Raw genomic sequence first — 56,631 nt, forward strand, 5'->3', positions numbered from 1 at the left:
CTCCCACTCGGGTGCTGACACACCAGTGCTGGCTACGGCCTTTGCCCCGCACGCGTTCTATAACCTTACGATGAACCAGTTTGATGCGCGACAGCGCTACGTCGAAGATGTAGTGGGGCCTCCCACAGTTTTTGCTCTGCGGTGTGTCACCTGCCCGCGCTACTTGTCGGTGCGCGCATCCAGGGTCTTCTGATGCTCCGCCAGAAACGGCTGTTCCGCCGGATCAAAGCGGTCGATACCGGCGGTGAAACGATGCCAGTACGGGTACAGCGGCTGGCGACGTGTCACCGCCTCGATGCGCAAAGACTGCTCTTCGGTGAGTTTCAGTTCAGTCGCCGCAAGGTTGTCACGCAGGTGCTCTTCGGTGCGCGCGCCGACAATCAGCGAGGTGATCCCCGGTCGATCCTTGAGCCATGCCAGGCACGTGCGGGCAACTGAGACACCGTGTTCATCACCGACAGCAGCGAGGGTTTCAATAATGTCCAGGGCGCGCTCCTGGTCGTGCACATAGGGTTCCGGCCAATCGCTGCCCTGACGGGTGTTAGCGGGCGGTTTTTGCCCGCGACGGGTGGAACCGGTCAGCAAACCCTCGCCCATCGGGCCCCATACCAGGGTGCCCACTGACTGATCCAGCGCCAGTGGCAGCAGCTCATACTCGGCTTCGCGGGATTCCGGGGTGTAGTAGATCTGCTGGGTGATGGGCTTGAGCATGCCATGCAGCTCGGCTTTGCCCAGGGTTTTCATCATCTGCCAGGCGGTGAAGTTGCTGGTGCCGAAGTAGCGGATTTTGCCCGAGCCCACCAGCAACCGCAGCGCTTCGAGGGTTTCCTCGATGGGCGTCATACCGTCCCAATTGTGCAATTGGTAAAGGTCGATATGGTCGGTACCCAAACGTTTTAAACTGGCCTCACACGCACGGATCAAGTGATAGCGCGAGGAACCAGAGTTGTTCGGGTTCTTGTCAACGGGGCTGCGGCCCTTGGTGGCCAGGAGGATGTCGTGGCGCTTGTCGCCCAGGGCTTTACCGACCACTTCTTCGGCCAGCCCGTGGGAGTAGAGATCGGCGGTGTCGACCATGTTCACACCCGCGTCGAACGCGATATCGAACATGCGCTTGGCCTGGGGCACGTCCACCGATCCGCATTTTTCAAACTCTGCGCGGCCGCCAAAAGGCACGGTGCCCAGGATGATTTCGGACACCAGCAAGCCGGAATGGCCCAGTTGTCGGTATTGCATGTTGCCTCCTACTGAACGTTGCACGTGATGGTGTGAACGACGTGGGTGGCGATAGTTTGAATTTTTTCATGAAAACTTCGTGCGTCTGCCTCACCATTGCGTCTATCAGGATTTACAAGGAGCCCCGCGTCCATGAGCGTACTGATCGAAACCCGCGCCCTCATACGCATGGACGAGCGCCGCCAAGTGCCCTTGCTCCAGCCCACCGATTTCAGCTTGACCGCCAGCGACCGCGTGTCGATCACCGGCGCGTCCGGTTCCGGAAAAAGTGTGTTCCTGCGCGCGCTGGCGTTGCTGGATGCGCCCACGTCCGGGCAGATCCTGTGGAACGGCCAGCCAATCGGCAATGCGCAGATTCCCCATTACCGCTGCCATATCAGCTACCTGTCCCAACGCCCGGCGCTGCTCGACGGCACGGTGGAAGACAACCTGCGCTTTCCCTTCAGCCTCAAGACCTCGCGCAAGCGTAGCTTCGATCTGGCGGCGGTCACCACACTGCTCGGGCACGCCGGCAAGGCCCCGGATTTTCTGGCCAAGCGCGCCGTCGACCTGTCGGGTGGTGAATCCCAGGTGGTTTCGCTGATCCGCACCTTACAACTCAACCCCGAAGTGCTGTTGCTCGACGAACCCACCGCCGCCCTTGATCCAGCTTCCTCGCGCGAGGTGGAAGCGTTGATCGATGCGTGGTTTGCCGGCGATCTCACACGGGCCTTTATCTGGGTGTCCCACGACCTCGACCAGGCCCGGCGCATGAGCGACATCCACTTGCAGATGAGTGCTGGCGTGTTGAGCGCAGTGACACCGGCATGAACTATCAAAACCTCACCGCGCTGGACATGGGCATCGCCGCCTCGCTGATCCTGATTAACGGTGCGCTCTCGTTGCTGTTGCGCCTGGGCCTGGAGCGCCAGTTGCTATGGGCGGCGGCGCGGACCGTGGTGCAACTGCTGGCCATCGGTTACCTGCTGGGCTGGGTGTTCGAGTTTGCCTACTGGTACGTGGTGCTGCCGTTGATGTTCGCCATGACACTGATCGCCGGTCTCTCGGCAGCGGGGCGTGGGCAGCGGACTTATCGGGGGCAGCGCGTCGACAGCATCCTGTCGGTGTGGGGCAGTTCGTGGCTGGTAACGGCGGTGGGCCTGTTTGCGGTGATCCGTATCCATCCGTGGTACGAGCCGCAGTATGCGATCCCGATTCTCGGCATGATCCTCGGCAACACCCTGACTGGCGTATCGCTGGGTATCGAACGCATGACCCAGGAGCTGACCTCAGGGCGCAACACCATTGAAATGATCCTGGCCCTCGGCGGCTCACGCTGGGAAGCGGCGCAGGAAGCCATCCGTCAGGCGGTGCGCGCGGGGATGATCCCGACGCTGAACCAGATGACCGTGGTGGGCATCGTCAGCCTGCCCGGCATGATGACCGGGCAGGTGCTGGCGGGAGAGAGCCCGGTGGATGCGGTGCGGTATCAGATCGTGATTATGTTCTTGATTGCGGCCTCGTCGGCGTTGGGCACGGTGGGGGCGGTGCTGTTGACGTATCGGCGGTTGTTTTCCCCAAGCCATCGGTTCTTGCGCGATCGTTTGCAAGAGCGCTGATGGCCTCGGGAACGCCACTGAACACTGTGGGAGTAGGGGCTCAGTGTTGTTGGGAGGGCTGCACTCCCGGATCAGGCACGCCGAAATCCAACACCACCTTCATCGCCTGCGTCTTGTCCGCCGCCAGTTCAAACGCCTGCAGCGCCTGCTCAAATGGCACCGTATGGGAGATTACCGGGCGCACGTCGATGATCCGGCGGTTGAGCAAGTCCACCGCCTGGGCGAACTCCGGGTGGAAGCGGAAGGTGCCTCGCAGGTCGATCTCGCGGCTCACCAGCAGATTGAGCGGCAGCGACACGTCGCCGCCCAAGCCCACGGTGACCAGCACGCCTCGCGGCGCGATGCATTCCAGGCCGTTGCGCAGGGCCTGGGCGCTGCCGGAGACTTCGAACATGACGTCGAAATAGCCTTTTTCAGTGGTGTAGCGTTTCAGCGCATCGGCACCGCCAGCGAGGTTGTGGGTGCGCGTGGCCCCCATTTTTTCAGCGCAGGCGAGGGCGCTGGTAGACAGGTCCACAGCGACAATTTCAGCGGCGCCAGCAGCGAGCAGGCTACCGATCAACAGGTTGCCGATCGGACCGCAGCCGGTCACCAGCACGCGCTTGCCGAACACTGCGCCGGCCCGTTGGATCGCGTGCAAACCCACAGACAAGGGTTCGGCCAACGCCCCTTCGGCCAGGCTGACTTCATCGGCCAGCAGATGGGCCTGATGGGTCTCGATCACCAGGCTTTGGCGAAACGCGCCCTGGATATGCGGGAAAGGCATGGCGCTGCCGTAGAAGCGCATGTTCAGGCAATGGTTGGGCAAACCTTGATGACAGTAACGGCAACCACCGCAGGGGCGCGACGGGGATACCGCAACGCGTTGCCCGACCTTGAACGACCCGGCATCGCTGCCCACCGCGTCGATCACCGCCGACACTTCATGGCCGAGCACCATCGGCTCGCGCAGACGCACGGTGCCGAAGCCGCCGTGCTGGTAGTAGTGCAAATCGGAGCCGCAGATACCGCCCCGGGCGATGCGTACCCGCAGTTGGGCGGGGGCGAGGGGCTGTGGTTCGTCCAGGCGGTCGACTCGCAAGTCTTTCGAGGCATGGCAGACAATGGCGTGCATACAATTCTCCAGGGTTACAGCGACGCGGTGATGCCACCGTCGACGTAAAGAATATGACCGTTGACGAAGCTGGCGGCGTCACTGGCGAGGAATACGGCGGCGCCGGCCAGCTCGTCCACCTCACCCCAGCGGCGGCTCGGTGTGCGTTGCACCAGCCAGTCGCTGAATTGCGGATTGGCGACCAGATTGGCGTTCAGCTCGGTCTTGAAATACCCAGGCCCGATCCCGTTGACCGTCAGCCCATGGGGGCCCCAATCGATGGCCATGCCCTTGGTGAGCATTTTCAGCGCGCCCTTGCTCGCCGCGTACGGCGCAATACCCGGGCGGCCCAACTCACTTTGCACCGAGCAGATATTAATGATGCGCCCACGCTTGCGCGGAATCATTGCCCGCGCCACGGCCTGGCCGACCAAAAAGGCGCTGTCGAGGTTGGTGCTGATCAGTTCGCGCCAGTGCTGCTCGCTGTAGTCTTCCAGCGGGCCACGGCGTTGCATGCCGGCGTTGTTCACCAGGATATCCAGCGGGCCGAGGCGTTCTTCGATGTTCGCTACGGCGGCCTGGATGGCCGCGCTGTCGGTCACATCAAAGGCCTGTGTGTGCACCTCGAGGCCTTCCAGCGTCAACAGTGCGGCGGCGTCGCGCAAGGTACTGCGGTTGCGCCCGTTGAGCACCACCCGCGCACCGGCCTGGGCCAGGCCGCGGGCGATCGCCAGGCCGATACCGGCGCTGGAACCAGTGACCAGCGCAAGCCGGCCATCGAGGCGAAAGTGGTCTAAAACGTTGTGCATGGGGCGGTTGCTCCTGACGCGCTTATTGTTATCAGCAAAACCCGATGATGTCCTGCTTGGTTGGCCTCAGTTCACTCCAGTACAGGCAGTGGGTCCAATGTTCATTTATGATCGGGTGATCAACATCTGTGATAACCGGGGAAGCTTGATGGAGCTAAAGCACTTGCGCGCCTTTGTGGTGCTCGCCCAAGAGCTGCATTTCGGCAGGGCGGCGGCGCAGCTGTCGATTGTGCAACCGGCGTTGAGCATGCAGATCAAATTGCTGGAAAGTGGCCTGGGCGTACGCCTGCTGGATCGCAATCGCCATTCGGTGACCCTGACCGATGCGGGCCGCGTGTTTCTGCCTGAGGCCCAGGCCACTTTGCATCAGGCGGCGCGTGCGGCGGACGCGGCGCGGGCGTCCAATCGCGGCGAAATCGGCCGGGTGCGCCTGGGGTTTGTGTCGTCGGTGCTGCCGCAGTTGTTGCCGGAATTGATTCGCACGGTGCACCGGCGATACCCGCGTATCGAGCTGGAGCTCAAGGACATGGCCGGCCCCGACCAGGCTGCCGCGCTGAAGCGCGGCCTGCTGGACTTCGGCCTGATGCGCCTGCCCGCCAGTCACCCCGGCGTACAGACCCGTGCGGTGTTGCACGAGCATTTTTGTGTGGCGTTGCCGATGGATCATCCCTTGGCGTTGAAGCCGTCGATCCACCCCACCGATCTGCTTCGGGTGCCGGTGTACATTCTCGCGCGACGCTATGCGCCGGGTTTCTACGACGAATTTATCCAGGCCGTGGGCATGCCCCTGGAGATCGCTTCTGAGCTGGGCGAATTTACCACCATGCTCGCGCTGGTCTCCGCAGGGCTGGGTGTTGGGGTGCTGCCGCAGCAGGCGGCACGGGCGCTGCCGTCCAATTGCGTGTCGCGGCCTATGGAGCTGGGCGCCTTTCAGGCCACTACTGGTTTGGCTTGGACCGAGCTGGACAGTGCGGTGAAGACCACCTTGTTCAACCTGATCGTGGCATTATCCGGCGCGTGATTGTTTCGCCGGATGAAATACTGGATTGTAAATCCTGGTGATTCCTGCGGTCGGGGCAGCGGTGGAACATGCGGGGCGTCGATACCCCACGCTGTTGGAGCTTCTCATGATCAAACTCTATGGTTTCCCGTTGTCCGGCCACTCCCACCGGGTCGAGCTGATGCTGTCCCTGCTGGGGCTGCCCACCGACTATATCCTCGTGGACCTCAAGCAAGGCGCCCACAAAGCCCCCGACTTTATTGCCACGGTCAACAGCTTCGGCCAGGTGCCAGCGATTGACGACAGCGGCACTGTGTTGGCCGATTCCAATGCAATCCTGTTCTACCTGGCGACCCAATACGGCAAAGGAAAATGGCTGCCGAGCGACCCTTTGGGGCAGGCCCGCGTGCAGCGCTGGCTCTCGGTTGCCGCCGGTCAACTTCACGCCGGGCCCGCCACAGCACGGTTGGCCCTGGTGTTTGGTGCCGAGGTCGACACTGTCACTGCCATTACCAAATCCCACGCTTTGCTGAAGTTGATCGAAGCACAACTGAGCCAAAGCCGCTTCCTGGCCAGCGAGCAACCGACCATTGCCGATATCGCTTTCTACACCTACGTGTCCCATGCGCCGGAAGGCAATGTATCGCTGGCCGACTACCCTCATCTGCGTGCCTGGCTCGCCAGCATCGAGGCGTTGCCGGGCTTTGTCGGCATGCCGCGCACGGCGGTAGGCAGTCACAGTAACGTTCAAGAGGGCCACCGATGGATCGATTTCATGAAATGCAGGTGTTCCTGGCGGTGGCCGAGGAGGAGGGCTTTGCCGCCGCCGCGCGCCGCCTGAAAACCTCACCCCCGAGCGTGACACGGGCCATCGCCGCGATGGAGGCGCGCATCGGCACTCAACTGCTGGCACGCACCACCCGCAGCCTGCACCTGACCGAAGCCGGCCAGCGTTACCTGGAAGATTGTCGGCGCATCCTGGCGGAACTCAATGAAGCCGAGGACGCGGCGGCGGGCAGTTATTCCATCCCCTGTGGCCACCTGACGGTGACCGCGCCGGTGCTATTTGGCGAGCTGTATGTGGCGCCGGTGCTGGGGGAGTACCTCGACCGGTTTCCCTTGGTCAACATCAACGCCTTGCTGGTCGACCGCGTGGTCAACATGAGCGACGAAGGCGTCGATGTGGCGGTGCGTATTGGCCATCTGCACGAGCCGGGGCAACAGGCGATCAAGGTCGGCGAAGTTCGTCGGGTGGTGTGTGCATCGCCGGCCTATCTCGACCGGCACGGGCGGCCCCGGCATCCGTCGCACGTGCGTGAGGCCAAGATTGCCACGTCGTCCAGCCAATTGGTGAGTGAGTGGAATTTTGTCGACGCGGATCAGCCGCTGACGGTGCCTATTGAGCCGCGCCTGGTCGTCTCGGCGAACAATGCCGCGATCAACCTGGCGAGGCTGGGCTGGGGCATGACGCGGGTACTGTCCTATCAAGTCGCAGCCTCGGTGGCCGCCGGGGAGCTGGAAATTGTCCTGGAAGCCTTCGAGCCGGCACCCTTGCCCATTCAGGTGGTGTTCCAGAGAAGCGGCCGCGTGCCTGCCAAGATCAACACCTTTGTCGACTTTCTCAGCCATCGCCTGAGCCAGGACGCCGCCCTTAACCCGGCGATGAAACGGCGCAGCTGATGGCGCGTTATCGCGATATGCAACTGTTCGCCGCGCTGGCCGGACAACCTAGCCTGGCCTCGGCGGCGCGGGATGCGCGGGTGTTGGGGCCCACCCTGGTGCGGGCGATTGCACGCCTGGAAGCGCGTTTGCGCGTGCCGTTGCTTGAGCGCAGTACGCGCGGCGTTAGCCTGACCGACGCTGGCAGCGCCTACCTGGTCGACTGCGTGGGCCTGCTCACCGCCGTGGACGCCGCCGAAGCCTCGGCCAAAGGGTTGCATGTGCAGGCCGAGGGCAATCTGCGGGTGTTTTTGCCATTCCTGTTCAGCCGCTATGTGATGGCGCCAGTGTTGGCCGACTACATGGACCGCTACCCCGAGGTGCGCCTCGTTGCTCACTACCATGACTATTACCCGAACCTGCATGAAGAGGGACTGGATGTGGCGATCCTCGTCGGCGAACTGCCCAGCTCATCGTTGATTGCACGGCCGGTGGGCCGGGTGCGGCCTATCCTTTGCGCCAGTCCCGATTACCTTGCGGCCAACGGCGAACCCCTGCACCCGGATGACCTCATGCTACATCGGCTGATTGCCAGTGCCGATCAGGTGTATTGGGATTTCCATGGCTATCAGCTCAAGACCCACGCGCGCCTGAACTGCGCCACGGTGCAGGGCGCGATCAATGCGACCGTGCACGGGGCGGGGCTGATTCGCTGCCTGAGCTATCCGGTTCACGAGCATCTGCTCAAGGGCCAACTGCGGCAGGTGTTGCCGGACTACGAACCGCCGTCGCTGCCGGTGCACGTGGTGTATCGCGAAGGTCGCAATGCGCCGATGCGTGTGCGCAGTTTTGTCGACCACTGCGTGGCTGCGCTGCGCGAGCATCCAGCCTTTCAACTGGCGTAATAGTGGATTGCCCGGAGTGGTTATTCCCTCGGTGGTTGGCAAGGCGCAGCATCGACGTATCCAACATGAGGTGCTCGCCATGAACCTGATCGAACAAACTCCCTGGCATGCCGGCGAACGGCAGATGCAAGCAGCGGTTGGCGTGGCCGAACGCATGGCCGTGGTCGGGCCCAAGGTGATTCGTGATCATCTGCCGGAGCAGCATCGGGATTTCTATCCCTTGTTGCCTTACCTGATGTTGGGCGCGGTGGACGAGCAGGGCATTCCCTGGGCGACGATGGTGGAAGGGGCGCCGGGCTTTGTCCACTCGCCACGCCCACAGACCTTGCAGATCGATAGCCTGCCGTCTGCGGGCGATCCTGCCCGCAACGCTTTGCTCAACGGCGCGTCGGTGGGCGTGCTGGGCATCGACCTCAACACCCGCCGTCGCAACCGCATGAATGGGCGAATCAGCGGGCGCGATCACGATGGTTTTTCGGTCGACGTGGTGCACACCTTCGGCAATTGCCCTAAGTACATCCAACTGCGGCCGATCGATTCCATCGCGCGCAAGCCCGGCACGCAGGTGGAACGCTTCAATGGCCTGGACGACGCGGCACAAGCGATGATCCGCGACGCCGACACGTTTTTTGTCGCCAGCTACGTGGACGTGGACGGCCAACGCTCGGTGGACGTCTCCCATCGCGGTGGTAACACCGGCTTTGTGCGGGTTGAAGGCAACGTGCTGACCATCCCCGACTTCGCCGGCAACCTGTTCTTCAACACCCTGGGCAACTTGCAGGTGAACCCGCTGGCGGGGTTGCTGTTTGTCGATTTTGCCTCGGGGGATGTGTTGCAGGTTGCCGGGCGGACCTCGCTGATCCTCGACGGCCCGCACGTGGCCTTGTTTGAAGGCGCCCAGCGCTTGTGGACGGTGACCGTGGAGCACGTGATCCGCCGCCCGGCGGCGTTGGCGCTGAGGTGGGGCATTGGTAGGCTGTTTCGTGCCGTAGGACGCATTGGGAAGCAACGGGTTGGTCATCTCGATGATTGCCCATCGGCGCGCTGTCAGAGCCAGGCAGCATCCCACAGTGAGTAATCGCCTACCCGCTCAACCAGGCCTGCTCGCAACGGGTTAGCCACGATGTAGCGCGCCATCGTACGAATATCATCCTCTACATGCACAGCCCTATCGTAATAACCAGGTTGCCAGACGCGTTCCTTGCTTCTGCGACGCCTGTTAATCGTCAGCGTACTGCGTGACTTGATGCGCCGGACAACGTCGGCCAACGTCTGCTGTTTCAACTCAAACAGCCAATGAATATGGTCAGGCATAATTACCCATGCCGTGGAATCGATCAACCCAAGTTCATGAACTTGTCGGAACTCGGCAACCATCAGGCGACCCAGGAACAGGTCGGCGAACAAACGCTGGCGGTGGTGAACGACGATGGTAATGAGATAGCTACGTCCGTGTTCTGAGTAGCGACCGTGACGCAGGCGATGTGTTTGAGGTTTTGGGCGCAATCCGTTGCTCCAGAAATAGTGCTTAGGAACATTAACGCTAGCTCGCGATTTACAGTGAACCTCCGCGATTTGGTCACTGAATATTTGTAGTGAGCGGGCTTGCCCCGCGTTGGGTGGCGAAGCCGCCCCAAAACGGATCCCCGCGCTGTGTCAGGTGAGTTTTGCGTTGCCTTGTTTGGGGCGGCTTCGCCCCCCAGCGCGGGGCGAGCCCGCTCACTACAAGGGTCCCGGGCATGATGGTTGAAATGTTGCCAGATATTGAATCACCAGATTGCCCCAACCCAGTGCGTTAGCCTTGTTTTCCCACCGACAACAAGGACTCGTCATGCAGCGAAAAGTCATCAATCCCACAACCGTGTTCAACTCCCTGCAATATGGCTTCAGCCAGGCCCTGGAAGTACCGGAAGGCCGGCGCATCCTGCTTTCCGGCCAGGTGGGCGTGGATGCCCAGGAGCGTACTGTCGGCCCTGGCATCGCTGAGCAGACCGCGACCGCCCTGGACAATATCGAAAAGGTTCTGGCCGAGGTCGGCGGCGATCTGTCCCATGTGGTGATACTGCGGCTGTATATCGTCGAGTCAGCGCGTGACCAGCAGGAGCCGATTGCCCAAGCGCTGCGTGAGCGCTTCGCGCACAACCCTCCGCCGTCTTCGTGGATCATTGTCCGCGGGTTGTCGTTGCCGCAGTGGTTGATCGAGATTGAGGCTGAGGCTGTGATTTCACGACAGTGAGCGCAACAAATCCCCTCACCACAGGAAGTGCCTCATCCCACGGGGCCTCCAACGCTTTACATCAAGGGACGTAGGATTGCTGTCGATGTCGCCGCGGTAGCGGTGTTTGGTCGGGAGGATATCCGGGCGGCATTGCAGCAGGACCCCGGGAACGGGTGGGCGCGCTGGATACGCTACTGTGCCTGAAATACCTCGGGCCTTTGATAGTCTGCGATCAACCGCTGAGCATCCCTACCATCGCGAATGCGCTCAATTTACTCATCAAGCACCGATCATCCATTTGGCCAAACCATGCCGGCCACTGACGCCCAGCTTGGCAGCGGCGCGCTTGAGGTAGGTTTCGATGGAGCTGTTCTTCACGCTGAGTTTTTCCGCCATCTGCGGCACGGTGCCGCCCGTCAGTAGGCCGAGGCACACCTCCTGCTCGCGTGCCGAGAGGGTGATGTCGCCGAGGGACAGGCGCTGGTAGAACTCACGCTGCAATTGCGATTGTTCCAGCAACGTGTGGGCCGGTTCGACTTCGGCGTGCGGCGCCTGGCGCAGGCTCTGCGCATGGCACTCGATCAGTGGCAGCAGGGTGTCCGACAGGCACTTGAGAAACGACAACTCGGCCAGGGAAAATCCGCGATGGTTGGGCGGACGATAAAACGAAATCACACAGCGCCGGTTGCCCTGGCGCGACACCAGGTTGCACTGGTGCGAGTTGCCGCGTGGGTACGCGCTTTTAGCCTTGGCCTTTAGCTGGATCAGCAGCGGGTCCTGCATGCCGAGCATTTCCCGCAGCAACGGGTGGTCGTCCATGGAGTTCAGGGGCAGGGGCGGCGGCAGATCCTGCGTCTGGCCAGCGCTGCCGAGCAACGTGATATCGAGCACGCGGTTGCGTAGCTCGTCGAGGGTCCATTCGCTGAGGTCCACCAGGTGGATCGGTACCCACTTGTCCACCAGGTGCAGCATGTGCGCGGCGAAGTCCGCGTGGCCACTGTTGGCAATCAACTCGCCCATTTCGGCATAGAAATTCGGGCTTTGGGTGTTTGCAATACTGCGGGTCAAACTCATTGCCATCTCATCCTTGATGTCGAAAACCGTCTACAAATTCTCTGGCCTTTGCGGGGCGATCCTTGGCTCACACACCAGAGTGGGTACTCGAAATTGTAGTTGGCTAGGGGATTCGTCCTACGCATGTGGCGGAAACGATCGATACAAAGTGCCATAAAAACCACGTCATTAATTCGACGTTTCTGAGGGGCAATTCCGGACGCGAAAAACCTAGAGATGTTTCTGAGGTTATTTAACGTATTGATAATTAAGTAATAATTACTTTTTTGAGGTGATCGTGAAATCCGGCAGCGGCTAAACATAGCCAATGTCCTACAGCTTTTTAATCGTTTCAGCTGCTCACCGTCAGCCTAGCAATCAACCAACTGCTGATAAGGAACCTATAACTCAAAGTCTTTTTGCTATGCGATTCAGCTATTGAGTTGTTGATGAGGCAACGCATTTAATTCGGGCGTAACAATCCTCTGCAGCACCCTGGCACCGGATGCCGGTGAACCGTGGGTCGATGGGCAGCGCCAACGCTTTAGCTCGCCCTTGTCGGCACGCCGAGTCGGCATTGTGGCCGTGCACCAACAGCCCGACGAACACACCGCGGCCTTGCCGGAACCCGACACCGAACGCCTGCTTGGCCTGGTCGACAGTCAGCGCACACAAGGCGTGGCCATCCTCTACATATCCCAGCGCCTGTCCGACCTGCAAAGGGTCACCAACCGCGCGATCGTATTGCAGCAAGGACGGCTGACCAGCGACCTCAACACCCGGCACTTGCCGAGTGCGGCTTACACCTTGTTTGGGGATGTGGCCGAGCATCCTGCGGTGACACCGGGCACGTCGTTACCGGTGCCGTTTCTGGAACGGTTCACCCGGGCTGGGTTCATTCGCAATCGGGCCGAGGGGCGGGCGGTGCAGGAGCAGGTGAGGGGGTTGCCAGTCCATAAGACTAGCTCGCTGCTGAACGACGAAGCGGAGTCAAGTTAGGGTTACCTATCTATTCAGGCGCGATATGAATGGTGCCATTTGTCGGATTGTTTTATGCGTGCTTGTAGGAATAGTCCTCATCTTACAAAAAACACCTGAGTTGGAGCTTTCTGTTTCTTATGATTTGGTGAGTCGTATCGTATTGATTTTATAAAAGGTCGTATTTGATGAGGAAGGCTGGAAGAAACTTTGGTACTTTGTGAAATTGTTAGTATTCCGAAAGTGGTGAGTGAAACTTCCTATTAAAATCGTCAACTGTCCTGCGCTAAATATTTATAACTGTTGCGGTTTTCTCCGGGAGGGCTAGAGTGTTTTTTTTTTGCGGGTTGGTAAGCGGTTGAGTATTAGAAAGAAAGGTCCCGTTCCGTGAGGTGAATAATGAATCAGTATTTGTTGTTCGCGCCATGTTCACTCGCGGCGCTCTTTATAAAGGAACAATTGAAAGAGCCTGTTGCATTATTTTGGACAGTGGTATCTCCTGTGGTGACCTACTATTTGATCACCTACGCCAAGGCTCCAGTGAGTGATACCGCTGTCGATTATTTGTCCAGCACTTCCTGGTTTTACGCTTTTGTAGCGTCAAGTGTGGCGCTATTTGGTCTGGCGTTCTACATAGTGGGCCGGAGGGAAAGTGGCTTTCTGCGGTCATTCGTTTATACGGGCCGAACAAGGGTTGTCTTTCTTATTGGGCAGTTTCTCGCGTATTCGGTTGTCGCCGTACTGTATTGCACTGTTTTCTATGTGCTCACACGCTATTCTTTTGGCGTTTTTAATGGCGCTGAATACTTGGTTGTGGTTGTGCGGTTTTATGTTTGTTTTCTTATTTTTGCCATACCTTCGCTATTGCTGACGCTGGTGCCGCTGGGTTTTCAGAATGCGAGTACTGTCTTTTCCATGTTGTCACTGGCGATGTTGGCGCTCGGGATTGTAGGTACGGGTTCCTCCCGCCCAGCCTTTGTCATCGTTAGTTTTTTTAATCCAATGTGGTGGGCAAACAAGGTTATGTTAGTCGGGTTGGCGGAGTGCTGGTTGGTTGTTTTGATGGTTGTCGTTTTGTTGGTGGTTTCTTTCTTTTTGATGTTTCGCTTTTTACTTATCAATCCCGCATGGAGTCGTTATTGATGAAGCGGCTTATCGTAAACTCACTTGACGTCAGGTATGCCTCTCATATTTTGTTGCATCATGCGACTCTGACAATTGAGGCGGGCTCCATTTCAGGGTTGCTGGGCCCTAATGGCTCCGGAAAAACTACCTTTTTCGATGTGATTTGTGGCCTGAAGAAGATTGCTGGCGGTGAGATAAACAACTCTTTTTCCAAACTGCTTTACCTGTCGCAAATCATCAACACGCCCCCCGTGTTCCGCATGTTCGACATCTTCAAAATGACCATGCTCTTTTGCTCCGAAACAAAGGTCACTCAACAGCACGCTCTGGAGAGGATCGGAAAATGGAGCCCCGGCATTGCAGAAAGGTATTGCGACATTTGGAACAAAAAATCCTCCCTCTGTAGCTACGGAGAAAAGCGTTGGTTTTTTACTTTGTCATTGCTCTGCGCCAACGCGGACCTGGTGATACTGGACGAACCCACGGCGGGTGTAGACCCTGAGTTTCGTTATCACATTTGGCGATGCCTGAAGGGGGCGGCGGCGGAAGGTGTCGCGGTGCTGGTTTCGTCGCACAACGTTGATGAAATCGTCATGCATTGCGATGACTTTTACATGCTTAGTCAGCGGCGATTCAACCGTTTCACAGACGCGCAAAGCTTCATGAGCACATACGGTGGTGACAGTCTGGATGAGGCATTTATCCATGCCGCCAGCCTGCCAAATGGATAGACCACGCCGAATAACGGCAGCAGGATCACCGCGTTCAGTTATCCACAATGCCGCCCTCAGGCCGATTTCGGGTAGATGATCAGTTCCAGGCAACCCTTGTGGTAGCGTTTGCCCCCAGGCGGCAGTTGCCCTGCCTCACGCATTTCACTGGTGCTGTTGACTCGCATCAGCACGCCTACCGAGCCGCGCTGGCGCGCGTCCTTGAGCCAGGTTTGTACGTCCTCCAATTCGACTTTGCGACGTACCGCCCCCGCGTATTGCAAACCGTAGCGCAGCTCGCCCTCGGTGTCATACAGCGCCACTTCCGGGCGTTTCAGGCGCCAGGCCAGGGCGCTGGCACTGCTCAGTTCATTGCTCAACAGTGCGTTGGTCTGCTGCAATTCTTCAAGGTGTTCGAGCACGAACGGGTCGGGCATTTCGTTATCTGCGATCCACGCCGGCATGCTCGCTGGCAGCAGGGTCACCAGCAGGCCGATGCCCAGCACCGGCATTGCCCACAACGTCAGCGGGCGAAACGCTTGCAACAAGTTGGCGAGGATCCAAACCAGTAACACGATAAAAGCCAGGGACAGGCTGAACATCTCTGCATGGCTGTTGCTGTAAATCGGCCGAGCGATTTGCAGGTAGATCAAGCCGATCATGGCGACCATGCCGATCACGAAGTTGAGCAGGCCATTGAGGCAGATTGTGCGGGCGCGGCCGGTGCTGATCAGGTCGACCAGGGTATGCCCCATCAGCAATGCCAGGGGCAGCAGGCACGGCATGATGTAGGTCGGCAGCTTGCCGTTGCTCAGGCTGAAAAAGACCAGCGGTAGCAGCAACCACAGGGCCAGGAAGGTGATCGCCGGCTGGCGCTTTTCCTGCCAGGTCTTGCACAGGGTGGCGGGCAGCAGACCTGCCCACGGCAGGCAAGACACCGCGATGATCGGCAGAAAGAACCACCACGGACGCACGTGTTGCGCGTTGTCGGCGCTGAAGCGGCGGATGTGTTCATTCCAGAAAAAGAAGCGCCAGAAGTCGGGTTCCTGAAGGTGGATCGCCAGTGCCCACGGCAGGCACACCAACACCGCAACCGCCATCGCCAGCGGGCCATAGCGCAGCAACTCGCCCAGGCGGCGTTGCCAGAGCATGTAGGGCACTGCAATCAGCACTGGCAGCGCCCAGGCCAGGAAGCCTTTGGTCAGGAAACCCAGGCCGCAGGCCAGGCCCAGCACGGCCCAGGCGAATAGGCGAGCACGCGTCGTGGCGCTTTCAAGTGCAAACCACAGGGCGACCAGGCTCAGGTTGACCCACAAGGTGAATTGCGGATCAAGGTTGGAGTAGCCCGCTTGCCCGGCCACCAGGCCGAAACTCAGGTAGAGCAAGGCGCAGGCGAAGCTTTTGCGCGGATCATTCCACAGGCGGCGGGCAACCAGGTAGGCAAGCAGCACGCTCAGGCCGCTGGCCACGGCTGAGGCGATGCGCACACCGAACAGGTTTTGGCCAAACACTGCCTGGCCCAGGGCGATCAACCAGTAGCCGCCGGCGGGTTTTTCGAAGTAGCGGATACCCATGAAGTGCGGCGCCACCCAGTTGCCGCTTTGCAGCATCTCCTGGCTGATCTGTGCGTAGCGGGTTTCGTCCGGGGTCCACAAGCCGTGCAGGCCCAGAGGCAACAGGTAAAACGCGATAAAGGCCAGCAACACTACCGGCAGGGGCTTTAATCGATTCATGAGCACGTCGCTCCCTGACGCTTAGTGGCGGATGTTTGAAGTAATGAAGTAATAACGGAAATAGCCACAGCCTTCACTGAGTTACGGGAAATAGTCATGTCGTCCTTAATGAAAAGGCGCAACTAAACATGCCAGGGCAGGGCTGTCTTTTTGCTGAACAGGCCGAAGGGTAAGTTAATAGAGTTGTTTCAGCGCGGCGGGCCAGTCGGGATTGTTGACGATGCCCAAGGTCTTGAATTTACCGTGGGGCAATACCTGTACGAACAGTGCACTGCCGTACTGGGGGAACGTGGCGTGGGGAAAGCCCAGGGTGGCTTCGAAGTCGGCAATGCAACCGCTATGGGTGACGAAAACCAGGTTGCGTCCTGGGGTTTTGTGGCTGAGCAGTTCTTCACCCATCGCCGCGCCGCAGACGGCTTGCTGGCCGGAGGTCACTTCGTTTTTGCCAAACATGAAGCGCAGCGTCTGAGCCGTGCGGATCGCTGGGCTGGCCAGTGCGTCGCTGCCCTCCATGCCCAGTGTTTTAAAGGCGTTGCCCAGGGTTTCCGCCTGTTGGCTACCGTTGATCGTCAGGCCTTCCACGGGGCCCAGGCAAGGGTTGGTCGAGCGGTCGCAGCGCTCTTCGTGACGCACCAGCACGATCAGGTCACCGTCGCGCCAGAGGGGCAGCACGTGGGACGTCAGCAGGCGATCACTGACGCCCAGGTCGCGTGGCGAGGCGTGCCAGAGCAGGTTGCCGGCGACCAGCAGGCCGACCACGAATAGCCCCAGCCATAGCGGTCGCAGGCGCTTGATAAAGGCCCGGCGTGAGCGCGGTTTGGTCAGGGTAAGGTCAACCACTTCATTCACCATGGGCATTGTTGGCAGTGTCGTGTTAGTTGGTCGCAACGTGTTGGCGAATGCCCGTAGTGGTGCCGGAGGCTGTCACAGGTGGGCTGTCTTTTCGCTGAACATGTTGTGGTTAAAAGTTGTCAGGCGTGGCAACTAACAAGTTGCCGACGAATGACCCATGGCCGGCAATTTAAAGTGCAGTGAGTGGGCAGCCGGTGAAATCAATGTGAAAAATTTGCGTGGCTGGGAGCCGCAACCGTTATTCTCGATTGCCGCCCATCAAACGAGTGTTGCCATGTTGCAGGTGCAAGGAGTGTCTAAAAGCTACGCCACCCCCCAGGGTTCGTTAGCGGTGTTGGCCGGTGTCGATTTGCTCCTGGCCGAGCGCAGCAGCTTGGCGTTGATGGGCGAATCGGGCAGCGGCAAGAGCACCCTGTTACACCTGGTAGCCGGCCTGGATCGGGTGGATGGCGGCAGTATCCAGGTGGGTGAGCAGCGCCTCGATCAGCTCAGCGAGGCGCAACTGGCCCATTGGCGGCGTACGCAAATCGGATTGGTATTCCAGCAGTTCAACCTGATCGGCAGCTTGCGGGTCGAGGACAACCTGGCGTTCCAGGCGCGGCTGGCGGGGCGGTTTGACCCCCAGTGGCAGGCGCAACTGGTGGGACGCCTGGGCCTGGGTGATCTGCTCAAGCGCTACCCGGAACAACTCTCCGGTGGTCAGCAGCAACGGGTCGCGGTGGGGCGGGCATTGGCGTCAAGGCCGGGCCTGTTGTTGGCCGATGAACCCACCGGCAACCTTGACGAAGCCACCAGCGATGAAGTCCTGCAACTGCTGCTCGACTTGCTGCGCGACAGCCCCACCAGCCTGTTGATGGTCACCCACAGCCCGCGCATTGCCGCACGGCTGGACCGGCAGGTGGTGCTGCACCGCGGCCGTGTCGTACCGGCAGGCGCCGCTTGAGATGGCGGTTTTTTATTGGACATTACGCGCGCTGCTCAGCCACTGGCGGCGGCATCCCGTGCAGTTCTTCAGCGTGCTCACCGGCCTGTGGCTGGCCACCGCGCTGTTGATTGGCGTGCAAGCGCTCAACAGCCAGGCGCGCGACAGCTATGCCCGCGCCAGCCAATTGATCGGGGGTGAACCGCAGGCCAGCCTCAGTGCACCTGACGAGGCCGCTTTCCCGCAGGCGGTGTTTGCCCAGCTGCGTCGTGCCGGGTGGCCGGTGTCGCCGGTGGTGCAGGGGCGCTTGCAGCTCAAGGGGCTGGAAGATGTTCGCTTGCAGTTGATGGGCATCGACCCGGTGTCGTTGCCCGGCAGTGGTGCGGTGGCGGGTCAGCGCTTGAGCCAGGCGCAGATGCTGGCGTTTTTCGAGCCGCCGGGGCGCACTTGGATCGCGCCGCAGACCTTGCAGAGCCTAGGGCTGTACGAAGGTCAGCAGCCGACTACCTTGAGCGGTCATACACTGCCGCCGCTGCAAGCCCAACCGGATATGGCACCCGGCTTGCTGCTCACCGATATTGGTTTTGCCCAACCTGTGCTGGAGATGCCCGAGCGCCTGTCGCGCCTGCTGGTGGACAAGGCTTTTGCCGCCGGCCACCCCACGCCGCCCGCCGGATTGCAACTCAAGCAGGGCGAGGACAACAACCTCGCGCGCCTCACCGAAAGCTTTCACCTGAACCTCGATGCGCTGGGCTTCCTGTCGTTTGTGGTGGGGCTGTTTATTGTGCACGCCGCCATCGGCCTGGCCCTGGAGCAGCGGCGCGGGCTGTTGCGTACCTTGCGTGCCTGCGGGGTCAGCGTGCGGATGTTGATCGTCAGCCTGAGCGTCGAACTCGGCGTGTTGTCATTGTTGGGTGGCGTGCTTGGTGTGACGAGCGGCTACCTGCTGGCCAGTCTGCTGCTGCCGGATGTGGCGGCCAGCCTGCGCGGCTTGTATGGCGCCGAGGTGGCGGGGCAGTTAAACCTGAGCCCGTGGTGGTGGGGCGCGGGGTTGGGCTTGAGTTTGTTCGGCGCTTTGCTCGCTGGCGCCAGCAGCTTATGGCGGGCGGCGCGCCTGCCATTGCTGGCGCTGGCCAACGCCCAGGCCTGGCATGAGGCGCACGGACGCTGGTTGCGCCGTCAAGGTTGGGTGGCCAGTGCTGCGCTGCTGATCGCGGTGCTGGCGCTGTGGGTGGGCAATAGCCTGGCCGCCGGCTTTGTGCTGATGGCCACCTTGTTGCTTGGCGCTGCCCTCGGTTTGCCGGTGGTGCTCAATGGCCTGCTCAAGGCCGTGTTGGGGCGCAGCCGTTCGGTGCTCGGCCAATGGTTTTTGGCGGACTGCCGCCAACAGTTGCCGGCTTTGAGTCTTGCGCTGATGGCATTGCTATTGGCCCTGGCCGCGAATATTGGCGCGGGTTCCATGACCTCGGGGTTTCGTCACACATTCAATAACTGGCTGGAGCAGCGTCTCACCGCCGAGCTGTACCTCAACCCGCAAAACCCGACGCAGGCGCAGCAGCTCAGTCACTGGCTGGCGCAACACCCGTTGGTACAAACGGTGTTGCCCACCTGGCAGGTCGCGGTGCAATTGCAGGGCTGGCCGGCGGACTTGTTTGGCGTGGTCGACGACCCGACCTATCGCCAGCACTGGCCGTTGCTTGAGGCGACGGATGCTCCGTGGGACCAGTTGCAGCGAGGCGATACCTTGATGCTCAGCGAGCAATTGGCGCGCAGGCTCGGTGTGCAGCTCGGTGATAGCGTGAGCATCCCCACGCCACACGGCGTATGGGCGCCCAAACTGGTGGGGATCTACGCCGATTACGGCAACCCCAAGGGCCACGTGTTGGTCAATGCCCAGCACCTGTTGGCCCACTGGCCGACGCTGTCACCGGCGCGTTTCAACCTGCGGGTTTCACCGTCGGACGTGGCGCCGCTGGTGCGTGAGGTGCAACGCGCCTTTGCCCTGGAAGACAGTCGCATCATCGATCAACAGCAACTCAAGGGTTGGTCGAGCCAAGTGTTCGAACGCACCTTCGCCGCCACGGCCGCGCTGAACAGCCTGACGTTGGGCGTGGCCGGTGTCGCGCTGTTTATCAGCCTGTTGACCCAGAGCCAGAGCCGCCTTGGCCAACTTGCACCGCTGTGGGCATTGGGTGTCACCCGTCGGCAATTGATGCTGCTCAACCTCGGCCAGACCTGGCTGTTGGCGGTGCTCACGCTGGTGCTGGCTGTGCCGCTCGGCCTGCTGTTGGCGTGGTGCCTGGACGCTGTGATCAATGTGCAGGCCTTTGGTTGGCGCTTGCCGTTGCAGGTGTTCCCGTGGCAGCTGGCTCAATTGCTCGGGTTGGCGATGCTTGCGACCTTGCTGGCCTCGGCCTGGCCGTTGTGGCAGTTGAACCGCAGCCGCCCGGCGGATTTGTTGAGGACGTTTGCCAATGAAGATTAAGTGCCTGTTGTGGGCGTTTTTAGTGTTATTGGGCGCTTGCGACAAAGTCCCAGAGCCGCAGGAAAGCTTTGCCGGGCTGGGCAGTGACGCGGCAGATTTCGCCCAAGTGGTGCCCGGCAAAGTCTTCAGCTTCCCCGAAGACCATGGTTCCCACGCCGGCTTTCGCATTGAATGGTGGTACGTCACCGCGAACCTCAAGGATGAACAAGGCAATGTGTTCGGCGTGCAATGGACGTTGTTTCGCAACGCCCTCAAGGCCGGGCCGACGCAAGCGGGCTGGCACGACTCGACCATTTGGCTTGGGCACGCCGCTGTCACTTCCGCCACCCACCACTACGCCGCCGAGCGCTACGCCCGAGGTGGCGTCGGCCAGGCCGGCGTCCAGGCGGTGCCGTTCAACGCCTGGATTGACGATTGGAGTTTCGCCACCCGCCCCGGTGCCGCGAGCGCGTTGGCGGACATGCAGCTCAAGGCCAACGGCGCGCAATTCGCCTATGACGTGCACCTCACTTCCAGTCGCCCATTGGTGCTGCAGGGCGACGGCGGCTACAGCCGCAAATCCGACCAGGGCCAAGCGTCGTACTACTATAGTCAGCCGTTTTTCAACGCCAAGGGCAGCGTCAGCATCGACGGCAAGACCTATCAAGTCACCGGCCCCGCTTGGCTCGACCGCGAGTGGAGCAGCCAACCGCTGACCGCCAGCCAGACCGGCTGGGACTGGTTCTCGCTGCACCTGGACCGTGGCGAGCAGTTGATGCTGTTTCGTGTGCGACAAACCGACGGCGCGTCGTATATGACCGGCACTTGGATTGATCACGAAGGGCGTACGCAAACCCTGCACAACGCGGATATCCAGCTGACACCGCTGGAAACCACCCACATTGACGGCCGCAACATTCCTACACGCTGGTCGCTGAAAATTCCTGGCAAACAGCTGGATATCACCCCCCAGGCCGTCAACCCCAAAGCCTGGATGAACCTGAGTATTCCTTACTGGGAAGGGCCGGTGCAGTTTGACGGTGGGGTAGGTTATCTGGAGATGACCGGATATTAGCGTGGTTTTTGTAGACTCTATTTCTTCGCTGTGTAGGTAACTTCCCAAATGTGAATCGGCCCCCCTGGACTTGTGTTCGGGGCGTGGGCACTTGCTTATATTTCGACGCCATCTCTATTGCATTCTGGATGTAGGGCATGGCGCAGAGCTATATCAACGACCGCGCGACGGACTACCAGAGCTTGAAAATCCGCTTGATGGGCGGCGCCCTGAGCCGCCAGCGTTCTGACCATTTTGATGTGTTGAACCGGCATCTGCGCACTGGCTTTGTGGCTCAGGGCCAACTGGTGATTATTCCCGACAGCCACAGCGTGAGTTGTTCGGTCGAGGAAGCCTGGCTGATGCGCCATGCCGAAGAAGTCCGCCGAAATCTGGAGCTGAATGCCGCGGCCGGCACGGCGATGCTCGACAACTATGACTTGCTGCAGAGCTTCCTGGCGAATGGCTCGATGGGTATCGGCAGCGCGACATCGGCGTGGGCGCGGCACTTGAATGAAGTGGCGCAAACGCTGGAAGAAATCGAGCGGCTGCATCAGCGGTTGAAAGACGGTGGTTTGGACACGGCGATGTTTATCCAGCAGCGCCAGGCGTTGTTTCGACGCTTGGATGTACAGCTGCAGGGTGCGGCGCGGTTTGGTACGGGATTGCGGGGCAATGAGTCGTTGAAAAAGGTATTGGGGATTTCGACCAAGAGTTATCTGCACAAGGGTGAGATCGCGGGGTATGCGCAGCGGATCCGGGAGATGACGCAGATGTCGAAGTGGTTGGGTAAAGGGACTTATGTGGGGTTGGTGTTGGATACGGGGGCGGCGGGGTTGGAGATCAAGGAGGCGTGTGTGACGGGGAGGGAGGCGCAGTGTCGGAGGGCGAAGTATGTGGAGACGGGTAAGTTTACGGGTGGGGTTTTGGGGGCAGCGGGGGTTGGGGCGTTGGGTGCTGATCTAACTCGTCGTGCATGCAACATTTTTTTAGGTGTCGCGACTAGAGGAAGCGGTGCTCTGAACTGTGCAATTGTTGGGGGCGCTGCTGGAGGGTATGCAGGAGGCAATCTAGGGGGAGCAGGTGGTGCGTTCTTGGGCGGCAAGGTCATAGAGATAGATGGCGATTTGATCTTTCAACCAGAGGGAGCTTAACGATGTCTTGGTTTTTCATCTACACCATCGTGATGGTGATTGGGACGTTCGTTGTTGTGGGACTGATGTGTTATGCCACGCGTGCAAAACTCGACGAGCTGGAAAGTTACTTCAGTGAAAATGTAGAGGTGCTCAAACTTCAGCAACGCTGGAGAAACCGGCGGCTCGCTAGATTTAATCGTATGTGCGTCATGATCAGTATCCTGACAATGCCAAAACGCCACGTGAAAGACGGTTTTGTGACTGAGGCAGAGTTGGCCGCTATACCTTTAGCACTCAAGCGCTGGGCTGTATGGCTGTATCGTCTCGCGATATTTTTGGCCGCCTACTGGGGTCTTTGGAGTACTTGGCTCTAAGAGCGTGTCCTTTTTTACACATTTCCCTGAAAAATATACTGTACATACATCCAGTAATATCATAGATTCCATCCCAGGTGACCGGATGTCACCTGAGCTTCACTTTTTAACTATGGATGGATAAAAAATGAAATCGAAAAAAGCCTTTATGCTGGGCGCGGCCATGGCGGCCTCCTGCTTCGTTTCGGCCTTTGCCCAGGCCGAGCAATACCCTCACCTGGCTGCGCAAGCCGTTAAACCTGACATCAAGCAAAGCCTGAAAGCCGCTGGCAAAGTCCCGGCCACCAAGGCTTCGGCGGCGCTGAAAAAGCAACTGAACGCAGGCGCCCAACTGAAAAAGCCGATGTTCGCCGCGAAGGCCAAGGCCGACTCGGTGGTGGAAGACCACAGCGCACCTGCCCCGGTAACCCAGGTCAAGAAAGCCGGCGCTCAGCCAGCCACCGCCGTGCAAGCGGCGCTGGTCCAAGGCTGTGAAACCACGCTGGACGTGAATGAGTTGTACGCGGTCAATGGTGTGCAAACCGGTGACCTGCTGTGCTACCACTTCAACCTGCCGCAGACGGCCCGGATCAATGCGCTGCTGGTCGGCCAGACGGCCGGTACCGACATGTCCTTGACCCTGTTCCAGGACGATGGCCAAGGCAATCCGATCCCGCTGGGCACTTCCAATAACCCCGGTACCGGTGACGAAAGCCTCAGCGGCGTATTGCCGGCGGGTGACTACTACTGGTTCATGGAAGCCAATGCGGCTGTCTCGGGTTCGAGCTTCCAGTTCGGTGTGGCTGTCAATGCCAATATCGATGCCTTCGAACCGAATGACACGCCGGACACTGCCTTTCAACTGCCGGACACCCTGAACTACATCAGCGGCAACGCCGACAGCCTCGATGATGTCGATTACTTCGACTTCACCGCCGTGCGTGGCCAGAGCGTGGGCATTGCCCTGTCGGCCGATGCCGCCAGCGGCAGCACCCGTGGCAAATGGATCCTTGAGCGCTTCGATGGCAGCCAGTGGGTCACCGTAGGTGCCAATATCGTCTCGACGTCGATCCCGAGTCCGGGTGTGGGCGGTGTGGTCAAGGTGCGGGTGCGCCCGAACCCGCACCCGAACGAGCCGTGGAGCGCGACGGGTAAATACACCCTGTCCTTTGGTTCCAACCCACGTGTCGACAACCCGGATATGAAAGGTGAGGCCAACGTGTTGCGCATCCCGTATTCCGCGTCTGATGTGGGCTACGGCTACATGACCACCCAGGCTTATCGAAACCTGACCTGGAAAATGAACCTGTCCGACAGCACCGGCGCGCCACTGGTGGGGCTGCACCCGATTGTTTATCTCGACCAGCACATCAACCCGGACACCGGCAATATCGTCTACAAGGCGTATTCGGCGGCGACCGACAGCTCCGGCCAAGCCGGTGGCACGATCAACGTGGGCACGTGCGCCGGTGACTTCCAGACCACCTTTGTCGATTACTCCCAGGGCTACAACAACACCTGGCGTACCGACTTCAACTACGGCGTGTGGCGCATGGAGGTGCTGGAATACCCAGGCATTGGCGTCGGCGGTGAAAACACCGAGTTCGTCAGCTTTGGTCACCTGTGCAAGCAAACCTTGCTCAGCAGCACCAAGAGCTAAACGCGTGTAGCCGCAAGCAATGAGGGCATACAGGCCGAGCGCCTGTGTGCCCTTTTTGCGTCAGGGCGCCAACGCCAGCGCCAACGGCACGCGCGCCATGCTCGTGCTTTTCAACGAACCCAGGTACAACCAGTTGCCATACTCCCGAGCGGTAGTGATGGGCGAGTAATTCCCTGCGCTGCCGTCCTGCAAATTGGCGATGACCTTGCCCTCGGTATCCAGCCCGAGCACAAAGGCTTTGCGCTCGATCGGCTTGGGCACCACCATCAGCGCGCGCACCATCACCTTGCGCAGCAGCGGGTAGCCGGCAAAGCTGTCCAGCAGTGGATTGCGCGGCGAGTACAGCGCCACCCAGAAACGGTCCCTGCCGTTGAAGCTGAGGTTGTCCGGCAGGCCGGGCAGGTTGTCGATGAACAGATCATGGGTGCCGGCTCGTTCGCCTTTGAGCCAATAACGGCTGATGCGATAGGCGCCGGTCTCATTCACCAGCACATAGTTTTCATTCGGACCCAACGCCACGCCGTTGGCGAATTGCAGCTGGTCCAGCAACACATCGGTGTTGCCGTTGCTGAAGTCATAGCGCAGCAGCCGACCATCGCCGCCATGCTCGATCACCGCTTCACCGTCCTGCCCATAACCCCAGCGACTGGATGCATCGCTGAAGTACGCATAACGTCCGCTGGCGTCCACGATGACGTCATCGGTGAAGCCAAACGGCAGGTCATTGGCGCCAGTGCTGAGGATGGTGAGTTGGCGCTGGGCATCCAGTGCAAGCAGCCCCTTGATCCCATCGGCAATGATCAAGCGGCCATCCGGGTGTAGCGCCATGCCCAGGGGGCGACCGCCGGTATTGGCCAGCACTTCCAGGCTGCGGCTGTCGGGCGAGGTGCGGATGATGCGTCCGTCATGCAGGCCACTGATCAGAAATCCCTGGGCATCCAGCAGCAAGGCCTCGGGCCCGGCGATGTCCTGGGCGCCGATTTTCTGCACACCTTTGAGACGCTGGTTTTCGGCGTAGGGGCCGTCTTTCATCGAGGGCGCCTTGGGCGGCGTCCAATTCACCGGTTGCACCTTGGTTGGCATTAATAGCAGAAAGGCGATCACTGCCAGAAACAGCACAAACAGCAGATGGCGCAGTTTTGTTGGGCGGGTACTCATGTGAATTCCTGGTTGTTGTGGGGAGGCGGTTCCCAGTGCAGGGTGCCGAACAGGTAGTCCATCAGGGGAAGCACGATATTGAAATTACGCCCCTGCATCAGCTCACGGCGGTGATGCAGGGCGTGCAGCCGGTGCATCTGGCGGATCCACGGCAGGCGCGCCAGCGGGTGATTGGCGGGCAAGTGCTCGCAGGCGTGAAACACTTCGTAAAGTAAATACCCAAGGATCATGCACCCGGCGAACAGCCCGGCGACGTTGGGGCTCAGTTGCTGAAGCAGCCACCAGGCGGGCAAGGTGATTGCCAGGCTGTGCAACACGATCAGCCAGGCCGGGAACAGGATAACGCGCCAGTCCCTCGGGCTGTCGAAAGTCATGTGGCCGGGGGTGAAGAAGCTGTGGTGATCGCCGGTGTGGCGCGCGTAGAACAAACGAGTCAAGGCATGTTTATGGTGGCCGAGGTGGCGGTGCACCAGGTAGATGCAGAGGTTGAAGAACACCAGCGTCAAAGGCACTGTCAGCCATTGCAATGTGGATATGTGGGCGGTGGATGACCACGCAAGGGCGATGCAGGCAACGCCGTAGCCGAACACGAAACTGGCGTGAAGCCAGGGGTTGTAGTGGGGCGCGACGTTAGCGCGGTAGCGGACGCGAAAGGTCTCGGTGGGGTGGCGCATGGCGGGCAGCTCGGTATTTTTATTGTTGGTGGATGAGCTTAGTTGCTACTCGAATTTGTGCGAGTTTTTGCGTAGCACATAACTCTAATGTGGGGGCGACCGACCAGCGGCCCCTTGCGCCTGCCTAATTTCCTTGCTAGTTTCTCGCAAAATGTTAACGATAACATTTGCTCTAAAAATAAAAACAAAACAGAGAACCATGCCATGAAAATGCTTCCGAAAACCCTGTGTTTATTGGCTGTAAGCATCACCCTCGGCACCGCTTCCCCGGCGTTTGCCGACACTGGCAATCCGATCCGCATTGGCGCGTCCTTCCAGGAAATCAACAACCCCTATTTCGTCACCATGAAAAACGCCCTGGAAGAAGCCGGGGCGACCATCGGCGCGAAGTTGATCATCACCGACGCCCGCCATGACGTGTCCAAGCAGGTCAGTGACGTCGAAGACATGCTGCAAAAAGGCATCGATATCCTGCTGATCAACCCCACCGATTCGGTGGGCGTGCAGTCGGCCGTCAAATCCGCCCACGCCGCTGGTGTGGTGGTGGTCGCGGTAGACGCCCAGGCGGATGGCCCGCTCGATTCCTTCGTCGGTTCGAAAAACTTCGACGCCGGCTTCCAGGCCTGTGAATACCTGGCCAAGAACATCGGCAACAAAGGCAATATCGCCATCCTCGATGGCATCGCCGTGGTGCCGATCCTGGAGCGTGTGCGCGGTTGCAAAGAGGCCGTTGCGAAGCACCCGGACATCAAGATTGTCAGCATCCAGAACGGCAAGCAGGAGCGTGACCAGGCGCTGACCGTCACCGAGAATATGCTGCAGGCCCAGCCCACCCTCAAGGGCATTTTCAGCGTGAATGACAACGGCTCCCTCGGCGCTCTGTCGGCCATCGAAGCCAGTGGCCTGGACGTGAAGCTGGTCAGCGTCGACGGCGCGCCGGAAGCGATCAAGGCGATCCAGAAACCCGGCAGCAAATTCATCGCCACCTCGGCCCAATACCCCCGCGACCAGATCCGCCTCGCCCTGGGCATTGCCCTGGCGAAGAAGTGGGGCTCGCAAGTGCCGGCCTCCATTCCAGTGGACATCACCTTGATCGACCAGGCCAAAGCCAAGGATTTCAGCTGGTAAATCGTCCATGCCCCACGTCATCCGTGGGGCTTAAGGTTTCCTTCTGAATACGAGGTCGGCGGTATGAGCAGTCTTCTGAAGCTGGAAAACATCTGTAAGCGGTACCCGGGCGTACAGGCCCTCAAGTCCATCAACCTGCAAGTCGAGCGCGGTGAGATTCATGCCTTGCTCGGCGAAAATGGCGCGGGCAAATCGACGCTGATGAAGATTCTCGGCGGCGTCGAGCATCAAGACGAAGGCCAGATCCTGATCGACGGCCAGGCGCAGCAATTCGCGACCTATCGCGATGCCATTGCTGCGGGTATCGGCATCGTGTTCCAGGAATTCAGCCTGATTCCTTACCTCACGGCGGTGGAAAACATCTTCCTCGGCCATGAGCTGAGCAACCGCTTCGGCCTGTTGCGCAAGCGCCAGATGGTCGAGGCCAGCGAGGCCTTGTTCAAGCGCCTGGGCGTGAGGATCGACCTGCAATGCGCGGTTAAGCACCTGAGCGTGGCCGAGCAGCAGTTTGTCGAAATCGCCAAGGCCCTGGCCCTGGATGCGCGCCTGCTGGTGCTCGACGAACCCACGGCCACGCTTACGCCCAGCGAAGCGGAGCTGCTGTTCGAGATCATGCGCGAACTCAAGCGCCAGGGCGTGGCGGTGATTTTTATCTCGCATCACTTGGAAGAGATTTTCCAGGTGTGCGACCGCATCAGCGTGCTGCGTGACGGCGGCAATGTCGGCGTCACCGATGTGGCCGACAGTGACATCGACCGTTTGGTCGAAATGATGGTAGGTCGTCGCCTGGAATGCAGTTTTCCGCCCAAACCGACCAGCGCACGCGGCTCGCTGTTGCTGGAGGTCAAGGACATCCAATTGGTGCGCAATGGCCCCCACAACAGCTTCCAATTGCACAAGGGCGAAATTCTCGGCTTTGCCGGCTTGGTCGGCTCCGGCCGTACCGAACTGGCGCTGGGCATGATGGGCGCGCTGCCGGCAGTGAGCAAAGAGGTGTGGCTGCGCGGTGAAAAAATCACCCTCGATGACCCGGCCCAGGCGCTGGCCCACGGCATCGGCCTGCTCCCGGAAAGCCGCAAGAGCGAAGGGCTGATCACTGATTTCAGCATTCGCGAAAACATCTCGCTGAACAACCTGCCCAAATACCAGAACGCCTCCGGCCTGATCGACAAAAGCCGCGAATGTGCGAGCGTCGAAGGCCTGATGAAACAGCTGTCGATCAAAGCCCCGAGCAGCGAAAGCCGGGTGTTCAACCTCAGTGGCGGCAACCAGCAGAAAGTCGTGATCGCCCGCTGGATCAATCACCACTGCAACGTGCTGGTGTTCGACGAACCCACCCGTGGCATCGACGTGGGGGCCAAGGCGCAGATCTACGCGCTGATGCGCAGCCTCACCGAGCAGGGCTACGCAATCATCATGATTTCCTCCGAATTACCGGAAGTCATTGGCATGTGCGACCGCGTCGCGGTGTTCCACAAGGGCGCCATCGTCAAGGTACTCGAAGCGTCTGCCGTCAATCCTCAAGAGGTCATGCGCCATGCAACAGGGGGCTCAAGTGAATACGTCCATTAGCAGCGGCGACAGCAGCCGGCTGCGCCTGAACCTGGCGAGGCTAGTGCGTTCGCCGGCGTTTTATCCGTTTGTGGGGCTGGTGGTGGTGACCCTGGTGATGATCCTCGCCAGCGACACGTTCCTCACCGCCAGCAACCTGTCGAACATCGCCCGCCAGGTGTCGATCAACGCGATTATCGCGGTGGGCATGACCTGCGTGATTCTCACTGGCGGCATCGATTTGTCGGTGGGGCCGGTGATGGCCTTGTCCGGCACGCTTACCGCCGGGTTGATGGTCGCGGGGCTGCCGCCAGGGTTGGCGATTGGCGCGGGCATGTTGATCGGTGTGGCCTTCGGCATCGGCAACGGTCTGTTCGTGGCCTACCTGCACATGCCGCCGATCATCGTCACCCTGGCGACCATGGGCATCGCCCGTGGCCTGGGCCTGATGTACACCGACGGTTACCCGATTTCCGGGTTGCCGGAGTGGTTCGGCTTCTTCGGCCGCCAGAGGCTGTTCGGCATTGAAGTGCCGATCCTGATCATGCTGATCACCTACGCCGCCGCCTATGTGCTGCTGCAACACACGCGCATCGGCCGCTACATCTACGCCATCGGCGGCAATGAAGAAGCGGTGCGTTTGTCCGGCGTGCGCGCCGCGCGCTTCAAGTTGCTGGTGTACGGCATCAGCGGCCTCACGGCGGCGATTGCCGGGCTGGTGCTGACCTCACGCTTGATGAGCGGCCAGCCGAACGCCGGCGTGTCGTTCGAGCTCGATGCGATCGCTGCCGTGGTCCTTGGCGGCGCGTCGATTGCCGGTGGGCGTGGGGTCATCGTCGGCACGTTGCTCGGCGCCCTGCTGCTCGGCGTATTGAACAACGGTATGAACATGCTTGGCGTTTCGCCCTACGTCCAAAGCGTGATCAAGGGCGGGATCATTCTGCTGGCGATTTTTATCAGCCGTCAGCGCCATAAATAAACTCCTAACAAGAACGGGATCAGACACCATGGATAAGCACACCGAAATGCAAGCCGTCGTCTGCCACGGCCCCAAAGACTACCGCCTGGAACGCATCGGCAAACCTCAGGCACGTGCCAATGAACTGGTGATCCGCATCGCCGCCTGTGGCATCTGCGCCAGTGACTGCAAGTGCCACTCGGGCGCGGCAATGTTCTGGGGGGGTGACAACCCGTGGGTCAAGGCGCCGGTCGTGCCGGGGCACGAGTTTTTTGGCTATGTGGTGGAAGTCGGCGAGGGCGGCGAAGAGCACTTCGACGTCGCGGTAGGCGACAAAGTGATTGCCGAGCAGATCGTGCCCTGCGGCAAGTGCCGCTTCTGCAAATCGGGCAAGTATTGGATGTGCGAAGTGCACAACATCTTCGGCTTCCAGCGTGAAGTGGCCGAAGGCGGCATGGCCCAGTACATGCGCATTCCCAAGACCGCCATCGTGCACAAGATCCCTGAATCGGTGTCGCTGGAAGACTCGGCGCTGGTGGAGCCGATGGCCTGCTCGATCCACACCGTCAACCGTGGCGATGTCCAGCTTGACGACGTGGTGGTCATCGCCGGTGCCGGCACCCTCGGCTTGTGCATGGTCCAGGTCGCCGCGTTGAAAACCCCGAAAAAACTGGTGGTGATCGACATGGTCGACGAGCGTCTGGAACTGGCAAAAAAATTCGGCGCTGATGTGGTGATCAACCCGTCCCGCGACAACGCTCGCGAGATCATCAACGGCCTCACCGACAACTATGGTTGCGACGTGTACATCGAAACCACTGGCGTACCGGCCGGCGTCACCCAGGGCCTGGACTTGATCCGCAAGCTCGGGCGCTTTGTCGAGTTCAGCGTGTTTGGCGCCGAGACTACGGTCGACTGGTCGATCATCGGCGACCGCAAGGAGCTGGACGTGCGCGGTGCCCACCTCGGGCCTTACTGCTACCCGATTGCCATCGACCTGTTCGAACGTGGCCTGGTCACCTCCAAGGGCATCGTCACCCACGATTTCCCCTTGGATGACTACGCCGAAGCGTTTGAGCTGGCCAACTCGACCAAGTCAATCAAGGTGCTCTTGAAGCCGGTGGCCTGAGCATGAACTACGTGATGGGTGTCGACATAGGAACCCAGAGCACCAAGGCGCTGCTGGTGGATGGTCAAGGCACGATCATCGCCCAGCACAGCCAGGGGTATCGCGTGGATACCCCGAAAGTGCGCTGGGCCGAACAATGGCCGCAGGTCTGGCTGGACGCCGTCGAAGCCTGTGTCGCGCAGTGCATGGGCAAGGCCGGCGTGGCGGCGCAGCAGGTCAAGGCGCTGTGCATCAGCAGCCTGTATGGCGGTTCGGGAATTGCGGTGGATGCACAGATCACACCGCTGCACCCGTGCCTGATCTGGATGGACCGCCGCGCCGGCGAGCAGGTGGCCTGGGTGCGCGAGCAGGTGGACCTGGAACGCTTGTTCGAGGTCACCGGCAACTCGGTGGACAGCTACTACGGTTTCACCAAGATGCTCTGGCTCAAGCAGCACCAGCCTGAGGTGTGGGCGAACACCCGCTACTTGCTGCCGCCCAACAGCTATATCAACTTGTGCCTCACGGGTGAGTTGGCGGTGGACCATAGCAGCGCCGGCAATATCGGTGGTGTCTACGATGTGGCCGCGCGCGGCTGGTCCGGCGAGATGCTCGATGCACTGGGCATACCGCAGGCGATGATGCCTGAACGCTTGGTGTATTCCGGTGAAGTGGTCGGTGGCTTGTTGCAAGACTGGGCATTGCGCCTGGGCCTGCAGGCCGGTACACCGATCCTGGCCGGTGGCGTCGATGCGGCCATGGCCACCTTGGCAGCGGGCGTGACTCAGCCGGGCAATCACGTGGCGATGATCGGCACCAGCATGTGCTGGGGTTACCTGAACCAGCAGGTGGATGCACACCACGGCTTGGTGAGCATGCCCCACGTCTACAACGGCCACCGGGACCTGTACATATTCGGCGGTGCGATCACCGCCGGTGCCTCGGTCAGTTGGTTTCGCGAGCAGTTCTGCCAGGCTGAAGAGCAACAGGCCAAGGCCACCGGCCAGGACAGTCTGGCGCTGCTGGAACAGAGCGCGATGAGCATTCCGGCGGGCAGTGAGGGCCTGCTGTTCCTGCCTTACCTGATGGGCGAGCGCAGCCCGGTGTGGGATGACCGCGCAAGTGGCAGTTTTGTCGGCTTGAACCTGTATCACAGCCGCATTCACCTGTACCGCGCGGTGCTGGAGGGGGTGAGTTTTGCCCTGCGGCATAACATCGAAGCGGGCACTCGCGGGGCGCATTCCCTGGACCCGCGTTTGATCGTGGTGGGTGGCGCGAGCCATTCGGATTTGTGGATGCAGATCATCGCGGATATTACGCAGTACCCGGTGTACACCATCGTTCAGGAGGTCGAAGCGGCGCTGGGTGCGGCGTTGTTGGCGGCGCATACGGTGGGGTTGGTGAGTGACGGGGAGATGGATAAAGGGTGGGTGCAGTTGGCGCTGCGGGCGGAGCCACAGCGGGAAAATATCGCAACCTACGACCAAGCGTTTGCCGAGTATTTGAAGCTGTATCCCGCCCTGAAACCGATCATGCACACCCTGCAAACCAACTGATTCAACACAGCCCAAAAATGTGGGAGCGAGCAAGTCGAACCGTCGCACCCACAGGGGATCTCCATTGTTCTTGAGATTGTGATCTATGAACGCAGCCTTCGACTTCACCCACCACCGTATCCTCGTCACCGGCGCCAGCAGTGGCATCGGCCGCGAGATCGCCCTGCAGTTGATCGCCAGCGGCGCCGACGTCTTTGCCCTCGGCCGCGACGCCCAAGCCCTGGCCCAACTCGGCTGCCACACCCTCTGCCTGGACATCGCCGACAGCACCGCCCTCGACAAAGCCCTGCAAGACCTGCCGCCGCTGCACGGCCTGGTCAACTGTGCCGGCATCTCGCGCCTGGAACCCGCTGCCATGATCAGCGCCGACGCGTTCGACCAAGTGATGAACGTCAACGCCCGCGCCGCCGCGCAAGTCGCCAGCCGCGTGGCCGCCAAAATGATCAAGGCACACATCGCCGGTAGCATCGTCAACGTCTCCAGCCAGGCCTCGCTGGTGGCCCTGGACGATCACCTCGGCTACTGCGCGTCCAAGGCCGCGCTGGACGCGATCACCCGCGTGCAATGCGCCGAGTGGGGCCGTTTTGGGATTCGCGTCAACAGCGTCAATCCTACGGTCACGCTCACACCGATGGCGACCATGGCCTGGTCCGAGCCGGCCAAGCGTGATCCTGCGCTGGCGGCTATTCCCTTGGGACGCTTCGCTGAAACCGTGGAAGTTGCGCTGCCGGTGCTGTTCCTGCTGAGCCGCGCCGCCAGCATGATCAGCGGTGTCAGCCTGCCCATCGACGGCGGCTATACCAGCCGCTAGCCGTTTTCCAACTGGCCGGCTATCACCACCTTGTCCCGTGGTTTGAACGGGTCTTCGAGGTGGTCAAGCAACAGGCGTACCGCGCTGCTGCCGGCCAAGGACGCGTCGTGGGCCACGCAGGCGATGGGCACGCCGAAGATATCGGCGAAGGGCAGGCGGTCGATGCCGCAAATGGTCAGGCTGTCGTGGGGGATGTTGTGCATGCGCAACGCGCGCAGGGCACCGAGGGTGATCAACTGGTTGAAGCCCATGATCGCATCCGGCGCCGAGTGTTCGGCCAGGTAGTCGAGGGTGTGCAGGTACGACGGCATCAGCGTGTAGTCGCCGGCCTGCACTTCGACCTGCACCTGGGGATGTTCGGCCAGCACTTCGTGCAGGCCCTTGAGGCGTTCGACGGTGATGCGTGAGTGTTCGGGCCCCGTCAGCACCAGCAGGCGCTTGAGCTTGGGTGTCTGGCGCAGCAGGTAGTGCGCGGCCTGGATGCCGCTGTGGTAGTTGTCCAGCACCACGCGGCTGAACGGGCTGTCGTGGATCGTGCGATCGAGCAGCACCAGCGGGGTCTTGCCGTTGCCCAGGCGTTCAAGGTAGTCGGGTTGGTAGCTCGGCTCGTCCGAGACCGGCGACAGGATGATCCCCGCCACGCGGTAGCCCAACAGGGTGTCCACGGCTTTGCTTTCCAGTTCTTCCAGCTCGTCGGTGTCCACCAGCATGATGGTGTAGCCGTGCTGCTTGGCCTCGCGGGAAATCGCCTTGATCATTTCGCTGTAGAACGGGTTGTCCACTGAGGCGGTGATCACGCCGATGATCAGGCTTTCACTGCGCTTGAGCCCGCGCGCGAAGGCGTTGGGCACATAGTCCAGCTCCCGCGCTACTTCGAGGATGCGCGCCAGGGTGGCCGGCTTGACCAGGTCAGGTTTGCTCAGCGCGCGGGACACCGTGATGGTGGTCATGCCCACGCGTTTGGCGATGTCGCTGATGGTGACGGACTTTTTCTTGTTCATCGGCAAGGCTGCAAAAGGAAACCCCCGCAGGCTAGCATGCGCGCGGAGTCAGGGTGATTCAAATCAAGGGGTCCCAGCGCTGCGACCAGTCACTTTCGGCCTTGACCACTTCGCGAAGCAACCCCAGCGCCTGTTGCAACACCGCCGAATCTCGCGCCCTTGCATACACCAGGTAAGTGGGAAAGCTGAACTCCGGCGCCTTCGGCACGCGCTGCATCACGCCGCTGTCGAGGTAGCTTTGCACCACGCGGGTACGGAAATAGCCGGCGCCACCGTTCTCCAGGATGTACTGCAACGCCAGTGGCCCGAGGTTGAAACTCAGCGCGGCGCGGGCCTTGTCGGGCAGAGCTGCGTCATGCTGCTGGCGAAAGCCTGGGCCCCAGTCGATATACACATAGGGGGCTGGATTGCTCACCAGTTGCACCAGGATCAGTTTTTCTTCCAGCACCTGCTCCACCTGCAACCCCGGCCAGTACTGCGGTTGGAACACCAGCGCGGCGTCGAGCACGCCCAGTTCCAACTGGCGCAACAGGTACTCGCCTTCACGGATTTCGGTACGCAGCGCATGGCCGGGGATATGTTGGCGCAGCGCCTGGGCCCAGCCGAGCATCAGCGGGTTGCACAGGCTGACCTCACCACCGATGTGCAGCACGTTGCGATAGCCATCCGGCAAGGGCAGGTCACGCTTGGCGGCTTCCCAGGTTTGCAGCAATTGGTTGGCGTACACCACGAAGGCTTCGCCATCGGCGGTCAGCCGCGCGCCAGCACGGTTGCGCACGAACAGCGTGCTGCCCAACTGGCTTTCTAGGCTCTTGACCCGTGCGGTGATGGCGGTCTGGGTGACGTGCAGTTTCTCGGCCGCTGCAGCCAGGCTGCCGCAGCGGGTGATTTCGAGGAAAGTGCGTGCCAGTTCGATGTCCATGAAGCCCCCGGTGATGAATGGGGGCATTGTAATGGAATGCGGTCAAAACGGCGCGAGCAAGCCCGCACAGGTTATTGCATTTCAGGCTGGGGTTTTGGGTGTCTGCAAGTGCGGGGTAGGGAATGCTTTGGCATACACCTGGCACACCCTTAAAACCGTTTCATCCGCAAACCGTGCGCCTACCACATGCAAGCCCACCGGCAGCCCATTCGCTGCTAGCCCACACGGCACTGAGGCTGCCGGTTGTTGGGTGAGGTTGAAGGGGTAGGTGAACGGCGTCCACTCTGTCCACTCCTGAAAATCCGAGCCCGGTGGCACGTCGTGCCCGGCGTCGAACGCGGTGATCGGCATCATCGGCGATACCAGCACGTCGTAATGTTCATGAAAGGCCGCCATGCGCGCTACCAGTGCTGCGCGTGCTTCGAGGGCGGCGCTGAAGTCATCCAGGCTCAACCGCTCACCGCGTCGTGCGATGCGCAGCAAACCAGGGTCGAGCAACTGTTTTTGCGCCTCGCTCATGGCGCCGGTCAGGCGTGCGGCGCCGGCTGCCCACAGGGTGCTGAAGACTTCCAGCGGGTCGCTGAAGCCGGGGTCGATTTGCTCGACATGGGCGCCCAGTTGCACCAGCCCTGCCATCGCTTGAGCGACGACCTTGGCCACGTGCGGGTCGACGTCCACGTAACCGAAGTTCGGGCTATAGGCGACGCGCAAACCCTTCAGATCCGTACCCGGCGTCAGCCATGGTGTGGTGCGTGGCGCGCCGATCAAGCCATCCCGTGCATCCGGCTGGGCGATGGTCTGCAGCATCAACACGCTGTCCTCCACGGTACGGGTCATCGGCCCCAGGTGTGAAAGGAGGGTCATGGAACTGGCCGGCCACTGCGGCACATAGCCAAAGGTCGGCTTGATACCAAAGGTGCCGGTAAACGCACAGGGAATCCGAATCGAACCGCCGGCATCGCTGCCTTGGTGCAGCACGCCCAGGTTCAACGCCGCCGCGGCCCCAGCGCCACCGGACGAGCCGCCCGCCGTGGTGCGTGTGTCCCAGGGGTTGCGGGTGATGCCGTAGAGCGGGTTATCGGTGACGCCTTTCCAGCCGAATTCCGGGGTGGTGGTTTTGCCCAGTAGCACCGCGCCGGCCTTGCGCATAAAGGCCGGGAAGGGCGCGTCGACCTCCCACGGCCCGTCGGCGGATGAGGTGCGCGAGCCCTTTCGAGTGGGCATGCCAATCGTCAGCGTGAGGTCTTTGATCGACGCCGGCACACCGTCCAACGCGCCGCAGGGTTGGCCGTTGAGCCAACGTTGTTCCGAAGCGCGCGCCGCGTTCAGCGCGCCTTCCGGGTCCACATGGCAGTAGGCATTCACTACCGGATTAAAACGTTCGATACGCCGCAAAGCGTCTCTGGTGACTTCCACCGGCGACAGGCGCTTGTCGCGAAAATGCTGCAGCAGTTGCACTGCCGTCAATTCGCCGATTTCACTCATGCCACATCCCCCTGAGCCGCCTTGACCATGGCGCGCAGCAATACCGCGCAGCCCGCCGCCAAGTCATCCGGCGCGGCGTTTTCGATTTCGTTATGGCTGATGCCGCCTTCGCACGGCACAAAGATCATCCCGGCGGGGCCCAGTTCGGCGACGAAAATCGCGTCGTGCCCGGCGCCGCTGACGATATCCATATGGCTCAAGCCCAAGACACTCGCCGCGTCGCGCACCGCGTTGACGCAAGCCGGGTTGAAGTCCAGCGGTGGGAAGTCGGCTGTCGGCGTCAGCTCAAAGGTGAGGCCGTGCGTTTTGGCGGTGGCTTCGATCACGCCGCGCACTTCATCGACCATCGCTTGCAGCGTGTCCGCATGCAGATGGCGCAGGTCGATGGTCATGTGCACTTGGCCAGGAATCACATTGCGCGATCCCGGGTGCAGGCTCAGGCAACCGACCGTGCCACAGGCGTGGGGTTGTTGTTGATGGGCGATACGGTTGACCGCGCTGACTACCTCTGCGGCGCCCACCAGGGCATCCTTGCGCAGGTGCATCGGCGTCGGGCCGGCGTGGGCTTCGACGCCGGTGAGGGTGAGGTCGAACCACTTCTGGCCCAGGCAGCCCATGACCACGCCAATCGTCGTGGCCTGGTCTTCCAGCACCGGGCCTTGTTCGATATGGGCTTCGAAATACGCACCCACCGGGTGGCCGACCACCGCGCGCGAACCGGCATAGCCGATGCGTTGCAACTCGGCGCCCACCGACAGGCCTTGGTCGTCGAGCTTATCGAGGGTGTCCTGTAAATCGAATTTACCGGCAAACACACCCGAACCCATCATGCAGGGCGGGAAGCGCGAGCCTTCTTCGTTGGTCCATACCACCACTTCAATCGGCGCATCGGTTTCGATGTTCAAGTCATTGAGGGTGCGGATCACCTCCAACCCGGCCATCACCCCATAGCAACCGTCGAACTTGCCGCCGGTGGGCTGGGTGTCGATATGGCTGCCGGTCATCACCGGGGGCAGGGCAGGATTGCGTCCGGCGCGGCGCGCGAAAATATTGCCGATGGCGTCGACACTGACGCTGCACCCGGCCGCCTCACACCATTGCACAAACAGGTCGCGGGCCTGGCGGTCCAGATCGGTGAGGGCCAGGCGGCACACGCCGCCCTTGGCCGTGGCGCCAAGCTGGGCCAGGTCCATCAAGGATTGCCACAGGCGGTCGCGGTTGATCAGCGGGGCGTTGCTCTTGAGCGGTTGCGCAAAACTATTCATCAGCAGTCTCCGGTCAGGCACTCAGGGCCAAATAGCGGTTTTTGATGGTCGGGTCGGCGCGGAAAGCGGCGGCGCTGCCCTCGTAGACCACGCGGCCTTGTTCGAGCACATAATGGCGGTCGGCGAGCTTGTCGCAGACCATCAGGTTCTGTTCCACCAGCAACACTGGCAGGCCGTCGTCCTTGACCTTGCGCAGGATCTTCACCAGCTCGTCGACGATCACCGGGGCCAGGCCTTCGGTGGGCTCATCAAGGATCAGCAACTTTGGGTCGTTGAGCAGCGCACGGGCGATGGCGAGCATCTGTTGCTCGCCACCAGACAGCGCGTGGCCGGCGTTTTTACGCCGCTCCTTGAGGCGCGGGAACATGCCGTAGACATCTTCGAGCTGCCAGCGGCTGGTCTTGCGTGCGGCGATGCGCAGGTTTTCTTCGACGGTCAGCAGGCGGAAAATTCCGCGGTTCTCAGGTACCAGCGCCAGGCCCTGGCGAGCAATTTCAAAGACCTTCTGGCCCACCAGCGCCTGGCCGTTGAAATGGATCTGGCCCTGACGTGGGCAAATAATCCCGAGGATGCTGCGCAGCGTCGTGGTCTTGCCGGCACCGTTGCGTCCCAGCAGTGTCACCAACTCGCCAGGGTTTACGGTCAGCGACACGCCTTCCAGCACGTGGCTCTTGTCGTAGTAGGAGTGGATATTGTCGACGATCAGCATCAGGCAGCCTCCCCAAGGTAAGCACTGCGCACACGTTCATCAGCCCGCACGAATTCCGGCGTGCCTTCCACCAGGATCTGCCCGTGGCTCATCACTGTGATGCGTTGGCTGATGGACATGACAATGCTCATGTTGTGTTCGATCAACAGCACCGTGTGGTCGCGGCCGAGGTCGCTGATCAGTTGGGTCATGATCGGGATGTCGTCGATGCCCATGCCCGAGGTGGGCTCGTCGAGCATCAACAGTTTGGGTTTGGAGCAGATCGACATGCCCACCTCCAGCACGCGTTGCTGGCCGTGGGACAACTCGCCGGCCAGGGTATCGGCGCGGGCGGTGAGTTGCAGGCGCTCCAGCACTTGATCGGCCATCTCCAGGTGTTCGCGCTTGCTGTCCACGCGGCGCCAGAAATTCAGGGCGCGTGCACCATCGCGGCCTTGGGCGGCCAGGCGCAGGTTTTCGCGCACGCTGAGGTTCTGGAACAGGCTAGTGAGCTGGAACGAGCGCGCCATACCCAGGCCGACACGGGCATGGGCAGGTTTGCGCATCAGGTTCCTGCCGTCGAAATGAATCGCCCCGGCGGTGGCCTGGCGTTCACCGGTGAGGCAGTGGAACAGGCTGGTCTTGCCCGCGCCGTTGGGGCCAATGATGGTGTGGATGGTGCCGGCTTCGACCTTGAGGTTTACGCCATTCACCGCATGGAAGGCACCGTAGGCCAGTTCCAGGTCGTTGGTTTCGAGCAGGATGCTCATAGCCCTTCCTCCTTGGCGACAGCGGCGGCCTTGCGACCGCCTCGCACGCGTTCAAACAGCGACACCAGGCCGCCCCACAAACCACCGCGCATGAAGATCACCACCAGGATCAAAATCAACCCTAACAGCATCAGCCAGCGCGGCCACAGGTCGGAGAGGAAATCCCCCAGCAACACGATGGAACCGGCGCCCAGCAACGAGCCGAACAACGAGCCCGTGCCGCCGACGATGGTCATGATCAGGATGTTCTCGGACATCATCAGGTCGATATTCGACAGCGGCACAAAGTGCAGCAGCATCGCGTACAGCGCCCCGGCAATCCCGGTGACCGCGCCGGACAGTACAAACACCAGGATCTTGAAATGCCGCGTGTCGTAGCCGATGGCCGAGGCACGGGTTTCGTTTTCGCGGATCGCCATCAGCGTGCTGCCGAACGGTGAGGCGATCACCCGGCGTGCGCCGATAAAGATCAGCAGGAACAGCACCGCGACAAAACCGTAGAAGGCGCGGGCGTCGGCCAGCGACAGCAACACGCTGTCACCGAGACGGATTTGCGGGCGTGGCACGCTGAGCAGGCCGTTGTCGCCGCCGGTCCAGTCACTGAGCGTATAGGCGACGAAGTAAGCCATTTGGCTGAACGCCAGGGTCAGCATCACGAAGTAGATGCCGGTGCGGCGGATCGCCAGGGCGCCCACCAACAAGGCCAGGAACCCACCGGCGACGGCGGCGCCAAGCAGCGCCGTGAACAAACCCATTTGCAGGTGGATCATCAGCAACGCCGCACAATACGCGCCGGCACCAAAGAAGATGCCTTGGCCGAAGGACAGTAGCCCGGTGTAACCCAGCAGCAAGTTGCAGGCGAGGGCGGCCATGGCAAAGATCAGAATCTCGGTGGCCAGGGTCGCCGATGGCAGTATCAACGGCAGGCCAATCAGCACTGCCAATACCCACAGCAACATCGCGCGCGATTGCGTCTTGGCAAACGGCAGGGGATTTTTCTCGCTCATGTCAGGCTCTCCCAAACAGGCCGTAAGGACGTACCAGAATCACCACGGCCATTGCGCCGTAGATCATCAGGCTCGCGCCCTGGGGCCAAAGTGTGGTCATCAGGCTTTGCACCACGCCCACCAGCAAACCGCCGACCAGCGCACCGCTGAACGAACCCATGCCGCCGATCACCACGACCACAAACGCCACCCCGAGAATTTCCGGGCCGACGAAGGGCTGGGCGCCGCGCAACGGTGCGAACAGCACACCGGCCATGCCGGCCAGGGCTACGCCAAGGGCGAAGGTCATGGAGAACAGGCGGAAGATATTCGTGCCCAGCAGCGACACGGTCTCGGTGCTTTCACTGCCTGCCCGCACCAGAGCGCCGAAGCGCGTGCGTTCCAACAGCAGCCACAGGCCCAGGCCGACCAGCCCGGAAAACGCGATGAGGAAAAGGCGGTAATAGGGGTACACGAAGTCACCCACCACCAGCACGCCGCGCAGCAGTTCTGGCACGGCGACGCTCTTGCCCACCGGGCCCCAGATCATCACGCTGGCTTCCTGGATGATCAACGCGATGCCCAAGGTCACCAGGATCTGGAACATGTGCGGCAAGTGGTAAATCCGTTGAATCAATAATCGCTCGATAGCCCAGGCCAACGCGGCCACCACCAACGGGGCGATGAGCAGCGCCAGCCAGAAGTTGCCGGTGAGGCTTACGGCGGTGTAGCAGATGTAGGCGCCCAGCAAGAAGAACGCGCCGTGGGCGAAGTTGACGAAGTTGAGCAGGCCGAAAATGATCGTGAGACCGACCGCGATCAGGAAGTAGATCATCCCCAATCCGAGGCCGTTGAGTATCTGGAACAGGTAAAGAGAAAGCATGCAGGAACCCTCTGCAGGAGGCCGCTTGCACGGCCCTGCGCTACCAAATTCAGGGGATCAGCCGAGCGTGCAGCCCGTGGCTTCTACCGGCGGGAACGACTGGCCGGCACTGAGCACCTTGGCCAGGTCGTCCTTGTCGGCCATGTCGCCGGTGGCCTTGCCGATCAGCAGGTAGTAATCCTTGATCACCTGGTGGTCGCCGGCGCGGATCGATTCCTTGCCGGTCGGCCCTTCGAAACTCAAGCCCTGCATGGCTTTGGCCACGGTTTTGCCGTCAAAGCTGGCGGTGGAAATGATGGTTTCGAGCATGACCTTGGTGCTGATGTAATCGGCGGCCAGCGGGTAGGTGGGGTTGATGCCGTACTTCGCCTGGGTCAGCTTGACCAGTTCACGGTTGAGCGGGGTGTCGACCTGGTGCCAGTACTGTGCGCCGAGGTACACGCCTTCAAGCACATCGCTGCCCAATTCCTGGAATTGGTCGAGGCCGGCGGACCATACCAGCAGCACTTTCATGCGCTCCTTGATGCCGAAGTTCACCGCCTGACGCAGGGTGTTGGACGACTGGCTGCCGAAGTTGAGCAGCACGAGCACATCGGGCTTGGCGGCGATGGCGTTGGTCAGGTAGCCGGAGAATTCTTGTTCTTGCAGTGAGTGGTAGCTGTTGCCAATGTGTTCCAGGCCGTTTTCCTTGAGCACTGTTTTTGCGCCTTCGAGCAGCGCTTCGCCGAACACGTATTGCGGGGTGATGGTGTACCAGCGCTTGGCGTCCGGCAGCAGCTTGATCAGCGGCACCATGGTTTCACGGATCGCGCCGTAGGTGGGCACCGACCAGCGGAAGGTCGCGAGGTTGCAATCCTTGCCGGTGACTTCATCGGCGCCGACCGGGGTCATGAACACACCGCCGACCTTGTCGACTTCCTTGGCAACCGCCAGTGCCGACGACGACAGCGTGCAGCCTTGGAAGAACCGCGCGCCGTCCTGCTGGATGGCTTCCTGCACCTTGCGCACGGCCTTGCCGGCATTGCCTTCGGTGTCGATGACTTTGTAGTTCAGTGGGCGCCCGAGGAGTTCGGGGTGCTGTTCCACCGCCAGGCGCGAACCCATGTCGGCAAATTTGCCATAGCTGGCAAAGGCGCCAGACATGGACTTGAGGCCGTAAAAGGTAAAGGGCTCGGCGGCGAATGCCGACCGGATACTCAGCGGGAGGCTGAGGGCGGCGGCTGCGGTGAGACTGGCTTTCAACAACGTACGACGCTGCATGGGGTGACTCCCTGGTGTAGTTATTGGCAGGAGTGGCAAGGGCGATACGGTGGAGCAAGGGCCTGTGGGCAGGCCTGTTATTGGATAACGCAGGTGTTGGTTGGAATAGGGTCAAACTGTGGTGTCTTTAGGGGCGGTGATCGAACTCCAGAAGGAAGTGCGGGCTGACTTCACCTTCCAGCGCCGTCATATGGTGTTCCGCATCGCACATATGCTCATGCATCAAACCGCGCACCGCGCTTTCATCCCCGGCACGGAAGGCGACCAGCAACTGCTTGTGATAATCCAGGTTGGCCGCGTCGAACTGCTTGCGCTTGGGCTTGTAGGCCTTTTTCAACACCACCAGGTCGCGCAGCAGGTCGTTGAGGAACTGCGCCATAAAACTCAGCAACGGATTGGGGCAGGCCTTGGCCAGCAGGTTGTGGAACTCCAGTTCCGCCAGGCGTTGCTCGCGCTGGCCGGACTCGCTGTCTTCCGGGGCGCTGCAGAAATCCACGTTGTCTTGCAGGGCCTGGTAGTCGTCTTCGCTCAAGCGCCCAAGCACCGACACCGCGAGTTCCACTTCAATGACTTTGCGCAGTTGGTACACCTGTTCGCCATCCAGGTGCTGGAAGTGCAGGTAGTTGCGCAGCGCGCGGCTGGCTGGCTCAGTGCCGGCCTGGTTCAGGTAAGCACCACCGCTGGGGCCGGTGCGTGTGCTCACCAGGCCTTCCACTTCCAGGGCCTTGAGCGCTTCGCGGGCCGAGCCCTTGGAACACTGGAAGCTTTCCATCAGCTCACGTTCGGTGGGTAGACGGTCGCCGGGCTTCAAGGCCTCGGTGACGATGGAGCGCTTGACCGACTCGACAATCACATCGGACAGCTTCTGGCGTTTGCGTCGGAGTGGGCGACTTAGCATGGGTTCGATTTATCGTATTAATGCGGATAAATAGCACTTAATAGCGATCCGGATGCAGCGTCAACGCCACGTGTCGTTTTCGGTGGAAACAGGTCGCAAACGGGTGGCGGCTCTGCGGTTACCTGAGTCAAGGCAACGCGTGGACGGCGGTGGCTGCTTGCCAAAGACCAGGAAGTCCCCGACCCAGCGGTTGATACAACTGCTGGCGGCGTGCTTGACGGGTTCTTTCAGCCGCAGTTGCTCGACCGGCGGAGCCGCTTCCTCGGCCTGTTGCGCGTTGACCAGCACCATGCGCGCCACGCGCTCGGGAAACAGCGCAGCGTAACGGCTACCCAGGCGGGCGGCGTTATCATTGCCCAGGTAGAGCAGTTGGGCGTCGCCCAGTTGCGTGCGGACGTACTCCATGTCCTGAGCGGCCTGTTCGATGCCGTTGTCGTTGCTGAGGTCGCGGGGGCTGAGTTCGATCACGTCGTAACGGTTGACCAGCGTGCGATAGGCGGGGTTGGCGTAGGCGCCCCAGAGGCTGGTCAGGTGAATGACAAAGGTGCCGCCCTGGTTGTTTGCGGCGGCGTGGCCTGGCTGGGCAAACACCACGCCCTCCCGGTTCAACGGGTCACGGGCGCCGACGCGCGTCAGGTAGAGACGCACGCTGCCTTGCCGGGGCATAGCGTAATTGCGCGGTACGTTCACGATGCCGCATTGGGTGCGTTGCAGCACCTTGGGGTCCAGACGCTTAACGGTGGGCAGGTGACAGTCCAGCAGCCAGTCTATGGTGGTGGGAGGGAGCAGTGGTTGGGCAGGGGCAAGGCTTGCGGTCAGCCAGAGACAGGCGCACGTCAGGTAGTTTGCAACAGTCATCGAGAGGTCCTGGGTGGCCGTGTGATAGCGGCTTTTTTACCAAGGACCTCAGGTTGAAGAATGTAGGGGGAGAAGACGGCTAATGTACGAAATCGGAGTTTTGTTTATCGGATCTGTGCCTGCCAGCCACCGCCCAGTGCCTTGTACAGCGCGATGCTGGCTTGCAGGCGCGACAGCCGCAGTTGCACATTCTGGTCTTGGGCCGCGTACAGCGTGCGCTGGGTTTCCAGCACCGTGAGCAGGTCTTCGGCACCTGCCTGGTAGCGGCTTTCGGCGATCTGGAACGCTGTCCGGGCTTGGTGCAACTCTTCACTTTGCCAGTCGCGTTGCTGGTCGAGGCGGGTGATGCGGCTGAGGGCTTTTTCCACATCGGCAAAGCCATTGATGATCGCGCCGCGATAGGTCTGCAGCAGTTCTTCCTGGCGTGCGCGGGCCTTGTCGCGTTCAGCGCTTAAACGGCCGTTGTTGAAGATCGGGCCGACCAAGCCTGCAGTCAGCGTGTAATAGGGGCTGCGCAACACATCCATGGCCTTGTAGGCGTCGGAACCCAGGGTCGCGCCAAGGGTGACGGCGGGCAGCATGGCCGCGCGGGCCACGGTGACATCAGCCTGTGCCGCCGCCAGTTGCGCCTCGGCCTTGGCGATGTCGGGCCGGCGGCTGAGCAATTGGCTGGGCAGGCCGGCGCCGATGCTCGGCCAGGTCAGTGCCTGAAAGGGCTCGGCGCCCAGGTCCAAGGTCTGCACCGGTTGGCCGAGCAGGGCGGCCAGGGTGATCTGCGATTCTTCGGCCAATTGCTGGATCAGCGGCAGCTGGCGTTGCTGGCTGGCCACCAGGCTTTTTTGCTGGGCCAGTTCCAGGGCCGTGGCGGAGCCGGCGTCATAGCGCGTCTGTACCAGGTCGAGCACGTTGCGCGCATTGGCCAGGTTCAGCTCGGCGATCTGCTGGCGCTGGTGGGCGGCGAGGGTTTGTGCGTAGCGGTCGGCCACGCTGCTGAGCAGGGTCAGTTCCACGGTGGCCTGGTCAAACTCGCTGGCGCGCAGGCTGTGCAGGGCGCTGTCGCGAGCGGCGGCGCGGCCACCCCAGAAGTCCACTTCGTAGCTGGCGGTGAGGTTGGCGCCGAAGTTGTCGACGGCGTCGTCGCTTTGGGACGCATCCAGGTTCGGTCCACCTGAGCCGCGTATGAGTTTCTGGTGACTGGTCTCAAGGTTGAACTTCACCTCGGGCAACAACGGCGCGCCGGCTATCACCGCACTGGCCTGGGCCTGGCGCACACGGGCCGTGGCGGCGGCAACGTCGAAACTGTCACGGCGGGCCTGCTCGACCAGTCGGTTCAACTGCGGGCTGGCGAAGTGTGTCCACCATTGCTGGTTGGTGGCCTGGGCGGCGTCGCGCTCGGCGTATTGCCAGGCGGCAGGCGGCGCAATAGCCGTGTCGATGGCCGGTGGGTTGCCGGCGCAGGCGCTGAGCAACACACACAAGCCGGGCAAGTAGATGGATCGTTTATTCACTGGTCAACGCCTTAACCGGATCGAGCCGGGCAGCTTTACGGGCCGGCATAAAGCCGAATACGACGCCGGTGACCAGCGCGCAACCAAATGCGCCACACACCGCCACCAGGGAAAACTGCACCGCCACCTCGGCCAGTACCAGCACGCCACCCACCAGCAGGGCCAGGGCGATGCCGCACAGGCCGCCGACCACCGAGAGCATCACCGCTTCGGTGAGGAACTGGCGCAGGATGTCGCGCTGGCGTGCGCCGGTGGCCATGCGGATACCGATTTCGCGGGTACGCTCGCGCACAGTCATCAACATGATGTTCATCACGCCGATACCGCCCACCAACAGGGAGATCGCGGCAATCGAACCAAGCATCAACGACAGCGTGTTCTGCGTGTGGGCTTCGGCCTGGATCATCGCCGCGTTGTTGGTCAGCTCGTAGTCGCGCTTGCCGTTGTGCAGCGTCTGCATCAACTGATCGATGGCCAACTCGGCCTCGTGGACCTTGCGCGCATCAGCCGCCGCGATCACCACGTATTCGGGGTTATAGCTGCCGAACAGGCGCACGCTGGCGGCGGTATAAGGGATGGCAATGCGGTCGTCGCTGTCCTTGTTGCCGGAGCTGGCGCCTTTTTCCGCCAGCACCCCGATCACCTGGAACGGCACGTTCTCAATCAGGATGTACTGGCCGATGGGGTCGACCTCGCCCTTGAACAGTTTCTCGCGCACACGATGCCCGATCACCGCCACCGTGGCGGCGGCGCGCTCGTCCTCGGCGGTAAAATAATTGCCCTCGACCACCGGCCAATTGAAAATCTCCGGGAAGTTGGTGTCATTGCCGCCCACATAGGCCATGTAGTCGACATTGCCAAAACGCACCCCGGCTTCGCTGCCGTTGACCGGCATGATGCGCTGCACCTGGGGCAGCCCTGCCAGTGCGTGGACGTCATTGAGCGACACGATCCCCGGCGGCGTACGCGGGTTGGGCGACGAGCCACTGAGGTAGATGATGTTGGAACCGAACGCACCCATCTGCGCCATGACCTGGCGCTTGCTGCCTTCGCCCACCGCGAGCATCACCACCACCGACGCCACGCCGATGATGATGCCCAGCAGGGTCAACGCCGTGCGGAAGCGGTTGATCCACATCACCCGCCAGGCAGCTTGCACGGCATCCACCAGTTCGGCTTTCCACGCGCCATTGTGCTCGGCGCCGTCGGCCAGGCGTTGGCGCAGGTCAACGGCTTGCAGGGCGCCGTTGGCTAATGCAGGAGCAACTTCGCTGCCATCGGCCGAGTCACTGATGATCAACCCATCGCGAATCTCGATAATGCGGTTGGCCCGCGCCGCCACTTCGCGGTCGTGGGTGATCAGGATCACCACGTGGCCTTGGCTGGCCAGTTCGTCGAGCAGGGTCATGACCTCGGCGCCGCTGTGGCTGTCGAGGGCGCCGGTGGGTTCATCGGCCAGGATGATGTGGCCACCGTTCATCAATGCGCGAGCGATGGACACGCGCTGCTGCTGGCCGCCGGAAAGCTGGTGCGCACGGTTGCCGGTGCGGTCGGCCAGGCCCAGGCGCGTGAGCAGCGCGTTGGCGCGGGCATGGCGCTCGGTGGCGCTGATGCCGGCATAGATCGCCGGCATCTCGACGTTTTCCTGGGCCGAGCCGGAGGGAATCAAGTGGTAGCCCTGGAACACGAAGCCAAAGGCTTCGCGGCGCAGCCAGGCCAGTTCGTCAGAGTCCAGGCGCGCGACGTTTTCCCCGGCGAACAGGTAGTCACCGACGCTTGGGCGGTCGAGGCAGCCGAGGATATTCATCAGCGTGGACTTGCCGGAGCCCGAGGCGCCGACGATGGCAACGAACTCCCCGGCATGAATCGACAGGTCGATACCGCGCAACACGTCGACCTGCGGGCTGTCGCCGCCGCCGTAGGATTTGCGGATGTTCTTGAGTTCGATCAGGGGCGTGGTCAACTCAACCCCCGATGCCGTCGGCCGGGCCGATCAACAGTTGATCGCCCTCGTTCAGGCCGTCTAGCACTTGGACGCGCAGGCGGTCACTGATGCCCAGTTGCACGTGGCGTTCTTCGATACGCCCGCTTTTGGTCACGACCCGTGCGATCTGGCGGTCGGCACTGGACGTGCCCCGCAGCGCGGCAACCGGTGCTGTGAGGGCGTCCTTGACCTGGCTGGCAACGAAAAACACCTGGGTGGTCATCTCCGCCATCAACGCGTTGTCGCTGTTGTCCACGTCCAGCAGCACGGTGTACAGCACCACACGGCCACTGCCGCTTTTACTGGAACTGTTGGGGCTGCCGCTGCCTTGGGTTTCATTCAAGGGCTTGGGCGGGATCGGCAGGATCTGCCGCACGGTGCTGGTCCAGCGCCGGTTGCCGCCGCTCAGGGTGGTGAAGTACGCGGTCATGCCCGGCTTGACGTGGCCGATATCGGCTTCCGAGACTTCCGCCCAGACGGTCATCGGTGACAGTTTGGCGATGCGCAGGATCAGCGGCGTCTGCTGCTGGGCATTCAGGGTCTGGCCGACGCGCGCGTCCACCGCCACGACGGTGCCGGTCATCGGCGCATAGATGCGTGTGTAGCCCAGCTCCGCTTCATCGCTGCGCAGGCTGGCCTGGGCTTGTCGGATCTGCGCCTGGAACATGCTGACCCGGGCCGCAGTGGCGCTCAATTCAGCTTTGGCGGTTTGTACATCTTCTTCACGGGTCGCATTACCGGCGGCCAGGCGTTGCTGGCGCTGGTACTTCTGGCGTGCCAACTGATGCTGGGCATTTTGCTCCTGCAACTGGGCCTTGAGGTTTTCGATGGCGTACCGGCTGGCGTCGAGCTTGGCTTTTTGCGTGGAAGGGTCGATTTCCACCAGCAATTGGCCTTCCTGGACCTGGTCGCCGGCCTCGACGTGGATCTTGCGGATCTGCCCGGACGCCTGTGCGCCAACATCCACATAACGCCTGGGTTGCAGGGTGCCCAGGGCCGTCACGCTGTTTTCGATATTGCCGCGGGTGACGCTCACGGTGGTGAGCGTGTCACGCCCAGACGGCAGAACTTGCCAGGCCGCGATGGCGATGATGGGGAGCAGGCACGCGATAGCCAGCAAGGCGCGTCGGGCAGGTCGAGGGCGTTTCATGCTTTGGTTCCAGCCAGGAAAGTTCGGACCGCAGTTGCGGGGAGCTGACAAGTAGACGAGGGAATTGCGGGGGGATTTAGGCGGTTACATAAGCAGTTACAGCTCCCTTGAAGAAAAATAATCGTCCGTTGATGCAAGTGTGCTTTAAAAGTAGATGAGAATTACTATAAATTGCACGCACTCAAACTGCCATCACCCAAACGCTGTCTTTTTTGCACCCAAGGGCCTAATGCCGCCACCCGGCGGTCGGGAGTCATGTTGGAAAACTACTATCGCGAGCTGGTGTGTTTCCTCAACGCCAAGCTGGGCAACCGTCAGGTGGCCGAGGATGTGGTGCATGACGCTTATGTTCGGGTGCTGGAACGTTCCAGCGACACGCCCATCGAACAACCCCGCGCCTTTTTGTACCGCACTGCGCTCAACCTGGTGATCGACGGTCATCGCCGCAACGCCTTGCGCCAGGTTGAACCTCTGGATGTGCTGGATGCCGAAGAGCGCTTCGCCAGTTGCTCGCCCCACACCCACCACGACCACGGCCAGCGCCTGGAATTGCTCGAACGCGCCCTGGCCGAGCTGCCGCCAGCCTGTCGCGACAGCTTTCTGCTGCGCAAGCTCGACGGCCTGACCCACCTGCAAATCGCCGAGCGCCTGTGCATTTCCCGCGCCCTGGTGGAAAAACACATCGTCAACGCCATGAAGCACTGCCGGGGTCGGATGCGAGAGTGGGAAGCGCACTGATCACCTGTTAGTTAAATTTTATTTCACTGTCCTCGTTTCCTATCAACACATGACCTGTTGTGCAGGTCTTGAAAGGTATTCCCGCCCCACCGCCAAGGGGCTTATCCAGAGGACACTGGAATGACACAGGCTATTGCTTCGCCCGCGGTTCACGACCTGATCGGTATCGGTTTCGGCCCTTCGAACCTGGCGCTGGCCATCGCCCTGCAGGAGCGCGAAAAGGCCCAGGGCAAACTGGACGTGCTGTTTCTCGACAAACAGGCCGACTACCGCTGGCACGGCAATACCCTGGTGACCCAGAGCGAACTGCAGATCTCGTTCCTCAAGGACCTGGTGACCCTGCGCAACCCCACCAGCCCATATTCCTTCGTCAATTACCTGAAAGCCCACGACCGCTTGGTGGACTTTATCAACCTGGGCACCTTTTACCCGTGCCGCATGGAGTACAACGACTACCTGCGCTGGGTCGCCGGGCAGTTCCAGGCCCAGGCGCGCTACGGCGAGGAAGTGCTGGCCATCGAGCCGATCCTGCATCAGCAGCAGGTTGAAGCGCTGCGCGTGATTTCCCGCGATGCCTTGGGCGAGCAGCACGTGCGCACCACCCGTTCGGTGGTGGTCAGCGCCGGCGGCACACCGCGTATTCCGGAGGCGTTCAAGGCGCTCAAAGGGGACAGCCGGGTGTTCCACCATTCTCAATACCTAGCGCGCATGGCCACGCAACCGTGTGTCGAGGGCAAGGCCATGCGCATCGCCATCATCGGCGGCGGCCAGAGTGCAGCCGAAGCTTTTATCGACCTGAACGACAGCTTCCCGTCGGTGCAGGTCGACATGATCCTGCGCGGGTCGGCGCTCAAACCCGCCGATGACAGCCCGTTCGTCAACGAAGTGTTCTCGCCGGCCTTTACCGACCTGGTGTTCCAGCAGGAAGGCGCCGAGCGTGAGCGCCTGGTCGCCGAGTACCAGAACACCAATTATTCGGTGGTAGACCTGGACCTGATCGAGCGTATCTACGGCATCTTTTATCGCCAGAAAGTCTCCGGCATCGCCCGCCAGGCGTTCCGCACCATGACGGTGGTCGAGAAAGCCACCTCAGGTTCGTTGGGCATCGAGCTGGTGCTGCGCAATAACGCCAGCGGCGAAACCAGCGTCAATCATTACGATGCGGTGATCCTCGCCACCGGCTACGAGCGCCAGACGCACCGCGCCTTGCTGGCGCCGCTGGAAGATTATCTGGGCGAATTCGAGGTGGCGCGCGACTACCGCATCGTCACCGACGAGCGTTGCAACGCTGGCATCTACATCCAGGGTTTCAGCCAGGCCAGCCACGGTTTGAGTGACACCTTGCTGTCGGTGCTGCCGATTCGTGCGGATGAGATTGCAGCGTCGCTGTATGCACTGGACCGTGGGCGTGGCCAGGGACGCTCGGTGCGTGACGTGTTGCTCGCCACCGCGAGCTGAGTTCCAGCTACAAGCTTCAAGCTTGTAGCTTGTAGCTTGTAGCTACCCTCTGCTACTGTACAAAAAACCAGTACCGGTAGCCCTTCATGCAGTTGATCGAAAAACTCAGCATCCTCGCCGACGCCGCCAAGTACGACGCGTCGTGCGCCAGCAGCGGCGCGCCCAAGCGCAGCTCCGAGGGCAAGGCGGGGCTGGGTTCTACCGATGGCATGGGCATCTGCCACAGCTATACGCCCGATGGGCGATGCGTGTCATTGCTCAAGGTGTTGCTCACCAACTTCTGTCTCTACGACTGCCAATACTGCGTCAACCGCCGCTCCAGCGACGTGCCCCGCGCGCGTTTCAGCCCGGAGGAGGTGGTCACCCTGACCCTGGACTTCTACCGGCGCAATTGCGTCAGCGGGCTGTTTCTCAGCTCTGGCATCATCCGTTCGTCCGACTACACCATGGAGCAGTTGGTGCGGGTCGCCAAGCTTCTTCGCGAAGATCACGACTTTCGCGGCTATATCCACCTCAAGACCATTCCCGATGCGGACCCGGCGCTGATCGCCGAAGCCGGGCGTTATGCCGACCGCCTGAGCGTGAATATCGAACTGCCTACCGAGACCAGCTTGCAGACCCTGGCGCCGGAAAAACAGATCGTCTCAATCAAGCAGGCCATGCAGACCATCTACACCGGCGAGCAGACCGTGCTCAATGAGCCGCGCGCACCGCGATTCGCCCCGGCAGGGCAAAGTACGCAAATGATCGTCGGCGCCGACGACACCGATGACAGCACCATCCTCCACGGTGCCGAAGCGCTTTACGGCAATTTCAAGCTGCGGCGTGTGTATTACTCGGCGTTCAGCCCCATCCCCAACAGCCCGAAGAGCGTGCCCCTGGCTGCACCACCGCTGATGCGCGAGCATCGCTTGTACCAGGCCGATTTCCTGCTGCGCAGCTACGGGTTCAGCGCCAACGAACTGTTCGCAGGCCCCGGCCACCTGGCCCTGGATATCGACCCCAAGCTGGCCTGGGCCCTGGAACACCGCGAGGTATTCCCCCTGGACCTGAACCGCGCCGAGCCGACCTTGATTGCGCGCATTCCGGGCATTGGCCTGCGCACCACCCAGCGCCTGGTGGACCTGCGGCGTGAACGCAAGATCCGCTTCGAAGACCTGGCGCGCATGCGCTGCGTACTGGCCAAGGCCAAGCCATTTTTCATCACCAGTGACTATCACCCGCAACAGGCCGAAAGCACCAGCGTGTTGCTACGTGAGCAATTGCGCGACCGCCCCGCACCGCAGCAAATGGGGTTGTGGGGATGATCAGCCTGGAATGCAACAACCTGTTCAGCACCTGGCGCGACCAGGCGCGATGGCTGCTCAGCCATCAGGTCGATCCCAGCCAGGTGAGTTGGGGCGAGGCCGAGGTAGCCGATCTGTTTGCCACCGACCAGTCCATCCCCGAAGGCCTCGGGCCGTTCCAGACGCGCGTGCCCAAGGCGCTGTTGGATCTGCTGGAGCCGGCCGCCTGCTACCACGGCGACCAGCGCTGGAGCCTGCTGTATGAAGTGTTGTGGCGTGTGAGCCATGGCGATCGTACTGCGATGCTGGCGGGGGACAAGCTGGGTAGCGAGTTGCAGCGGCGGATCAAACAGGTCAGCCGCGAGGCGCACCACCTGCATGCGTTTGTGCGGTTTATCGCATTACCTGCTGGGGCGGGGGCGGAGCTGCCGGAATATGTGGCCTGGCACGAGCCTGCACACGACATTCTGAAATCCGCCAGCCAGCATTTCATCGGGCGCATGGGCCGTCATCGTTGGATGATCGCCACGCCGCTGGACGGGGTGTACTACGACGGAGAGCAGCTTATTCATCAGCGCGAGTGCCCCGAGGCGTGGCGGCACCTGGCGCAGAATGTAGAGGATCCGCACAGTGCGATGTGGCTGACCTATTACAGCCACATCTTCAATCCAGCGCGGTTGAACCCCAAGGTGATGGAAGGGCATTTGCCGAGCCGGTTCTGGAAGAACTTGCCCGAGGGCAAGTTGATCCCAGGGTTGATCACTGAGGCGCGGACGGGAAAGCAGAAGGATGGGCAGGCGAAGTTGATTGGGGCAAAGGCTGGTCGCCAGATTGCCAGCCCCCACCGAGCGCGGTGACCAATCGCACGCTTGCCTGTCACTGACGGGGCTGTACCGCCTGCAATGTTCGTTGTGCCACGGGCCGTCACGGGTCTGTTCGCGGTAGACCGTCGGGAGGTTTACCGAAGGCACGGTGTAGGTCGGCGCCATTGAGCAACCTTGCAACACCAGCCGTGTCAGGGCTGCGACAGGTTTAAGCCTTGGGCGCGTGCGCACCTCCCGAGGCGTCGGCCAGTTGCACCGGGTCGCCATCGGCCCGATGGTGCATATGAATATGGCCACCACGATAAACGTGTACGGCTGTTGCAGTGCGGTCTTTATCAGCCCGAGCATGCGTGAACCTCTAAGGGAGCAGGATTGCAAACCCCTGTTGTTGATGCCCGCCCTCTGTGCTGTGCTGCTGTTATCGGCCTGCGCCGGTCTCATTCCCCAAGCCGACCCGATCGAAACCTGGATCGGCTTGAAGGGAGAAGCGCCGAACGACCTGATGGCTGAGCGAGTGGATGGAAAACGCGTGGATGACGGGCGTTTTTTTGAAGTGACGCCGGGGATCATCGCCTGGATGTGACGTTATTCGAGTCCAGCATGGGCACGAGCGTGCTCGCATCCCTGGAGCATGGCCACGGCAAGGAAGTCGCAGCGACTCAGGACTTTAATTACATGCCTGGCTAGGCGTGATGCACCGCTGCCTTGTGGGGCTTGGCGGGTTTGACGTGGGGGTGATAGTGCCGGCGGGTAATGCGCAACACCCCCCACAACATGGCCCCGGCTACCGCCAGCCAACCGCAGATCAACAGTAAAATCGTTGTTGCAAGGCTCATTCGGGCCTCCTTTCGCCCCGTACGGGGCACACACAGTCTTCCCAAGTGACAGTCTAGCTAGGCGGAGGTTGCCTGCTATTGACCAATGGTCGTGTCTGTCCAACTTCTTTGCTCTATCCACCCCCTTTACTAAGCCTGCGGGCTATACCCACGTGGCAGAGCGTCCTATGATCAGGGCCCTCACCGGCAGTTGATCAAGAGAGTAGAAAATTGCGGTTACGGTCGAACCTTAAAATATCCTTGTTGCTCGCCTGTGCCCTGGGGCTTGCGGCCTGCTCTGCAACCCCGTCGAGGCTGGTGGGCCTGCCGGAGCGTGTCGAGCTCAATGGCGTGCCGACTTTTCGCGGCGAGGCTTATCAGAGCGGTCCTACGGCTTTAGCCAGCATGCTGTCGCAACAAGGCATTGTCATGACACCGGGCTTGCTGGATAAGCCGCTGCGTTTACCGGGCGCCGAAGCGGACCTTGAACGCAACATGCAGGTGCTGGCGCGTGAATACGGGCTGATGGTGTACCCGCTGGATGCAGAGCTGACGGCGGTGCTGGCGCAGGTGGCGGCGGGTTACCCGGTGATGGCGAGAATTGGCGGCGGGGTGTGGTCTGACGCGCACTACGTGGTCGTGGTCGGGTTCAATCAGCAGAAAAGTACTGTGCTGCTGCGCTCCGGGATGGACCGGCGCCTCTTGATGAGCTTCAGCGCCTTTGAATCGAAGTGGAAGAGCGCGGGGAGTTGGGCAATCGTCACCCAGCGCCCAAGCCAGTTGCCGGCCAATGTGGATGCTCAACGCTGGCGTGATTCGGCTAATGCAACGGCCCAGGCCGGGCAGGAGCGGGCGGCGGCGCAGGCACTGAAGGTGTTGGCGGAAAGGAAGTAAACACCGCGGATCAAACTGTGAGAGCGGGCTTGTGTGGGAGCCGGCGGTTCGACGCTTCGACTTGCCCGCGATGCAGGCGCTGAGGTGTTTCAGTTGCACCGCGGTGATATCGCAGGCAGGCCAGCGCCCACATAGGCAGTACGTGTTTAGCGACGCACTTGTGCAGCGTTCGAGCGGTTCTTCAGGTTCTTATCAGCCTTGTAGCGCAATGCCACATCCGGCACCGAGCCGCTCTTGCCGGTTTCTACCCAGTTACGAATCCGGCTGGCATCGGCGAAGTGAGTGAATTTGCCAAAGGCATCCAGGATCACCAACGACACCGGGCGGTTACCCATGCTGGTCACCAGCACCAGGCAGTGGCCGGCCTGGTTGGTGAAGCCGGTCTTGGTCAGCTTGATGTCCCAGTTGGCGCGGTTGATCAGGTGGTCGGTGTTGGAGAAGCCCAGCGTGTAGTTGGGCTTGCGGAACGAAACGGTCTTTTCCTTGGTGGTACTCAGTTGGCTGAGCAGCGGGTAGTGGCGCGCGGCGGCCAGCAGTTTGCTCAGGTCACGGGCGGTGGACACGTTATGAATCGACAGGCCAGTAGGCTCAACGTAATGGGTGCTAGTCATGCCCAGCGCCTTGGCCTTGGCGTTCATCGCCGCGATAAATGCTGGGTAGCCGCCTGGGTAGTGGTGGGCCAGGCTGGCAGCGGCGCGGTTTTCTGACGACATCAGGGCGATCAGTAACATCTCTCTGCGCGGCATTTCGCTGCCGATTTTCACGCGGGAGAACACACCTTTCATTTCCGGCGTGTCCTTGATGTTGATATCGATGTACTCATCCATGTTCTGCTTGGCTTCGAGCACGATCAGGCCGGTCATCAGTTTGCTCACCGAGGCAATGGGCACCACCACGTCGGGGTTGCTGGAATAGATGACCTTATTGGTCTGCAGGTCCACCAGCATTGCGCTGCCTGAAGCGATTTGCAGCTTGGAGGTATCACGCGGAGCCTGGGTGGTTTCGGCTGCTTGCGCGAAGGTGCCTGTGAAAGCAAAAAATAGGCTGACAAGAGAGAGACGAATTTTCACGCGGATGAACTCGCTAAAAAAGTAAGGAAATACCGTTCGGGAACGGTTTTTTGATAAATGCCGTTACATTTTAGAAGTATGGATCGGAAACTGTCGAATGTTCTTCTAAAGCCAGATGAAAGTTCCTAAAAACTAAGAGAAAAGTTTTTTTGCGGGCAATAAAAAACCCTGCGATAAGGCAGGGCTTTTTCAGTACGCCTGGTTATCAATCGTGCAGGGTTTCTGCGGCGTACAAGGTATTTTCCAATAGGCAGGCACGCGTCATCGGGCCAACCCCGCCGGGTACTGGAGTGATCCAGCCGGCGCGGGGCAGGGCGGTTTCGTACACCACGTCACCCACCAGTTTACCGTCTTCCTGGCGGTTGATGCCCACGTCGATGACGATG

The 56,631-nt window shown here is 61.1% G+C and carries 53 protein-coding genes and 3 pseudogenes (1 of these 56 only partly in view); 29 read left to right on the forward strand and 27 right to left on the reverse strand.

What is annotated here, in order from left to right:
* Positions 1-159: 159 nt before the first annotated feature.
* Positions 160-1,236 (reverse strand): aldo/keto reductase, encoded by a 1,077-nt coding sequence (locus tag AACY36_RS20850; RefSeq protein ID WP_049712509.1) that lies wholly within the window; start codon positions 1,234-1,236, stop codon positions 160-162.
* 132 nt (positions 1,237-1,368) lie between these two features.
* Here AACY36_RS20850 and AACY36_RS20855 point away from each other — a divergent pair, with 132 nt between their 5' ends.
* Together AACY36_RS20855 and AACY36_RS20860 are read left to right on the forward strand one after the other, a co-directional pair.
* Complete coding sequence (locus AACY36_RS20855; RefSeq protein ID WP_339497539.1) at positions 1,369-2,046, forward strand: ABC transporter ATP-binding protein; 678 nt, start codon at positions 1,369-1,371, stop codon at positions 2,044-2,046.
* Positions 2,043-2,834 carry an ABC transporter permease gene (locus tag AACY36_RS20860; protein WP_339418069.1) on the forward strand — a complete coding sequence of 264 codons (792 nt, stop codon included), beginning with the start codon at positions 2,043-2,045 and terminating at the stop codon, positions 2,832-2,834. Before AACY36_RS20855 ends, AACY36_RS20860 begins: the two co-directional genes overlap by 4 nt.
* A gap of 40 nt (positions 2,835-2,874) precedes the next feature.
* Here AACY36_RS20860 and AACY36_RS20865 read toward each other — a convergent pair whose 3' ends face one another.
* Positions 2,875-3,948: an L-idonate 5-dehydrogenase gene (locus AACY36_RS20865; protein WP_339418066.1), complete on the reverse strand. Its 1,074-nt coding sequence runs from the start codon at positions 3,946-3,948 to the stop codon at positions 2,875-2,877.
* A gap of 14 nt (positions 3,949-3,962) precedes the next feature.
* Complete coding sequence (locus tag AACY36_RS20870; RefSeq protein ID WP_339418064.1) at positions 3,963-4,736, reverse strand: glucose 1-dehydrogenase; 774 nt, start codon at positions 4,734-4,736, stop codon at positions 3,963-3,965.
* Positions 4,737-4,884: 148 nt separating this feature from the next.
* On the opposite strand from AACY36_RS20870, the gene AACY36_RS20875 reads away from it, so the two are divergent.
* The 5 genes and pseudogenes from AACY36_RS20875 to AACY36_RS20895 all read left to right on the forward strand — a co-directional run bounded on the left by AACY36_RS20875 (position 4,885) and on the right by AACY36_RS20895 (position 9,378).
* Positions 4,885-5,757, forward strand: a complete 873-nt coding sequence (locus AACY36_RS20875; protein ID WP_339418063.1) for a LysR family transcriptional regulator — start codon at positions 4,885-4,887, stop codon at positions 5,755-5,757.
* 106 nt (positions 5,758-5,863) lie between these two features.
* A pseudogene (locus AACY36_RS20880) lies at positions 5,864-6,478 on the forward strand (glutathione S-transferase family protein); the annotation flags it as partial.
* 20 nt (positions 6,479-6,498) lie between these two features.
* On the forward strand, positions 6,499-7,416 hold the full coding sequence (locus AACY36_RS20885) for a LysR family transcriptional regulator (RefSeq protein ID WP_339418061.1): 918 nt from the start codon (positions 6,499-6,501) through the stop codon (positions 7,414-7,416).
* Positions 7,416-8,300: a LysR family transcriptional regulator gene (locus AACY36_RS20890; protein WP_339418060.1), complete on the forward strand. Its 885-nt coding sequence runs from the start codon at positions 7,416-7,418 to the stop codon at positions 8,298-8,300. Before AACY36_RS20885 ends, AACY36_RS20890 begins: the two co-directional genes overlap by 1 nt.
* A gap of 79 nt (positions 8,301-8,379) precedes the next feature.
* Positions 8,380-9,378 carry a pyridoxamine 5'-phosphate oxidase family protein gene (locus AACY36_RS20895; protein ID WP_339418058.1) on the forward strand — a complete coding sequence of 333 codons (999 nt, stop codon included), beginning with the start codon at positions 8,380-8,382 and terminating at the stop codon, positions 9,376-9,378.
* On the opposite strand, the gene AACY36_RS20900 is transcribed toward AACY36_RS20895, so the two are convergent.
* On the reverse strand, positions 9,348-9,806 hold the full coding sequence (locus tag AACY36_RS20900; protein ID WP_339418056.1) for an REP-associated tyrosine transposase: 459 nt from the start codon (positions 9,804-9,806) through the stop codon (positions 9,348-9,350). The two genes, AACY36_RS20895 and AACY36_RS20900, sit on opposite strands and share 31 nt — an antisense overlap.
* A 325-nt stretch (positions 9,807-10,131) precedes the next feature.
* Between AACY36_RS20900 and AACY36_RS20905 the strand changes: the two genes are divergently transcribed.
* On the forward strand, positions 10,132-10,536 hold the full coding sequence (locus AACY36_RS20905; RefSeq protein ID WP_339418055.1) for a Rid family hydrolase: 405 nt from the start codon (positions 10,132-10,134) through the stop codon (positions 10,534-10,536).
* A gap of 261 nt (positions 10,537-10,797) precedes the next feature.
* Here the strand turns inward: AACY36_RS20905 and AACY36_RS20910 are convergent, their stop codons facing one another.
* Positions 10,798-11,592, reverse strand: coding sequence for a helix-turn-helix transcriptional regulator (locus AACY36_RS20910; RefSeq protein ID WP_339418053.1), 795 nt, complete (start codon positions 11,590-11,592; stop codon positions 10,798-10,800).
* A gap of 534 nt (positions 11,593-12,126) precedes the next feature.
* On the opposite strand from AACY36_RS20910, the gene AACY36_RS20915 reads away from it, so the two are divergent.
* From AACY36_RS20915 to AACY36_RS20925, 3 genes are all read left to right on the forward strand, one after another.
* Complete coding sequence (locus tag AACY36_RS20915) at positions 12,127-12,570, forward strand: hypothetical protein (RefSeq protein ID WP_339497540.1); 444 nt, start codon at positions 12,127-12,129, stop codon at positions 12,568-12,570.
* A 378-nt stretch (positions 12,571-12,948) separates the two neighbouring features.
* Positions 12,949-13,692 carry an ABC transporter permease gene (locus AACY36_RS20920; RefSeq protein WP_339418050.1) on the forward strand — a complete coding sequence of 248 codons (744 nt, stop codon included), beginning with the start codon at positions 12,949-12,951 and terminating at the stop codon, positions 13,690-13,692.
* A complete protein-coding gene (locus AACY36_RS20925; RefSeq protein ID WP_339418048.1) occupies positions 13,692-14,405 on the forward strand; it encodes an AAA family ATPase in 714 nt (237 codons plus the stop codon). The genes AACY36_RS20920 and AACY36_RS20925 overlap by 1 nt, the downstream gene beginning before the upstream one ends.
* Positions 14,406-14,461: 56 nt before the next feature.
* Here the strand turns inward: AACY36_RS20925 and arnT are convergent, their stop codons facing one another.
* Complete coding sequence (gene arnT / locus AACY36_RS20930; protein WP_339418046.1) at positions 14,462-16,117, reverse strand: lipid IV(A) 4-amino-4-deoxy-L-arabinosyltransferase; 1,656 nt, start codon at positions 16,115-16,117, stop codon at positions 14,462-14,464.
* A gap of 174 nt (positions 16,118-16,291) precedes the next feature.
* Positions 16,292-16,969 carry a histidine phosphatase family protein gene (locus tag AACY36_RS20935; protein ID WP_339418072.1) on the reverse strand — a complete coding sequence of 226 codons (678 nt, stop codon included), beginning with the start codon at positions 16,967-16,969 and terminating at the stop codon, positions 16,292-16,294.
* 274 nt (positions 16,970-17,243) lie between these two features.
* Here AACY36_RS20935 and AACY36_RS20940 point away from each other — a divergent pair, with 274 nt between their 5' ends.
* The 6 genes from AACY36_RS20940 (at position 17,244) to AACY36_RS20965 (ending at position 24,558) form a co-directional block, all read left to right on the forward strand.
* On the forward strand, positions 17,244-17,912 hold the full coding sequence (locus AACY36_RS20940; RefSeq protein WP_339418045.1) for an ABC transporter ATP-binding protein: 669 nt from the start codon (positions 17,244-17,246) through the stop codon (positions 17,910-17,912).
* Between the two features lies 1 nt (position 17,913).
* Positions 17,914-20,376 (forward strand): ABC transporter permease, encoded by a 2,463-nt coding sequence (locus AACY36_RS20945; protein WP_339497541.1) that lies wholly within the window; start codon positions 17,914-17,916, stop codon positions 20,374-20,376.
* A complete protein-coding gene (locus AACY36_RS20950) occupies positions 20,366-21,430 on the forward strand; it encodes a lipocalin-like domain-containing protein (RefSeq protein WP_339418041.1) in 1,065 nt (354 codons plus the stop codon). Before AACY36_RS20945 ends, AACY36_RS20950 begins: the two co-directional genes overlap by 11 nt.
* A gap of 137 nt (positions 21,431-21,567) precedes the next feature.
* A complete protein-coding gene (locus tag AACY36_RS20955) occupies positions 21,568-22,563 on the forward strand; it encodes a hypothetical protein (protein WP_339418039.1) in 996 nt (331 codons plus the stop codon).
* A 2-nt stretch (positions 22,564-22,565) separates the two neighbouring features.
* A complete protein-coding gene (locus AACY36_RS20960) occupies positions 22,566-22,919 on the forward strand; it encodes a hypothetical protein (protein ID WP_339418037.1) in 354 nt (117 codons plus the stop codon).
* A 127-nt stretch (positions 22,920-23,046) separates the two neighbouring features.
* Entirely contained in the window at positions 23,047-24,558 is a 1,512-nt protein-coding gene (locus tag AACY36_RS20965) for an acid shock protein (RefSeq protein WP_339418035.1), read from the forward strand.
* 60 nt (positions 24,559-24,618) lie between these two features.
* Here the strand turns inward: AACY36_RS20965 and AACY36_RS20970 are convergent, their stop codons facing one another.
* Positions 24,619-25,716: an SMP-30/gluconolactonase/LRE family protein gene (locus AACY36_RS20970; RefSeq protein ID WP_339418033.1), complete on the reverse strand. Its 1,098-nt coding sequence runs from the start codon at positions 25,714-25,716 to the stop codon at positions 24,619-24,621.
* A complete protein-coding gene (locus AACY36_RS20975) occupies positions 25,713-26,390 on the reverse strand; it encodes a sterol desaturase family protein (RefSeq protein WP_339418031.1) in 678 nt (225 codons plus the stop codon). Before AACY36_RS20975 ends, AACY36_RS20970 begins: the two co-directional genes overlap by 4 nt.
* 204 nt (positions 26,391-26,594) lie before the next feature.
* On the opposite strand from AACY36_RS20975, the gene AACY36_RS20980 reads away from it, so the two are divergent.
* From AACY36_RS20980 to AACY36_RS21005, 6 genes are all read left to right on the forward strand, one after another.
* Complete coding sequence (locus AACY36_RS20980; RefSeq protein WP_339418029.1) at positions 26,595-27,518, forward strand: substrate-binding domain-containing protein; 924 nt, start codon at positions 26,595-26,597, stop codon at positions 27,516-27,518.
* 63 nt (positions 27,519-27,581) lie between these two features.
* Positions 27,582-29,090, forward strand: a complete 1,509-nt coding sequence (locus AACY36_RS20985; protein WP_339418027.1) for a sugar ABC transporter ATP-binding protein — start codon at positions 27,582-27,584, stop codon at positions 29,088-29,090.
* Positions 29,056-30,048: an ABC transporter permease gene (locus AACY36_RS20990; RefSeq protein WP_339418026.1), complete on the forward strand. Its 993-nt coding sequence runs from the start codon at positions 29,056-29,058 to the stop codon at positions 30,046-30,048. Before AACY36_RS20985 ends, AACY36_RS20990 begins: the two co-directional genes overlap by 35 nt.
* Positions 30,049-30,076: 28 nt before the next feature.
* A complete protein-coding gene (locus AACY36_RS20995; protein WP_065875978.1) occupies positions 30,077-31,156 on the forward strand; it encodes an alcohol dehydrogenase catalytic domain-containing protein in 1,080 nt (359 codons plus the stop codon).
* Positions 31,157-31,158: 2 nt separating this feature from the next.
* On the forward strand, positions 31,159-32,691 hold the full coding sequence (locus tag AACY36_RS21000; RefSeq protein WP_339497542.1) for an FGGY-family carbohydrate kinase: 1,533 nt from the start codon (positions 31,159-31,161) through the stop codon (positions 32,689-32,691).
* Between the two features lie 85 nt (positions 32,692-32,776).
* Entirely contained in the window at positions 32,777-33,502 is a 726-nt protein-coding gene (locus AACY36_RS21005) for an SDR family oxidoreductase (protein WP_339418021.1), read from the forward strand.
* On the opposite strand, the gene AACY36_RS21010 is transcribed toward AACY36_RS21005, so the two are convergent.
* The 14 genes from AACY36_RS21010 to AACY36_RS21075 all read right to left on the reverse strand — a co-directional run bounded on the left by AACY36_RS21010 (position 33,499) and on the right by AACY36_RS21075 (position 49,160).
* Positions 33,499-34,503: a LacI family DNA-binding transcriptional regulator gene (locus AACY36_RS21010; protein WP_339497543.1), complete on the reverse strand. Its 1,005-nt coding sequence runs from the start codon at positions 34,501-34,503 to the stop codon at positions 33,499-33,501. The genes AACY36_RS21005 and AACY36_RS21010 overlap by 4 nt on opposite strands.
* A 58-nt stretch (positions 34,504-34,561) precedes the next feature.
* On the reverse strand, positions 34,562-35,425 hold the full coding sequence (locus AACY36_RS21015; RefSeq protein ID WP_339418017.1) for a LysR family transcriptional regulator: 864 nt from the start codon (positions 35,423-35,425) through the stop codon (positions 34,562-34,564).
* Positions 35,426-35,506: 81 nt separating this feature from the next.
* On the reverse strand, positions 35,507-36,910 hold the full coding sequence (locus AACY36_RS21020) for an amidase (RefSeq protein ID WP_339418015.1): 1,404 nt from the start codon (positions 36,908-36,910) through the stop codon (positions 35,507-35,509).
* The gene (locus tag AACY36_RS21025; protein WP_339418013.1) at positions 36,907-38,175 is read right to left on the reverse strand and encodes a Zn-dependent hydrolase; all 1,269 of its coding nucleotides are present in this window, start codon (positions 38,173-38,175) and stop codon (positions 36,907-36,909) included. Before AACY36_RS21025 ends, AACY36_RS21020 begins: the two co-directional genes overlap by 4 nt.
* Before the next feature lie 13 nt (positions 38,176-38,188).
* Positions 38,189-38,884 (reverse strand): ABC transporter ATP-binding protein, encoded by a 696-nt coding sequence (locus tag AACY36_RS21030; RefSeq protein ID WP_339418011.1) that lies wholly within the window; start codon positions 38,882-38,884, stop codon positions 38,189-38,191.
* Entirely contained in the window at positions 38,884-39,633 is a 750-nt protein-coding gene (locus AACY36_RS21035) for an ABC transporter ATP-binding protein (RefSeq protein WP_339418010.1), read from the reverse strand. Before AACY36_RS21035 ends, AACY36_RS21030 begins: the two co-directional genes overlap by 1 nt.
* Entirely contained in the window at positions 39,630-40,640 is a 1,011-nt protein-coding gene (locus AACY36_RS21040; RefSeq protein WP_339418009.1) for a branched-chain amino acid ABC transporter permease, read from the reverse strand. Before AACY36_RS21040 ends, AACY36_RS21035 begins: the two co-directional genes overlap by 4 nt.
* 1 nt (position 40,641) lies before the next feature.
* Complete coding sequence (locus AACY36_RS21045; RefSeq protein ID WP_339418008.1) at positions 40,642-41,502, reverse strand: branched-chain amino acid ABC transporter permease; 861 nt, start codon at positions 41,500-41,502, stop codon at positions 40,642-40,644.
* A gap of 57 nt (positions 41,503-41,559) precedes the next feature.
* Positions 41,560-42,762 carry an ABC transporter substrate-binding protein gene (locus AACY36_RS21050; RefSeq protein ID WP_339418006.1) on the reverse strand — a complete coding sequence of 401 codons (1,203 nt, stop codon included), beginning with the start codon at positions 42,760-42,762 and terminating at the stop codon, positions 41,560-41,562.
* Positions 42,763-42,889: 127 nt separating this feature from the next.
* Positions 42,890-43,660 (reverse strand): FadR/GntR family transcriptional regulator, encoded by a 771-nt coding sequence (locus AACY36_RS21055; protein ID WP_339497544.1) that lies wholly within the window; start codon positions 43,658-43,660, stop codon positions 42,890-42,892.
* A gap of 60 nt (positions 43,661-43,720) precedes the next feature.
* A complete protein-coding gene (locus AACY36_RS21060) occupies positions 43,721-44,518 on the reverse strand; it encodes an alpha/beta fold hydrolase (RefSeq protein ID WP_339497545.1) in 798 nt (265 codons plus the stop codon).
* Positions 44,519-44,622: 104 nt separating this feature from the next.
* Complete coding sequence (locus tag AACY36_RS21065) at positions 44,623-46,026, reverse strand: efflux transporter outer membrane subunit (RefSeq protein ID WP_339427864.1); 1,404 nt, start codon at positions 46,024-46,026, stop codon at positions 44,623-44,625.
* A complete protein-coding gene (locus AACY36_RS21070; RefSeq protein ID WP_339437199.1) occupies positions 46,019-47,989 on the reverse strand; it encodes a MacB family efflux pump subunit in 1,971 nt (656 codons plus the stop codon). The genes AACY36_RS21065 and AACY36_RS21070 overlap by 8 nt, the downstream gene beginning before the upstream one ends.
* Before the next feature lies 1 nt (position 47,990).
* Positions 47,991-49,160 carry an efflux RND transporter periplasmic adaptor subunit gene (locus AACY36_RS21075; protein WP_339418000.1) on the reverse strand — a complete coding sequence of 390 codons (1,170 nt, stop codon included), beginning with the start codon at positions 49,158-49,160 and terminating at the stop codon, positions 47,991-47,993.
* Between the two features lie 255 nt (positions 49,161-49,415).
* On the opposite strand from AACY36_RS21075, the gene AACY36_RS21080 reads away from it, so the two are divergent.
* From AACY36_RS21080 to AACY36_RS21095, 4 genes are all read left to right on the forward strand, one after another.
* On the forward strand, positions 49,416-49,898 hold the full coding sequence (locus AACY36_RS21080) for a sigma-70 family RNA polymerase sigma factor (RefSeq protein ID WP_065875993.1): 483 nt from the start codon (positions 49,416-49,418) through the stop codon (positions 49,896-49,898).
* Positions 49,899-50,018: 120 nt separating this feature from the next.
* Entirely contained in the window at positions 50,019-51,356 is a 1,338-nt protein-coding gene (locus AACY36_RS21085; protein WP_339497546.1) for a lysine N(6)-hydroxylase/L-ornithine N(5)-oxygenase family protein, read from the forward strand.
* Between the two features lie 86 nt (positions 51,357-51,442).
* Positions 51,443-52,663 (forward strand): putative DNA modification/repair radical SAM protein, encoded by a 1,221-nt coding sequence (locus tag AACY36_RS21090; protein WP_339427861.1) that lies wholly within the window; start codon positions 51,443-51,445, stop codon positions 52,661-52,663.
* Complete coding sequence (locus AACY36_RS21095; RefSeq protein ID WP_339417995.1) at positions 52,660-53,499, forward strand: TIGR03915 family putative DNA repair protein; 840 nt, start codon at positions 52,660-52,662, stop codon at positions 53,497-53,499. The genes AACY36_RS21090 and AACY36_RS21095 overlap by 4 nt, the downstream gene beginning before the upstream one ends.
* Here the strand turns inward: AACY36_RS21095 and AACY36_RS21100 are convergent.
* Positions 53,500-53,733 (reverse strand): annotated as a pseudogene (locus AACY36_RS21100) (hypothetical protein); the annotation flags it as partial. It abuts the gene before it with no gap.
* 79 nt (positions 53,734-53,812) lie between these two features.
* On the opposite strand from AACY36_RS21100, the pseudogene AACY36_RS21105 reads away from it, so the two are divergent.
* Positions 53,813-54,153, forward strand: a pseudogene (locus AACY36_RS21105) (PA0061/PA0062 family lipoprotein).
* Here AACY36_RS21105 and AACY36_RS21110 read toward each other — a convergent pair.
* Entirely contained in the window at positions 54,150-54,302 is a 153-nt protein-coding gene (locus AACY36_RS21110; RefSeq protein ID WP_339417994.1) for a hypothetical protein, read from the reverse strand. The pseudogene AACY36_RS21105 and the gene AACY36_RS21110 sit on opposite strands and share 4 nt — an antisense overlap.
* Before the next feature lie 210 nt (positions 54,303-54,512).
* Between AACY36_RS21110 and AACY36_RS21115 the strand changes: the two genes are divergently transcribed.
* Positions 54,513-55,175, forward strand: a complete 663-nt coding sequence (locus AACY36_RS21115; protein WP_339417993.1) for a C39 family peptidase — start codon at positions 54,513-54,515, stop codon at positions 55,173-55,175.
* A 146-nt stretch (positions 55,176-55,321) separates the two neighbouring features.
* On the opposite strand, the gene pbpG is transcribed toward AACY36_RS21115, so the two are convergent.
* Both pbpG and folD read right to left on the reverse strand, forming a co-directional pair.
* Positions 55,322-56,245 carry a D-alanyl-D-alanine endopeptidase gene (gene pbpG / locus AACY36_RS21120; RefSeq protein WP_339427860.1) on the reverse strand — a complete coding sequence of 308 codons (924 nt, stop codon included), beginning with the start codon at positions 56,243-56,245 and terminating at the stop codon, positions 55,322-55,324.
* A gap of 205 nt (positions 56,246-56,450) precedes the next feature.
* Positions 56,451-56,631, reverse strand: partial view of a bifunctional methylenetetrahydrofolate dehydrogenase/methenyltetrahydrofolate cyclohydrolase FolD gene (folD, locus tag AACY36_RS21125; protein ID WP_314563020.1) — the 3' end only. It continues 674 nt past the right edge of the window; the window shows 181 of its 855 coding nt (coding positions 675-855); its start codon lies off the right edge, out of view — the gene reads right to left on this strand; the stop codon is at positions 56,451-56,453.

The organism is Pseudomonas sp. EA_15y_Pfl1_P101 (assembly GCF_963970835.1).
Lineage (GTDB): Bacteria > Pseudomonadota > Gammaproteobacteria > Pseudomonadales > Pseudomonadaceae > Aquipseudomonas > Aquipseudomonas tritici.

Coding starts and splice junctions, on each gene's coding strand:
- AACY36_RS21050 (WP_339418006.1), bottom strand. CDS start 42,762: ATGCAGCGTCGTACGTTGTTGAAAGCCAGTCTCACCGCAGCCGCCGCC.
- AACY36_RS20910 (WP_339418053.1), bottom strand. CDS start 11,592: ATGAGTTTGACCCGCAGTATTGCAAACACCCAAAGCCCGAATTTCTAT.
- AACY36_RS20905 (WP_339418055.1), top strand. CDS start 10,132: ATGCAGCGAAAAGTCATCAATCCCACAACCGTGTTCAACTCCCTGCAA.
- AACY36_RS21040 (WP_339418009.1), bottom strand. CDS start 40,640: ATGAGCGAGAAAAATCCCCTGCCGTTTGCCAAGACGCAATCGCGCGCG.
- AACY36_RS20960 (WP_339418037.1), top strand. CDS start 22,566: ATGTCTTGGTTTTTCATCTACACCATCGTGATGGTGATTGGGACGTTC.
- AACY36_RS20860 (WP_339418069.1), top strand. CDS start 2,043: ATGAACTATCAAAACCTCACCGCGCTGGACATGGGCATCGCCGCCTCG.
- AACY36_RS21035 (WP_339418010.1), bottom strand. CDS start 39,633: ATGAGCATCCTGCTCGAAACCAACGACCTGGAACTGGCCTACGGTGCC.
- AACY36_RS21060 (WP_339497545.1), bottom strand. CDS start 44,518: ATGACTGTTGCAAACTACCTGACGTGCGCCTGTCTCTGGCTGACCGCA.
- AACY36_RS21010 (WP_339497543.1), bottom strand. CDS start 34,503: ATGAACAAGAAAAAGTCCGTCACCATCAGCGACATCGCCAAACGCGTG.
- AACY36_RS21095 (WP_339417995.1), top strand. CDS start 52,660: ATGATCAGCCTGGAATGCAACAACCTGTTCAGCACCTGGCGCGACCAG.
- AACY36_RS20980 (WP_339418029.1), top strand. CDS start 26,595: ATGAAAATGCTTCCGAAAACCCTGTGTTTATTGGCTGTAAGCATCACC.
- AACY36_RS21000 (WP_339497542.1), top strand. CDS start 31,159: ATGAACTACGTGATGGGTGTCGACATAGGAACCCAGAGCACCAAGGCG.
- AACY36_RS20955 (WP_339418039.1), top strand. CDS start 21,568: ATGGCGCAGAGCTATATCAACGACCGCGCGACGGACTACCAGAGCTTG.
- AACY36_RS20885 (WP_339418061.1), top strand. CDS start 6,499: ATGGATCGATTTCATGAAATGCAGGTGTTCCTGGCGGTGGCCGAGGAG.
- AACY36_RS21055 (WP_339497544.1), bottom strand. CDS start 43,660: ATGCTAAGTCGCCCACTCCGACGCAAACGCCAGAAGCTGTCCGATGTG.
- AACY36_RS20965 (WP_339418035.1), top strand. CDS start 23,047: ATGAAATCGAAAAAAGCCTTTATGCTGGGCGCGGCCATGGCGGCCTCC.
- AACY36_RS21025 (WP_339418013.1), bottom strand. CDS start 38,175: ATGAATAGTTTTGCGCAACCGCTCAAGAGCAACGCCCCGCTGATCAAC.
- AACY36_RS21030 (WP_339418011.1), bottom strand. CDS start 38,884: ATGCTGATCGTCGACAATATCCACTCCTACTACGACAAGAGCCACGTG.
- AACY36_RS21045 (WP_339418008.1), bottom strand. CDS start 41,502: ATGCTTTCTCTTTACCTGTTCCAGATACTCAACGGCCTCGGATTGGGG.
- AACY36_RS20850 (WP_049712509.1), bottom strand. CDS start 1,236: ATGCAATACCGACAACTGGGCCATTCCGGCTTGCTGGTGTCCGAAATC.
- AACY36_RS20865 (WP_339418066.1), bottom strand. CDS start 3,948: ATGCACGCCATTGTCTGCCATGCCTCGAAAGACTTGCGAGTCGACCGC.
- AACY36_RS20940 (WP_339418045.1), top strand. CDS start 17,244: ATGTTGCAGGTGCAAGGAGTGTCTAAAAGCTACGCCACCCCCCAGGGT.
- AACY36_RS20935 (WP_339418072.1), bottom strand. CDS start 16,969: ATGGTGAATGAAGTGGTTGACCTTACCCTGACCAAACCGCGCTCACGC.
- AACY36_RS20855 (WP_339497539.1), top strand. CDS start 1,369: ATGAGCGTACTGATCGAAACCCGCGCCCTCATACGCATGGACGAGCGC.
- AACY36_RS21015 (WP_339418017.1), bottom strand. CDS start 35,425: ATGGACATCGAACTGGCACGCACTTTCCTCGAAATCACCCGCTGCGGC.
- AACY36_RS20925 (WP_339418048.1), top strand. CDS start 13,692: ATGAAGCGGCTTATCGTAAACTCACTTGACGTCAGGTATGCCTCTCAT.
- AACY36_RS20920 (WP_339418050.1), top strand. CDS start 12,949: ATGAATCAGTATTTGTTGTTCGCGCCATGTTCACTCGCGGCGCTCTTT.
- AACY36_RS20870 (WP_339418064.1), bottom strand. CDS start 4,736: ATGCACAACGTTTTAGACCACTTTCGCCTCGATGGCCGGCTTGCGCTG.
- AACY36_RS21110 (WP_339417994.1), bottom strand. CDS start 54,302: ATGAGCCTTGCAACAACGATTTTACTGTTGATCTGCGGTTGGCTGGCG.
- AACY36_RS20970 (WP_339418033.1), bottom strand. CDS start 25,716: ATGAGTACCCGCCCAACAAAACTGCGCCATCTGCTGTTTGTGCTGTTT.
- AACY36_RS21085 (WP_339497546.1), top strand. CDS start 50,019: ATGACACAGGCTATTGCTTCGCCCGCGGTTCACGACCTGATCGGTATC.
- AACY36_RS20975 (WP_339418031.1), bottom strand. CDS start 26,390: ATGCGCCACCCCACCGAGACCTTTCGCGTCCGCTACCGCGCTAACGTC.
- AACY36_RS21005 (WP_339418021.1), top strand. CDS start 32,777: ATGAACGCAGCCTTCGACTTCACCCACCACCGTATCCTCGTCACCGGC.
- AACY36_RS21080 (WP_065875993.1), top strand. CDS start 49,416: ATGTTGGAAAACTACTATCGCGAGCTGGTGTGTTTCCTCAACGCCAAG.
- AACY36_RS20990 (WP_339418026.1), top strand. CDS start 29,056: ATGCAACAGGGGGCTCAAGTGAATACGTCCATTAGCAGCGGCGACAGC.
- AACY36_RS20995 (WP_065875978.1), top strand. CDS start 30,077: ATGGATAAGCACACCGAAATGCAAGCCGTCGTCTGCCACGGCCCCAAA.
- AACY36_RS20950 (WP_339418041.1), top strand. CDS start 20,366: ATGAAGATTAAGTGCCTGTTGTGGGCGTTTTTAGTGTTATTGGGCGCT.
- arnT (WP_339418046.1), bottom strand. CDS start 16,117: ATGAATCGATTAAAGCCCCTGCCGGTAGTGTTGCTGGCCTTTATCGCG.
- AACY36_RS20945 (WP_339497541.1), top strand. CDS start 17,914: ATGGCGGTTTTTTATTGGACATTACGCGCGCTGCTCAGCCACTGGCGG.
- AACY36_RS20895 (WP_339418058.1), top strand. CDS start 8,380: ATGAACCTGATCGAACAAACTCCCTGGCATGCCGGCGAACGGCAGATG.
- AACY36_RS21020 (WP_339418015.1), bottom strand. CDS start 36,910: ATGAGTGAAATCGGCGAATTGACGGCAGTGCAACTGCTGCAGCATTTT.
- AACY36_RS21075 (WP_339418000.1), bottom strand. CDS start 49,160: ATGAAACGCCCTCGACCTGCCCGACGCGCCTTGCTGGCTATCGCGTGC.
- AACY36_RS20890 (WP_339418060.1), top strand. CDS start 7,416: ATGGCGCGTTATCGCGATATGCAACTGTTCGCCGCGCTGGCCGGACAA.
- AACY36_RS20875 (WP_339418063.1), top strand. CDS start 4,885: ATGGAGCTAAAGCACTTGCGCGCCTTTGTGGTGCTCGCCCAAGAGCTG.
- AACY36_RS20985 (WP_339418027.1), top strand. CDS start 27,582: ATGAGCAGTCTTCTGAAGCTGGAAAACATCTGTAAGCGGTACCCGGGC.
- AACY36_RS21090 (WP_339427861.1), top strand. CDS start 51,443: ATGCAGTTGATCGAAAAACTCAGCATCCTCGCCGACGCCGCCAAGTAC.